This is a genomic window from Mycolicibacterium boenickei (assembly GCF_010731295.1).
Classification (GTDB): Bacteria; Actinomycetota; Actinomycetes; order Mycobacteriales; family Mycobacteriaceae; genus Mycobacterium; species Mycobacterium boenickei.
The window spans coordinates 1,816,379-1,873,611 of record NZ_AP022579.1 but is presented as its reverse complement, the minus strand read 5'-3'; the positions used below and the strand labels follow the sequence as shown (position 1 = coordinate 1,873,611).

Below are 57,233 nucleotides of genomic sequence, written 5' to 3'. Positions count from 1 at the left end.
GTCGAGGACGAGTCGATCCTGCGCCTGCTCGATCCGCTGGTCGAGGGGAAGCCGGATCTGGCCCCGTCCGAGATCTGGCGCGATTACATCCGCACCGTCGGCCGCACCCCCAACGGGGTGTGGGGCGGCAAGCTGATGTGGAACCAGACCCCGTTGCTGCTGGAACGCGCAGAGGGCCTACCCGAGCGTTCCGGGCCCGGACTGCTCGCCGCGATCCGCGATGTCATCGGCAGCGACCCGGTGCTGATCCATGTCTACCGTCCCGATGTTGTCTCACAGGCGGTTTCGTTCTGGCGGGCGGTGCAGACCAGGGTCTGGCGCGGCCGGGCCGACCCGGTACGCGATGCCCGCGCCGAGTATCACGCCGGCGCCATCGCCCACGTGGTCAGACTGCTGCAGGCCCAGGAGGAGGGCTGGCGCTCCTGGTTCGCCGAGGAGAACATCTCGCCCATCGAGGTGTCGTATCCCTACCTGTGGCGCAACCTCACGACCGTGGTGGCCACGGTGCTGGAAGCGCTCGGCCTGGACCCGCGACTGGCCCCGCAGCCGGTGCTGGAACGCCAGGCCGATCAGCGGTCCGACGAATGGGTGGACCGCTACCGCCGTGACGCCGAGAAGGAGGGCCTGCCGGTATGAGTCTCGATCTCTTGCACGTCGACGAGCTGCGGCTGCTGGAAGCCGAAGCCGTGCACATCATCCGGGAGGTGGTGGCCGAGCTGCAGCGGCCGGTGCTGCTGTTCTCCGCCGGCAAGGACTCCATCGTCCTGTTGAGGTTGGCCGAGAAGGCTTTCCAGCCTTCGCCACTGCCGTTCCCGGTGCTCCACGTGGACACCGGCCACAATTTCCCGGAGGTCATCGAGTTCCGCGACCGCCGCACCACCGGGCATGGGCACAAGCTTCTCGTCGGGTCGGTGCAGGAGACCATCGACAGCGGCCGCGTAGCCGATCCGGGGCCCGGAGCGTCGCGCAACCGGCAGCAGACCCGCACGCTGCTCGACGCGTTGGAGGCCGGCGGGTTCGACGCGGCGTTCGGCGGCGCCCGCCGTGACGAGGAACGCGCCCGGGCCAAGGAGCGCATCCTGAGCTTCCGCGACGAATTCGGCCAGTGGGATCCGCGCGCCCAGCGCCCCGAACCGTGGTCGCTGTACAACGGCCGCATCCGCAAGGGTGAACAGGTGCGGGTGTTCCCGCTGTCGAACTGGACCGAGCTGGACATCTGGCGCTACATCGAGCTGGAAAACCTTGAGCTGCCGTCGATCTACTTCGCCCACGAACGCGAGGTCTTCGAACGCGACGGCATCCTGCTCGCGGTCTCGGAGTACACCGCACCCGCCGGTTCCGAGACGGCGGCCGTGGAGTGGGTGCGCTACCGCACCGTCGGCGACCTCACCATCACCGGGGCGGTGCGGTCACAGGCCACCACGATCGACCGCGTGATCAGCGAGATCTCGGCGGCCACCGTGTCAGAACGCGGAGAGACCCGCGCTGACGACCGCACGTCCGTGGCGGCCATGGAAGACCGCAAGCGAGAGGGGTACTTCTGATGAGCGCTCGCGCGAAGAACCGAGGATCCTGATGTCTACTCGTCAATTGCTCCGCATCACCACCGCTGGTTCGGTCGATGACGGCAAGAGCACACTGATCGGCCGGCTGCTGCACGACACGGACAGCCTGCCGTTGGATCATCTTGAGGCCGTGACCGATTCGGAGGGCGTGGCGGACCTGGCAGCGTTGTCCGACGGGCTGCGCGCCGAGCGCGAGCAGGGCATCACGATCGACGTCGCCTACCGGTTCTTCTCCACCGCCACCCGCAGCTACATCCTGGCCGACACTCCGGGGCACGAGCGTTACACCCGCAACATGTTCACCGGCGCCTCCAACGCCCACGTGGCGATCCTGCTGGTCGACGCCCGGGCCGGTGTGCTGCGCCAGACCCGTCGGCACGCCCGGATCGCGAAACTGTTGGGCATCAAGCACTTCGTGGCCACGGTCAACAAGATCGATCTGGTCGACTTCGACAAGGACCGGTTCGCCGAAGTCGAGCGCGAGCTCCGGCAGGTCGCCGATCGGCTCGGCGGCCTCGATCTCACCGTCATCCCGATCGCGGCCAAGCTGGGCGACAACGTCGTGCACCGCTCCGACAACACCCCCTGGTACGACGGGCCCACGCTGCTCGAGTACCTCGAGGGCATCGAGCTGACGGCGCCGCATGCCGATCCGGCGAACCTGCGGCTGGCCGTCCAATGGGTGTCCCGGCCGACTGCAGAGCAGCGCCGCCGCTACACCGGCCGGCTGTCCGCGGGCACGCTTCAAGTCGGCGACCCCGTGGTCAGCCTGCCGGCCGGCACCCGTTCGGTGGTGACGGCCCTGGACACCTTGGACGAGGGCCGATCGGTAGGCGTTGCACCGCTGTCGGTTTCGATCGAGCTGGCCGATGATATCGACGTCGGCCGTGGCGACGTGTTCGTCAGTGCCTCCGAGGACGCGGTCGTGCCGGTACTGGCCCGGGAGATCGACGCGACGGTGTGCTGGTTCTTCGACAACCCGCTGCGCGCGGGCGACCGGCTGGCCCTCAAGCAGGGCACCCGTACGGTGCGGGCCACGGTCCAGGAGTTGCACACCAAGCTCGACCCGGAGACCCTCGACGAGGTCGAGTCCCCGGTTGAGCTGGCGCTCAACGACATCGGCTCCGTCACGCTGCGCACCAGCTCGGTGCTGGTGGCCGACAACTACGCCGACAACCGTGACAACGGTGCGTTCATCCTGATCGACGAGGTGTCCAATGACACCGTCGGCGCCGGCATCATCCTGCAGGCCCGTGAACTCAAGCCGAGCGGGCACAACCGGTCGGACATCAAATGGCATCCGTCGTCACTGGACCGCGAATACCGCTGGAACAGCACGGGACAGCGCGGCGCGACCATCTGGTTCACCGGCCTGCCCGCCTCGGGTAAGTCCACGCTGGCGGTGGCCGTCGAGCGGGCTCTGGTCGAATCGGGTCAGGTGGCCTACCTGCTCGACGGCGACAACCTGCGCCACGGCCTGTCCGACGATCTCGGCTTCTCGGCCGGTGACCGCACCGAGAACATCCGCCGCGTCGGGCATCTGACCCGGCTGCTGGCCGACGCGGGTGTGGTGGCGCTCGCATCCTTGGTGTCGCCGCTGAAGTCCGACCGGGAGACCGCGCGGGCCCTCAACGACGCCGCCAAGCTGCCGTTCATCGAGGTGCACGTCGCGACACCTGTCGAAGAATGTGCACGCCGCGATCCCAAGGGGCTCTACGCGCGGGCGCGTGCCGGTGAACTCAAGGGTCTCACCGGCGTCGATGCGCCCTACGAAGCGCCCGAGAATCCCGATCTGGTGCTCGACACCACCGGCGCCGTGATCGACGACCTGGTCCAACAGGTCATCGATCTGCTGAACACCCGTCGCTAACCAGTGATTTGTGCACCTCTGGTAACGGTGAGCGTTACCGGAGGTGCACAAATCGCCTCGATCACGCGGTCGGCGTGGGTGACGTACAGCCCGTGGGCCGCGCCGGGGATCTCGACGAGCGTGCCCTGCGGCAGCAGCGCCACGGTGCGACGCCCGGTGAGCTCGATGGGCGTCGACACATCGGCATCGCCCTGGATCACCAGAACCGGTAGGTCGAACTCGGCCAGCTCGGCACGGTAGTCGGCGTGGGCACCCATCAGCTGAGTGGCGACCAGAGTCGCGACAGGCAGTTCGGCGACCTGGTCCACGGTCCAATCGACGACTTCCGGCGGCACCTCGTGGTCTCCGAAGAAGGGCGCGGCGTTGTCGACACACCATTGCCGCACATCGCGTTCCAGCTCGGCGGTCATCCCGGCGATCATCTCCGCGGGAACGCCGTCCGGGTTGTCCGCTGCGGCGACCACCATCGGAAGCTGTGGCGCCACCAGCACCGCACGCTGCACCCGCCCGGTCCCGTGCCGGCTGAGGTACCGGACGATCTCACCGCACCCTAGCGAATGCCCCACCAGCGTCACGTCGTCGAGGTCCAGGTGATCGAGCAGTGCGGCCAAGTCATCGGCCAGCAGATCGACGGTCCACTCGCCGGCGTAGCTGCCGGAGTGGCCGTGCCCGCGCCGGTCATAGCTCACACAGCGAAAGTCCTTGTCCACCAGGCCCTCAATCACCTGCTGCCACTGGCCGGAATTGAGTCCCCACGAGTGGGTGAACACCACGACCGGTCCTGACCCGGTGTCGGTGTAGTGGATGTCGGTGCGGTCTGCGGTCGTGAAGGTCGGCATGCGCCAATCCTCGAACGTGCGGGTACGCATGTCGATTACGTCATGGGTAATGACCACCGCACTTGAGCGACCACGAACACGCGACGGAACGGAAAGAAGGTTGTGCCGTCGGGGCGGCGCGGATAGGCCTCGGCCAGCATCGGGATGATGGCCTGACGGTATTGCTCCCACAGCTCTGCGCTCAGCCGGCCTTTCACCTGAGTCAGCGCCGTCCCGGTGATCCAGTCCAGAACCGGTGTATCGCCGGTCAATTGGTGCACATAGGTGGTCTCCCAGGCATCCACCGCACAGCCTGCATCGGTCAGGAGCCCGGCGTATTCCACAGGCGTGTCCACCTGGCCCACATCGCGCCAGGGCATGTCCCGCAGCGGCTCGACGAACGGCTCCCGCCGCGCGAGCGCGCGCACCGCATGATGCGACGGCGCATCGAAATTGCCGGGCACCTGGAAGGCGATCCAGGCCCCGGCCGGCAGCTGACCCGCCCAGCGCACCACGAGCTCACGATGCGAGGGCACCCACTGCAGCGCCGCGTTGGAGATGACCACGTCGGTGTCGGGTCGTGGGGTCCAGTCCTCGATGGCCCCGGCGTGCGCCTCGAGGCCGCGGGCCTGTGCGGCGGCCACCATCTCCGGTGAGCTGTCCCAGGCTTCCAACGTGGCGCCGGGCCAGCGCTGGGCCAGCGTCTCGGTCAGGTTGCCGGGCCCGCACCCGAGGTCGACGACGCGGCGCGGCGCGGCGGCCGCCACGCGCGAGAGCAGGTCATAGAACGGACGCCCGCGGTGATCGGCGAAGGCCAGGTAGGTATCGGGATTCCACATGGGATATATCGTCCTAGACGATGGATGAATCGAAAAAGGTCCGGCAAATCTGGACGGAGCTGGGCCTGCCCGGCATCGTCGACGTGCACACCCACTTCATGCCCAAGAACGTGATGGACAAGGTGTGGCAGTACTTCGACAGCCAGGGCCCGCTGATCGGCCGGGAATGGCCCATCACGTACCGCGCCGACGAGGCGCAGCGCGTCGCCACCCTGCGGGAGTTCGGCATCAGAAGGTTCACCTCGCTGATCTACCCGCACAAGCCGGACATGGCGGCCTGGCTCAACCAGTGGGCGCGAGGGTTCGCCCAGGACACCCCGGACTGCCTGGCCACCGCCACGTTCTACCCCGAGGAACAGGCCGCGAACTACGTCAGAGACGCCATCGCCGCAGGCACCCAGGTGTTCAAGGCCCACATCCAGGTGGGCAACTACGAGCCGAACGATCCCCTGCTCGACGAGGTCTGGGGCCAGATCGAGGATGCCGGTGTGCCGGTCGTCATCCATTGCGGTTCCGGCCCGGCGCCCGGCGACTTCACCGGCCCGGACCCGATCGCAAAACTGTTGAGCCGCTATCCGAGACTGCCGCTGATCGTGGCGCACATGGGGATGCCCGAGTACTCGGCGTTCCTCGATCTCGCCGAACGCTACGACGAGGTGCGGCTGGACACCACGATGGCGTTCACCCCGTTCGTCGAAGAGATGATGCCGTTCCCGACCGGCGAACTCAGCCGGCTGACGGCCCTGGGTGAGCACATCCTGTTCGGCAGCGATTTCCCGAACATCCCGTACGGGTACGCCGAGGCCATCCATCACCTGATCGACCTGCCCGGTGTCGACGACACCTGGCGCCGCAATGTTCTGCACGACAACGCCGCGAAGTTGTTCGGCCTGAGCTGAGCGGTTGGTTAGCATCGGCATCGTGGACCCGGACCCGGTCGAACCTCCGATCCCCGTTCCCGACGTTCCCGGCGGTGATGCCGGTGCGGGCGGCCTGCCTCGCCGGGCCGACCTGACCCTGCGGCAGAGAGCCATCGTCGACGCCTCCGCGATCGCCGACATCGCGTTGCGCACCGGGGTCGCCTCGATCGTCGCGACGTCGATGGTGCCGACCGCGCTGGCATCCATGCTGCACCCGTCGCAATCCCGAACCGAGAACGACCACATGCGGTTCTACGCCGACCTGGCTACCGCTCAAGATCCCGCGGTGTCGTTTCCGGCTCCCACCCGACCACCCCTGGTATCCACCCGCCGGGCCAATCCCATTGCCGAATTGATCGCGCACGGCCGGGTGGAGAACATCCGGTTCGACAGCAGCTTCACCGCGGTCAACCCCGGGATGCGCGACCTGTGCGGCGGGTTCGCCCGCAACAACGTTGTACGGGCACAACATTGGCGCCACGACGACGGGCCGCATCCCACGTTGTGTGTGATCCACGGCTTCATGGGGTCGCCGTACCTGGCGAACGGCCTGTTCCTGTCGTTGCCGTGGTTCTACCGCTCCGGCTACGACGTGTTGTTGTACACCTTGCCGTTTCACGGCCGCCGCGCCGAAAGATTCTCCCCGTTCAGCGGTTACGGATTCTTCTCCCACGGATTCGCCGGCTTCTCCGAGGCGATGGCCCAGGCCGTGCACGACTTCCGCTCGGTGATCGACTATCTGGAGTCCACCGGTGTCGACCGGATCGCCCTGACCGGCATCTCCCTGGGTGGCTTCACGTCGGCGCTGCTGGCCAGTGTGGACAACCGGATTCAAGCCGTGGTCCCGAATGTCCCTGTGGTGACCCCGGATCGCACGGTCGACGAGTGGTTCCCGGCCAATAAACTGGTGGCCCTGCAACGGCTCGTGGCAAGGACCGACCCGGCGTTGACGGAAGCGGCGGCACGCTACGCCTCACCGCTCAACTACCGTCCGCTGGTACCCAAGGAACGACGGCTCATCATCACCGGCCTCGGTGACCGGCTGGCCCCACCGCAGCAGGCCGAGATGCTGTGGGAACACTGGGATCGCTGCGCGTTCCACTGGTTCCCCGGCAACCACCTGCTGCACGTGAGCCAGCCGGACTACCTACGCCGGATGACCCGCTTCCTGCGGGATTTCATGTTCGACTGAGGCCTCGGCCGGTGCCAGCAGCGCCGCCGGCACCGCGGCCGGGGTGCCGTCCAGACGCTCCGAAGACAACGGGTTCAGCGCTGCCAACGCGGGACGATGCCGACCGGCGGTCGATTTCAGCCCGGCCAGCGGGGCCCGCCGCGGGGGACGCTCCGCGGTACGCAACGCCGCGCCCACCGTCAGCTGCGGTTGCGCCGGAGAGCCGGTGAATTCCAGTGCGGTCCAGGTTTCCTGGGCCGGCAGCGCACCCACCCCGGCCAACACGGCCTCCAGCTTGTCGCTGACGTTGACGCGGTATGCCGCAACGTATCCCGAGTCGTCCTTCACACCTCGCCAGGTTTCCTTGCCCGGCTCGGGCAGCGGAGAATCCACCCCGTCGACGAGGGTGACGGTCCAGCCCTGTTCCTGCAGATGGTCACGGAGCCGACGGCCGACGATTTCCGTGGTGTCCCGCAACGGGATCCGCGATGACCGGGCCCGCAACGCATCGAGATTGTCCACCGCCGCCACGGTCAGGCTGATCCAGCTACGCCGTGCGCCACCGGCATCGCGGTGAGTCACCCGGACCTTGTCGCAGCGGATGCCGTAGCGGTCCAGGTAGTTGACCACGACCGGAAGCTGGGCGGGGTCCGCGGGGTCGACCCGCAGCACGACGGTCTCCGAATCGAGCGCCGTCTCAGGCTGTTTCTTGGAAAGGTTGCGCCGCAACACCTCGAAGTGCCGGGCCACCCGGGTGGTCAGGAACATCCCGCCCCACCAGGCCAGCAGCAGCACCACCGCGGCGGCAGAGACGCCGAGCACCCAGCGTTCGGTGTTGGTCTGCCATGGCCGGGCCAGCACGGCCGCCACGACGAACAGGGATGCCAACGCAAGTCGGGCGGTCATGAGTGGTCCTTCCGTCGGTACGCGCTGAAGGCAACGGCCATGGCCGCCAGCGCAAGTGCTCCGGTGCCGGCGAATGCGACGATTCGCCCGGTGTTGTCCCGCGGGGCCGGTTCTTCCGGTGCGGCAATGGGTTTGCCTGCGGGAGCCTCCGGGCCGTCGAGCGGCATGTCGGCGACATCCCAGGTGAGCGCGGCGACCGGATCGACACCGCCGGCGCCGATCACGTTCGACGGTGAACGGGGAGCACCCTGGGCCGTCGTGGTCAGCCGGTGCACCACCTGGCGCGCGTTCAAATCAGGAAACTTGCTGCGCACCAATGCCGCAACGCCGGACACGTACGCCGCGGCGTAGCTGGTGCCGCTGAGCGGGACCATTTTGTCCTGATCGGTGGGCATGGCGTTGGACAATCCTCCGCCGGGCGCGTTGCTCACCGACGAGATGTGTTCGCCCGGGGCTGCGATTCCGACCCAGGGTCCGGGCATGGTGAATGCCGAAGGCTGACCGGTCGCGTTCAGGGCCCCGACCGACAGCACGTAGGGCTGCCACCACGAGGGGATGGACACCGAGGAGACGCCGCCCCAGTTGCGCGGATCATCGGGGGCACCCGACAACGGGTTGGATCCGCACGCCGATCCGGTGGTGACGCCGCCCTGCGTGTTTCCCGCGGCAGCCACGATCACCGCGTCTTTCTCGACCGCCGCATAACGCAGTGCCGCACCGAGTTCGTTCTGGTCGATGTGTTTGTCGGCCGGCATGCAGGTCACCACGGAGATGTTGATGACGCGCGCACCCATGTCGGCCGCGCGCACCACGGCCCGGGCCAGGCTGGCCACGTCGGCCGCTACGCGCGCCTCGGCCATATCGGCGCCGGCCGCGCGTGGCGAGAACCGCGGCGAGTTCTGCCGGATCGAGATCAGCCGGGCTTCGGGCGCTACACCGGAGAAGCCGTCGGCCCCGGGCTGCCCGGCAATGAGGCCGGCCACCGAGGTCCCGTGGCCGTCGCAGTCGGTCAGGCCGTCGGTCGACTCGATGAAGTCACCGCCGCCTTCGACGTGCGGCAGCCGGGGTCCCGGCTGCACACCGGTGTCGATGACAGCCACCGTCTGCCCCTGCCCACGGCTCTGCTTCCAGGCGCCGGACAGGTTGAGCGCCAACTGATTCGGGTTGACCGATCCGGGATCGGTACCAGGCAGCACACCCGTGGTGGCACACGCCGAACGCTGCGCCATCGCCCCCACCGGACCGGCGCTGCCGGCCGGCGGGGCGATCTGTGGATCGACCTCGGGCGGGCTGACGGCACCCGCCGACGGGGCGCCGACCAACAACACCAGACCGGTTGTGGCCAGAACACCCAGGCTCTTGTGGATCACCGATTCATCACCTGTCGAGAACGAGGCTGAACAGCCCGATGAGGAATGCCATCACCGGAATCAGCGATGCGTCGAGGCCGGTCGCCAGGAAGCCGACCAGGCGCCGCATCGGCAGCGAGTAGGTGTCCGGGGAGGCGGCCCGCGGGTTCAGCGCGGCGATGACCCACACCACGACCAGGCCGGCCAGTGCCGCCAGCGCGAACCAGGCAGCCTGGTAGCGGCCGTCGATTGCGAAGACCACCAACAAGACAACGGTCAGCAGGTAGGGATGGCCGAGCAGCCATGCCTTGCACGAGGCGGAGTCCCAGACCCGGGCCCGCAGGGCCGCGCCGAGTGCGGCAGCCACCACGATGTACCAGGCCCACGGCGACGCGGTCGGCGAGCCGACCAGGGCCACTGACCCGGCCACGCCGAGCAGCACGCCTGCGGCGATGACACCGGTCTGGTGCGACTGACTCACCCGGACCCGGCGCGGCAGGTCCGCCAACACCGAAAGCGGCTGCGCCGACGGGGACGGATCGCCCGGCGCCGGGATGACGGGCAGCGGGAAGCGAGCCCACATCGCGGACAGCTGGGCCGCCTGGACGGTGACCACCAGGGCGATGACGACCAGGGCACACCCGATCACCGTCGAGTTGATCACCCACAGCGAGGCCGCACCGGCGATCAGCAACACGCCGACTCCGGCGACCGTGGTCGCGGTGAACACCGCGATGCCCCGATCGTCGGGAGAGCTGGCCATGCTGATCAGGGACCATGCAGCCACTGCGGCCGCGGCCAGAAGGATGCTCGGCGCGCCGAATTCACCTGGCACACCGAGGGCGAACGCTGCGGCGACCGGGACGAGTGCGGTGACGGCCAGCGCGGTGGCCAGTGCCGGTGACCGGCCCCGCGTCGACAGCGCGGCGAGCACGGTGGCGATGGCGATGCCACCGACGACGAAGAGCCCGAGCAGTTCACCGGTCACCACGCGGTGGGCGACGCCCAGGCCCGTGCCGACCAGGATGAGCCCGATCAGGGCCAACGATGCGTAGCGCGCGATGTTCTCCGCGCCCCACGGACGCCGGCGGGCAGCCGAGAAGATCACGGCAGCGTCGGCGATGTCCTCGACGATGCGCGGGGCAGCCGGGCCGACGGGAACGGCTTGCAGGGCAAGCAGATCTCCGTCCACCACACCGACCGTGTCGAGCGTGGCATCCAGGCTGTATGGCGCGCCGCCAACCGGGGCCAGGCTGAGCCGCACCGGGTCCGGGGCGCTCGCTCCGTCGTCGCCCCCGGCGGGGAGCACGATGCGCTGGACCGCGGGCAGGATCTCGCGCAACGGCAGCTCGGACGGCAGGGCCATCTCGGTCAGCCGGCCACCGTCGTCTCCAGCGGCCAGCACGGCCACCCGAACGATCGGCATCACAGTGTTGTCGGACATTCCTATGCTTTCTGGGTTCTTCTCATGGAGCGTGAATCAGTGACCGCGAATTCGTCGAAGTCGCGGATGAGCGGCTGGTCGGGGAACCAGGAGCCGCTGGGCAGCGAGGCAGTGAGCCGCTCGATCGCCATCGCGATCGCCTCGGCCGTGCCTGCCGTAAAGGTCGAAATCCATTCCCCGTCGAAGGCTTTCGACGGGGACACCAGAATCCGGCCCTCGGGGGTGTCGATGATGCTGACTCCCACCTGGGTGGTGACCCGGTGACCGTCGCGGTGCTCTCCCGCGACGATCTCGACATAGGTTCGGCGGCCGTCGAACACCGATTCCACGATCGGCCGGGCCGAGGCCGGGACACCGAGGAATCCCAGCACTTCGATCAGCGGCGTGCCGTTGCGGATCTGTTCGTCGGCGCGGGCGCCGGCCGCGGCCGGCAGCGCGAACTCCTCGAACCGCGCCGGCCTGCGTTGCGACAGACCGGCGGTGAGCACCGGTACCAGGCCGTGGGGGTGGTTGATGTCCATCTCGGTGAACGTCACCAGCTGCGCGTTACGCAGCACGACAACGGACTTGCCGTCCAGGCTGTGCTGGTCGTCTCCTCGCGCAAGCCCTTGTCGGGCCACGATCCCGCGCAGCAGATCCCCCGGGCCTGAGACAAACCGCAGGTCGAGCCATTGGGTCGCCCGGCAGACCAGGCGAACCCATTGCGCCACCTGCGGATTGATCTCACCACTGCCGTCGAGCACACCCATCCGGGTCAGTTCAGCGGTCTGCTCGGCGGCAAAACCGAACCGCTGCGCCGGATCGCTGTAGGGCGGCGTGATGGCCAGCACCCACGGGAACGCTCCGGCGCCGAGTACCTCGGCGAGGTACCAGGCCTGGTCGGTGGTCAGCTCGACGGCGTTGGCTCCGGCACTCAACGCGCAGCCACCGGCATCAGCCCCACTTGGCCCCTTCGGCAGCGTCGCGCGCACTCATCGACATGGTGTTCATCTCGTGGGTGGACGCCATCGCCCGGTAGGCACGGGTCAGCTCTTCCATGGCCTGATTCCACTGGGCCTGCCAGGCCTGGTAGGTCATACCGGTGTCACCCTGCCAGGCGCTGCTCAGCGCGGCCTGCTCGGCGGCGATGTCCGCGCCGACGGCGTGCAGCGCACCCGAGTAGGTGTTCATCTCCCCGGCGTGAGCCAGCATGGCCGGGTAGTTGTACATGATCTGCGACATGAAAACTCCTGTATCCGTTGCTTGTTCGACTAGACCGAGGTGTAGGTGCTGGCGGCGGCGGCGTCCTGGGCGACGTAGGTGCTCGCGGCGTCACCGAGGTTGAGCTGCGCGATGTCGAGCAGCGCGTTGACCTTGGCCGACACCTCGACGAACCGGGCGTGGGCGGCCTGGAACGCGGCCGAGGCCTCACCCATGTGGTAGGCCTGCGAAGACATCGCGGCCTGCTCGGCCTGGGCGATGGTGCTGCGCATCAGCGCGGCCTTGGCGCCGAAGGCGGCCTCGGAGGCGATCAGCTGGGGGATGTGAGCGTCCAACAGACTCATGGTTTTTCCTTTCGGATCGTTGGTGGATGGTCATGCACGAGCGGTCTGGTCAGCTGCGGGAACCCCCTTCCGGATCACCCGGGGCCTCATCGGGGTCCCAGGAACCGGGCAGCATCGGCGAGACAGGGCTCTCGTCGAATCTCTCGCCGGCCAAGGTGGTCAGGCCGGCCGCGGTCGCATCGGATTTTGATTCGGTGCCGGTGAATCCCATGGTCCCGGCACCGCTTTCGGAGGCACGCACCCGTGGTTCCGGCTTCGGCGCCGGTTCCGGATCGGGCGCCTCGTAGTCCATGTAGGCATCCGCGTAAGCGTGGTCTTCGAGCGCCGCGCCCCGCTTGCGCCGACGCTTGCGGCGCGCGGCCAACGATGCCGCCACCCCGGAAGCCGCCGCGGGGATTCCGGAAGCCGGTGCCGAGGCAGTGGACTTGCCACCCACCGTCGGGCTGAAACCCTCGTCGGGGTCACTGCCCAGCACCGCATACGGAGCGAACGCCGCCGCGGCCGCCGGAGCCGGTGCCGCCGGGGCACCCGCCGCGGTAGCGGTACCAGCTGCGGGCGCACCGGCACCCACGGCGGTGCCACCGGGCGCGGGTAGGCCCGCCAAGGGGTACGACCGTTGTTGTTCGGCCAGCGGCGCGGGCTCGACGGGTGCATCTGCCGGGGCCGGATCGGCGGGCGGTTGCATGACGTGGTCGATCAGCAGCACCAGTCCGGTGATCCCCAGCGCCGCCAGTGCCGGGATCAGGAACGGCGACGCGAGGATCATGCCCCAGGTCGGCCAGCCCACCAGGTTGGTGAACACCTGGTATGCGACCGCTGACAACAACGGCCCCCAGGTACCCCACGCGCCGATCGGGTCGGTCATGAAGTCGTTGAGCAGCTTCTGCAGATTGCCGAGCGGATCTTTGAGGAAGTCGATGATGTCCTGCCCGCCCGGCACGTTCTGCAGGTACTGCTCGAGCAGGTCGGAGATGATGTTCGAATTCTCCATCGCCGAACCGGATTCGCTCGCCTGAGCCTGCGTCATCATCTGCTGCGCGTTGGCCGAAGCGGTACCCGCCTCCCCCGCACCGGGTTTGAGCAACATCGGTGACGGCGCGCTGGTCGGAGCCGCCATGACCGCAGCGCCTGAGACAGCCTGATAGGTGGCCATGGTGGTGGCCGCCTGAATCCACATCCGGACGTAATCGGCCTCATTGACCGCGATCGGAATCATGTTGATGCCGAAGAAGTTCGTAGCGATCAGGACGCCGTGCACAACGTGGTTCAGTGCCAGCTCGGGAAGCGTCGGCATGGCGGCCACCGCCGAGGTGTAGGCCGCGGCCGCGGTCTCGTGTTGCACCGCCACCGCGGCGCTGTTGGCACTCTGCTGCGCCAACCACGTCAGATACGGCCCGTGGGCCGCCACGTACTGCTCCGAGCTCGGGCCCTCCCACGACCCGGCTTGCACCCCACCCAGCACACTGGTGAGTTCTGCTGCCGCCGACGCGTATTCGGTGCTCAGTGACTGCCAGGCCCCCGCTGCGGCCAGCAACGGCCCGGCGCCCGGGCCGCTGGAAAGCAGCGTCGAGTGCACCTCGGGCGGTAGGGCCATCCAGATGGGGGCAGTCATGTCAGAGGCCGCGCGCAGTCAGGTAGGACGCAGCTGCCATCGCGTCACCGGTGACGTAGCTGGCACCGGACTCCCCGACGCCGACACCCGAGCGGCCGAGTTCCTCGACGCCCTGGGCAGCCAGCGCCGAGTGCTGGGCGCCGTGCGCGCTGAACCCGGTCGCGGTCTGCAGCGACACCGCGTCGGCGGCAGGTGGGATCACCGCCGAGACGACGGGGGCGGCAGCCGCGTGGGCGGCGGCCAGACGCGCGGTGAGCGCCTCGACGGCCGCGCTCGCGGCGGTCAATCCTTCCGGAACTACCCGCAATGTCATCAGAATTCCTTTCTCCCGTTGTTCACGGACAGTGCCGTGTCATCGATGAGTGGGTTGACGAGCTGGACGAACTCGGGCGCGTCGCCGTCGCCGAGCAACATGCCGCGTCCCGCGGGGAACCGGGCGAACCGGTGCCCGCGGAGCTTGCCGCTGTCGGCGGGATTGCCCGACAGCATCAGGGTGGTGGCTTGCAGATCATTGAGACGACGCAGCAGCGGCGCGGTCATCACGGCGTGTGCCGACCCGGTGGCGCGGGCGGTCACGATGACGCGCAGGCCGAGGTCGGTCGCCTCGGCCAACAGGTTCACGATGTTGGTCCACGGGCGCTGCCCCGCGAAGGGCCCGCTGATGGCGGGACCGTCGGGGATCTGGTCCACGTCGTCGATGATCAGGTAGTGGATGTGGCCATCCGTCCCGGTCCGCTGATTCCAGGCGCTGAGCTCCTGCGGGCTCAAACCGGCAGGCGGACGGCGCTTCTCGATGAGGGCCGACAGGCCCAGCATCGCCGGAAGCACGCGGTCGATGTTGGCGGTGTACTCGTTGTCCGGGAACAACGGCTCCTCCACCAGGTGCAGCCGTCGGTCGATGACGGTGAAGGCCACCTCGTCCGGCCGCGAGTTCTCGCGGATGGTCCGGATGATGTGCCGCAGCAGCGTCGTCTTGCCCGACCGGGTGTCGCCGAACACCGCGAGCAGCGGGTTCGTCTTGAAGTCGACCACGACCGGCGCCAGGTCCTCCTCGCGCTGTCCGATGACCACCTGCTCGGGCGCCGGGTACAGCGGCGCCAGCGCGGCCGGAGCCAGCGCGGTGGGCAGCAAGCGCACCGGCGGCGCGCTCTGTCCCGGGAACCGGGCGTTGATGACGGCGATGTCGCTCAACTGCGGCTCGGCGAACAGGAAGTGCTCGGCGGCCATGGTCAGGCCGCGACCCGGCTGATCGGCAGGCACCGACTCGGCCGGGCGCCGCAGCGCACCCACCACGCGCACGATGCTGTCGTGGCTGTCGTGCAGCTTGAGCTCCAGACGCAGGCCCAGGCCGTCACGCATCGCCAGCGGCACCTCCAGCCAGTTCGGCGTGGTGATGATGACGTGGATGCCGTAGGCCAGCCCGGTGTTGGCCAGCTCGGTCACCTTGGCCAGCAACGGGTTACGGGTGTTGAACGTGTCGGTGTTGTCCCGGCTGAAGGCGTAGAGGTTGTCGATGACCAAGAAGACTTCGCCGTATCCATCGGAATAGCTGCCCACCCGGCTGACGGCACCTTGGCGCTGACGGGCCTGCAGCAGCTGCTCGAGCTCACCGAAGGTCCGGCGGATGCGCTCGGGTTCCAGCGGGGTGGCCACGCTGCCGACGTGGGCCAGGTCCGCCAGACCGGCGAGCTGTCCGCCGCCGTAATCGAGGCAGTAGAAGCTCACTTCGCTCGGCGAGTGCAGCGCGGCGGCGGACAACACGAACGTCTGCAGCGCGGTCGACTTGCCCGAGCGCGGACCGCCGTGGATCAGCACGTTGGCTGCCGACGAGTTCGCGTCGTACACCAGCGCGTCCCGACGCATCTCGAACGGCTTGTCGATTTCACCCAGCGGCCAACGCAATTGGCCCGGCTCGATGTCGGTGTGCGCGAGCACGTCGTCGAGCGCGATCGCGTCGTCGAGCGGCGGCAGCCAGAGCTTGGGTGCCTGCGGGCCGTAGCTGGCCAGCTGGTCACCGATGGTGGCGATCAGCTTGCGCGGCGGCGCCACGTCGATTTCCGGCTCATTGGTGACGATGACCGTGTCGGGCTCGGGCTCGACCCGCGAGGCCGTGAACAGCTGCGGCTGCGGCAGAGCCCGCACCACGATCGACTTCTCGGCCCGCGGCGGGTCGTAGATGCCGTCGACGTAGGTACTGCGGAACTTGATGGGCACCGCACCGGGCGCAGGCACCAAGAAGCCCTCGCCCTTGTGCTCGCGTCCCGATTCGATGTGGTACGCGTCCTCGACCCCGATGATCTGACGGGAGATGCTGGGGCTGGACACCTTCAGGCCGATCCGGTACGACGTGTTCTTGTCGATGTCCTTGATCCGGCCCACGTCCAGCGTCTGCGATGCGAACAGGATGTGGATCCGGAACGAGCGACCCTTGCGCGCAACGTAATCGAAGAGATCCGCGTACTCGGGATGCTCGGCGAGCATCAAGGTGAACTCGTCGGCGACCACGAACAGCGTCGGCATCGGGGGTAAATCATGTCCGGCGGCGATGGCTGCCTCGTACTCGGTGACCGAGTTGAAGGCACTGCCCTGGACCCGGCGGCCGGCCTCCTTGAGCATCTGCTCGCGGCGGGCCACCTCACCGCGCAGGGTGTCGGCGAACCGATCGGCCAGTGATCGCTTCTCGGCCATGTTCGAGATGACCGCGACCACCTGAGGGAAGTTGCGGAAGATGTCGGCTCCCGCCTCACCCTTGAAGTCGGCGTAGATCACGATGAGCCGCTCGGCGGAGTGAGTGGTCAACAGCGACAACAGGATCGACATCAGGGTCTGGGACTTGCCCGAGCCGGTCATACCGATCATCAGGCCGTGCGGGCCCATGCCACCCTCGGCCTCGTCCTTGAGGTCGAAGTACAGCGGCTCACCGGTGGCGGTGACGCCGATCGGCACGCGAAGCTCGTCGTCGCGGTTCCGCGGTGCCCACAGGTCGGCAACGTCCAGCGCCGAGGCATCAGGGATGTCCAGCAGCGTTGTGAAGGTGGCGCCGCCGGTGGCGGTGGACCGCACGTAGCCCGGGTTGGAGTCCCAACGCGACAACCGGCGCGCGATGTGGGCGGCCGCGGCGGCCGACATCGCGTCGGCCTTGTCGACGTAGGGCTGCCATCCGTGGCTCTGCCACCGCTCGATCCGACCCTCGACCACCCGCAGGATGGGCCGCTCGGGATCGGGGTACTGCTCGCGGTTGGGCAGCGTCTCGCTGCGGTGGATCACGGTCACCCCGGTGAGGCCGGGCTTGCGCGCGATGTCGTCGGGGTCGGCATCCGGATCGTCGAGCACGACCAGCAGGTGCTTCAGCGCCTGGTCGGCCGCCGCCGGGAATGCCGGCCGTCCGGCCAGCGCCGAATCGAGTTGTCCGCGAAGCTCCGTCACCCCGGTGGTCAGGTACCGGGCCGGGCCGACACCGTCGGCCTGCGACGGAATATCCACGTGCGGCAGCCATTTCAGCCACGACCAGGTATCCGCGTCGACATCGGGCGAGGCCAGTGCCACCCCGAGCATGGTCGGGTCGTGCCAGGTGACGGCCTGGGCGATCCAGGCCCGCATGGCGGCACGGACTTCTTCGGCCTCACCGATCACGGTGATCCGGGCCAGCTTGGTGACGTCGATGCCGGTCGGGGCGTCGCGCACGGTGCGCTGCACGTCGAGCAGACCGCGAAGGGTGCTGTGCGACACCGGTTCCAGGTCGATCTCGTCGGCGGTGTCCTTGACCTTCAGCGCGGCATCAAGCGGCACGTCGTGCAGCCCGGCGCGCAGCACCAGGAAGTCACGGTCGCGCGGGTCGCGTTCCCACTGCCGGCGGGTGCCCGGGATGACGGCCAGGGCCTCGGGCTCGGGGTGGGACCACTCCAGCGCCGCGCGCTGCTCGCCGGCGTGGGCACGAACGTTGTCGCGGACCACCGACAGGTAACGCAGGTAGTCGGCGCGCTCGGCGTCGACCTCCTCGGTGCGCATCTTGTTGTCCGAGCCGCGGTAGAGCGCGGTCGCGGCCAGCAGCAGCACGAACGGGAAGAACAGCGTCGTCGGAGAGATCATCCGCATACCGGTGGCCACCAACGCCACAATCATGCCCACGATCAGGATGACGATCAGGAACGGCAGCACCCGGCGCAGCAGCGACGGCGGAACGACCCGCGGCAACTGCGGCGGCGGTTCGATGGTGATGGTGCCCTTGCGGGTGGTCGGCGGAGCCAGCCTGCGCTGGTGCTCGAAAATCAGCCGGCTCATCGTTGTTCTCTCTTCTTCGCGCAAGCGCTCATCGGACGGCCTCCAGCGCCACAGCATTGGCGTTCGACGACAACGCATCGTGTGCGGTCAGGGCGTCGCCACGGGACAGGGTCGGGCCGGCAGCGAACTGCGTCAGGATCGACCACGGAATGGGCAGGGCGGGCGAGGTGAGACCAAGCGCGGCAAGGGTTTTGTCGTTGTCACCGCTGGTCTCGATGCCGTAGCGCACACCGGTGTCGCTGACCCAGAACTGTGAGCCTGCGGTCGGCGATCCGGGCTCGGCGCCCACGGTCTGCACCAGGTACCCGGTTCCTGGCGCCAATGCGACGCGGCTGGCGGCGCCGTTGGCGCCCGCGCCGACCAGGTCGACGGTGCGCTGACCGGCAGGCACGGGCAGAGCCGCACCGGACAACAGGCTCAGGCGGCTCTCGGTCGCGCCGGCCGGCTTGCTCCACTGGGCACAGGTCACCGGGGCCGCCGAAGCGGACACCAGCTTGAGCGGCTGGTCCGGGTAGGCACCGGTGTCGATGCCGCGGGCCACCGGGGTACGCGCGATCTCATCGACTCCGAGCCGCGGCGGCTGTTGCAGCCCAAAGGAATCGGTGTTGCGCATGATCGAGGCGAGCACCGGGGAGATCGGCTGCAGACCGTCGGAGTGCACCGCGTAGTAGCGCACGGTGTTGTCAGCCTCGGCGGCCGAGACCACCGCACCCACCGGCGCCGGGGTCGACAGCTCGAACTGCGCCGGTGCACCCGCGCCGGCGATCGCAGGCGCGCTCAGTGCGGGCGCCTCGGGGATCGCGTTGAACAGGCCCGCCGCGATCGGCCGCGGGGCGGGGATGTCGGCGCCGAAACCGAGCGCATCGGTGACCGCACGGTTGTTCACGTCGATCGAGCTGCGCTTGCCGTCCCACAGCAGCCAGTCACCCGGGGTGGGGCCGCCGCTGTGGTGTACGAGCACCGCCTGGTCCGCGGTGAACGGCACGGCCCGCTCCTCACCGGAACCGAGCGTTCCCGCGATCACGGTCACGCCGGCGGAGGCACCCGAATTGCTGTCGCAGACAGTCCAATCCGCGTCGGCGCGGGTGCTCTGCACCATCCGCTCCGGCGCTCCCGGGATGCCCAGCAGGTTGCCGCGGGGGAACTTGTCGATCTCGCTGGTCTTGACGGTGGTCGGGTTGTCCGCCTTGCCGGTGATCAACCGTGCCGAGGTCAGGTTGAGCACCGGATGCAGCTGCTCCCCGACCCGCACGTACAGGGCCGCGGTCGACCGATCGGCGAGCACCGCGTCGTTTCCGGCCGCTCCGCCGGGCCGGACCAGCGAGAAGATGAAGCACCCGATCAGGCCGGTTACCAGGATCAGCGCACCGGTCATCACCGCGCGGCTCTGCGTGCGCAGCGGGTCCACCAGCATGCGGGTGTCGTGCAGTGCGACGCCAGAAGCGATGCGGCGCATGACAAACCGCCAGCCGGTGACCTGGTGGCGGGTGACGAAGCCGCGGCGGTACTGCACACCGTCGGGGTTCTCGTTGTTCGGCGTACGGGAGCTGAAAGACCGCCGCTCTGAGTACATCCTCTCCTCGCGCAAGCGCTCGTCGGAAGAAGATCCCGGCGCGGTCATGCCGGCACCGACAAGCCCAGGCCACGCAGCAGCGGGGCAGCCGAATTGTTCACGTCACCGGCAGTGATCGTCATCATCTCCTCGTCGGTGAAGTCGTCCTGGTCGGAATGATCGAGGCGGTACTCACGCTCCTCCTCGGAACGCTCCACCAGGTTGCGGACGAAGCGGCCGTTACCGGCGATGTCGAGGCTGCGCCGCTGCACGCCTGCGGCGTCGGGCATGGTGGCCTCCGCCAGATGGCCGAACAACTTCTCCATCTCGTCATGGGCGGCCTTCTCGAAGGTGCTGTCGCGCTTCTCGGCCATCCGCTCGGCGATCTCGACGAGTTCGGACGACGAGTACGACGGGAAGTCGATGCTGCGCGTGAATCGGGATCGCAGACCCTCGTTGGTGTCCAGGAACATGTCGAGGTCCTTGCGGTAGCCCGCGACGATCACCACGAGCCGGTCGCGGTCATTCTCCATGCGGGCCAGCAGCGTGTCGATGGCGACCAGACCGAAGTCGTTCTTGGCGCCGGTGGACACCAGTGCGTAGGCCTCGTCGAGGAACAGCACACCGTCCAGCGCGCTGTCGATGATGGCGTTGGTCTTCGCCTCGGTTTCACCGATGTGCTGGCCGATCAGGTCGGCACGGTGCACCTCGCGGACCGTCTCCTTCTTGAGAAGGCCAAGGCCGCAATAGATCTTGGCGACGACGCGGGCGATGGTGGTCTTACCCGTGCCGGGAGGGCCTGCGAACACCAGGTGGTTGGTGCGCTGGGCCACGGCCAGCCCGCGTTCCTGGCGGCGGATCGACATGGCCACCGAGCTCTTGAGCCGGGCCACCTGGAACTTCACTTCTTCCAGGCCGATGAACTCGGCCAACTCGGCTTCGGCCTCGACGAGCAGATGCGCCTTGCGTTCCTTGGCTCCCGGATCGACGAAGTCCGACTCCGACGGTTCGGTCTCGGGGTCCCAGGGATCGGTGCGGGCGTCGATGCGTGCCGCGTTGGTGATCAGCAGCCCGAAAGATGTATCCAGCAGGGCTTCTTCAACCTGCTTGTTCTCCGGGTGCGCGGCGAAGAGGTCCTGCAGTACTTCGCCTGCGTCCTCGTCCTCGCCCTGCGCGCGCAGGGTCAGCGCCTTGGCCAGTGCGCCGTCGAGCGCCGCTACCGCGATCGGACCGGACGGGTCCTCCAGGTAGGACAGCGCGGGTGCCAGCATGCCGAGGCGTGCCAGCGCGATGCCCAGGGTGGTGCGTGCGGCGTGCGCGGTGACCTCGTCGAGCGACGGGTTGGTGACCACCGGGGTCAGCAGCCGCACGACGTCGCCCCAGCGTTCGGCGTGGTGGTTGAACGTGACCCGCAGCCAGGTGGCGTTGAGCCACCCGGGACGACGGGCCAGCAGTTCGGCCACCAGCGCGTCAGCCTCGGCACGCGCACCCGAGGCATAACGCCGCGCGGCGTAGGCGAGCTGGAAGTCGTCCACGTCAGCAGCCCGGAACTGCAGGTACAGGCCGCTGTCGTAGGTGAACCCGAGGTCGCCGGCCGCCAGGTCGATCTCGCGCTGCAGCAGACCGGCGCTGCCCCGGGTCCGCCACACCGCGTCGATGACCGGTCCGGACACGTCGCCTGCGGCGGCCAGGCCCGTCCAGGCGTCACAGTGGTCATGCGCGATACGTGTCAGACCAGCAAAGCCGGTCCGGGCCGCGTCGGCATCGGCCGGCCGTTGCCGGTCGTTCACCGTCAAGCCCAGCGCACGACAACATGTGGCGAAGCGGCTGATCACATCGCGATCGAGCCGGGGCGCTCCCTGTGTTGGAGCCGCAAGCGTGTCACTACCCATATGCGTGCACGGGAGCCACTGAGCCCCCGAATCTCTCCCTTATGTATGGCTAAGCTAACTTTTGCTGAAGTTAGCATTGCATAACTTAAGTGTCGAGAGGCACGTACTCGCACTAGGTGGTGAACTGCCTCACCTTTTGGTCGCGGAAACCAGCGTGATAGTTCCCGTCATCCCGCCGGCTTCGGACTCGGGATCGGGCACGGGCCGACCCACCTCGGCCAGATACTGATGCAGCGGTGTCGCCGTCGCATCCCAGCCCCGCGACCCGAACCACTGTTCAGCGGGCGCATGTTGCTGGTTGTACACGAGCGTGAAAAAGGCGTTCTCCTCACCGGAGGACACCGCTTCGGCACGCTTGGCCTCGAACGCCTCGTCCGGCATCGGAACCGCCTCCTCGATGCCGACGAAGCTGCCCGGCGCGGCCAGCGCATCGATTCCAGCAAACAGCTGTTCCTGTGCTGTGGCGGGCAGATAGATCAACAATCCCTCAGCGATCCAGGCCGACGGGCGCGACGGATCGAAGCCGTTCTCCTGCAGGGCCCGCGGCCAGTCGTCGCGCAGATCGACCGCGATCTCACGCCGTTCGGCCGTCGGCGTCTCGTCGAGCTCGGCGATGGTGTCGCGCTTGAATTCGAGCACCCGGGGCTGGTCCAACTCGTACACCACGGTGCCGTCGGCCCACGGTAGCCGGTAGGCCCGGGAGTCCAGGCCCGCCGCCAGCAGCACCACCTGCTGCACCCCTGCCTCGATGGCCCGGGTGAAGTACTCGTCGAAGTACTTCGTGCGGGCGCCCTGGAAATTGACGAAGTTCTCGCCGAACTCGGTCTGCAGCGGATGCTCGGGGTCGGTGCCCTCGACCGCGGTCGCCCACTCGCCCCCGATCCTGCGGCAGAACACCTCCGCGTACTTGTCGACGGCAAGCGGATCGGCCTTCCGCGCCTCCAATGCCCTTGACGCAGCGACAAATAACGCCGTCTGCCCCACGCTCGTGGTGATATCCCAGTTGTCTGTGTCTGTTCGTCCGGTGCTCACCCGCGCGAGGCTACGCCGCGATTCTGACAGCTACACCAAGGGACGACCGGTGCGGATCCGCCAGTCGAGGTCTTTGAGCAACACGTTGAAGGGGAATTGCCGCAGGAACGACGGCAGCACGTCGTTGATCGTGCGCAGCACCCTGATCAGCTGGTCGAACCGCTTCTGACTCTTGGCGTCCCACGGCAGCTGCATCTCGTCGCGGAACCGCTGCGGCAGAAAGCCCGTGGTGATCAGCAGGGCCACCGCGTCGAGCCGGCGCTGCACCGCGCGGGGCAGCTTCGGATTCTTCGGCCGGCCCGCGGCGATCGGGTACAGGTAACCGCGCACGGTGTCGTCGATGTGCAGCTTCTCCAGCGACTCTTCCCAGTACCTGTCGAATGCGGCCCGGTCGGCCGGCCACATTTCCTCGGGTACCTGCAGCGTGGTGCCCATCGTGACGCTCTCGCGGTAGTGGCGGTCGGCGGTCTCGTCGTCCAACTCGCCGACGAACATCCGGAACACGTCGACCCCGCCCTTGTAGAGGCACGCGGCCACCCACAGCTGCAGGTTCTTGTCGAAGGCGTTGTACTTCACCGGGCTGTCCTCGGTGGAATACACCTGCGCATGGGCCTTGTTGACCGCGCGCCGGTAGGCCGCCTTCTGGGCGTCGGAACCGCGGGTGGCCACGGCCAGGTACGTGAACGTGGTCCTGGCCCGCTTGATCGGGTGCAGGTCGGTGCGGCCGCTGTCGACGCGACTCTCGACGACGCCGTAACCGACGCCCGGGTTGGCCAGCTGCATGATCACGTTCGCCGGGCCGGCCAGCAGCGCCACACCCATCAGCCCGTCGTCGAAGCTCGCGGCCCGCCGGCGACGCTTGGGCGCAGCCCCGGGCCGCGACGGGTCGTTCATCGCCCGTTCGACGTGCGGGATCGGTTCGCTGACCGTCATGGCCACCCCTTCTAAAACTGAGAACGTGTGATTCCTGATATTGGCCTGCCGGCCTGACGGGTGTCAAGATGTTGTGGTGAAGCAGGTTCGCCCGTACCGCGGCATCGAGGCAGCCGACCGCCTCGCGCAACGGCGCAGCCAGCTACTGGAGGCGGGACTTGACCTGCTCGGCGCCGAGGACGGTGAGGTGACGGTGCGCGCCGTCTGCCGCACCGCAGGCCTGGCGGCGCGGTATTTCTACGAGAGCTTCGCCGACAAGGACGACTTCATCGGCGCGGTCTACGACTGGGTGATCGCCGATATCGCGACGTCGACGCAGGCCGCCGTCGACGCCGTTCCGCTGGCCGAGCAGACCATGGCCGGAATGGCGAACATCGTGCACCTGATCGCTCAGGACCGCCGGATCGGGCGGTTGCTGTTCAGCGTCAAGCTGTCCAACGAGGTCTTGACCCGCAAGCGCGTCCAATCCACGGCGCTGTTCGCCACGCTGCTCGGTCAGCACGCCGGCGATGCCCTGCAGCTGCCGGCCAATGACTACCTCAAGGCCACGTCATATTTCGCGGTCGGCGGGGTGACCCAGACGATCAGCGCCTGGCTGTCCGGTGAGATCGCACTGACCCCCGAACAGCTCATCAACCAGTTGCGCTCGATGCTCGACGCAGTCGCCGGCATGCAACAACCGGGGAGCTGACGTGCCGGGCCCGGTGTTGCTCCGTCCCGACCCCGCGCTGGCCGCCCACATCCAATTCTTCGGGTACTGGCAGAACACCCAGGCCACGACCCATCGCAGCCGTGCGCTCCCCCGCGGGGCCGCAACCGTCATCATCGATCTCGGTTCGCAGGACCAGATCGACTTCTACGCGGCCGACGGCACCACCCACCTTGATGTCGGCGCCGCCTTCATCGCCGGGGCCGGCGTCACCTCCTACGTCACCCAGATCGACCCGGCACAGACCGTGCTGACCATCCACTTCCGCCCGGGCGGCGCCTCGGCGTTCCTGCCCGCCCCGCTGCACGACCTCGAGGACGAATGCGTCAGCCTGGAGGCGATCTGGGGCCGCGCCGCGTCGAACCTGCGCGCCCGCCTGATCGATGCGAGGTCCATCCGGGAGCGCGCGGCCCTGGTGGAGTCATTTCTGTTGGCGCGCATGAGATCCCGTGACCCTGACGTGGCTGTGGTCCTGCAGGAAGCCGAACGCAGGCCCTCGCTTCGGGTGGCCGAGGCGTGCACCCTGACCGGGCTGTCGGCCCGACGGCTGATCTCGGCGTTCCGGTCCGAGGTGGGCCTGACGCCCAAGACTTACCTGCGGGTGCGCCGGTTCCAGGCCGCGATGAGACTGCTCGATGCGGGAGACGTCCGCGGTGCCCGGATCGCCACCGATCTCGGATACTTCGACCAGGCGCACTTCGTCCGGGAGTTTCGATCGTTCACCGCCATGACGCCGACGCAGTACACCCAGCGCCGCACCTGGCTGCCCAGCCATGTGGGCGTCAGCGCCGACCCGTGAACTCCCGCGTCACCGACGGCTCCCAGCCGGGATCGCCCGTGCCGGCGTAACGGACCCAGGCACTGTGCATCTCGGCCGCCAAGGCGGGCGGCGGATCACCGGGGCCCAGCAGTGCGCCGGGGCCGCGCAGCGACTCCATCCCGATCCGGTCGAACACGAACGGCAACTCCACCGCGTGGGCCGCACCCAGCGCGCCGTCCACAGCTTCGGAGCGCCAGGAGAATTCGTAGCGGTGCGTCGCAGCCCCGCCCAATCGCGCATGGGCCTGCGCGGTCCGGTCGCTGCCGGTCCGGAACAGCGCGTCGCCGAGGATCGCCGAGCGCAGTCGCCCCCAGCTCGCCCGCGGAAAACGCGTGCGGTACCGCTGGATCAGCGCGGACGGGTCTGGGTCCACCCGCGCCGCCAGCCGCTCGACGTCGTCGCGGGTGGATGAATCGAGGTGGCCTTGCGGCACCAGGTACAAGTTCCCCTCCTCGGTGTTGGTCCCGACGAGGAGCGCCACGTCGGGATGGAGCCGCCGGGCCGGCTGGTCGGCCAGCACCAGGCTGAACGGACTCAATCCCAGCAGCGGGTCGAGCTGTCCTTCGGTGCGCAGATCGAGCCCGGACAGCTCGGGTACCACGTCGACGAGCTGTTCGTCGGAGAGCCGGTCGAAAGCGGCCCGCGTCGGCTCGACACCTAGCGCCTCGGCCGCCACCCTCGTCACCCGCCCCGCCTGTTCCGGGCTGAACGCACCGAACCCGTTGCCACTCTGCATGATTGCCCGGCAAACCAAACGCTGCACACCAGGTGTGGCGAGCACTCCCGCAGTGACCGTCGCACCGGCGGACTGACCGAACAAGGTGACATTGCCGGGATCGCCACCGAACGCCTCGATGTTGTCCTGCACCCAGGCCAGCGCGGCCAACACGTCGAGCAGGCCTCGGTTGCGCACCGCGCCTGGCAGATCGAGGAAACCAATGACACCGAGCCGGTAGGTGACAGTCACCAGAACGACGCCGTCGCGGGCGAATGCGGTGCCGTCGTAGAGCGGCGAGCGGGTGCCGCCGGCGACGAAGCCACCCCCATGGACGAACACCATGACGGGTCGGCGATGTGCGCCAGGCGGAGCCCAGACATTGACCGTGAGGTAGTCGTGCCCGCGAACCCAACCCGGACCGAAGAACGGTGACATGTCCAACCGCCCGAAGCCGCTACGCGGCGCCTGCGGTGCGGTCGGTCCGGGCCTGGTGGCGTCGCGTACGTCGCGCCACGGTTCGGGACCACGCGGAGCCGCGAAGCGCCCGCCGACGACAGGTGGTGCGGCGTAAGGAATTCCGAGGAATGTCCGGGCCTCTGCGGTCTGGAATCCACGCACGGCGCCGGCGGTCGTCTCGACGATCGGATCTGTCACCCTCACGATCCCTTCGTCACCCGGTCGAACGGTGCCCACGCCTTGATCGCGTAGCCGTCGCCATCGCGGATCACCTCGGCACCTCCGTGCCCGCCGAAGTGGGCCGGTATCACCAGGGTGTTGGTGTCGGCGGCCTGGCCCAGCACCCGCATCCGGGTGGCGCGCGCCTGCTCCGGGTCCTCGCAGTAGCAGCTGTTGGTGTCAGGTTCCACGATCTGCAACGCCGTGTGCATCATGTCGCCGACGAAGACGGCACGGTCGCTGCCCGACCGCAGCCTGACCACCGCGGAGCCCGGAGTGTGGCCCGGGGCTGCTTCCAGTGCGAGGTTGGAGTCGATCTGAAAGGTGTCCTCCCACAACGTGGTTTGCCCGGCCCGGTGGACCGGCTCGACACTGTCGAGGAACACGTTGTCCCGCCCTGCCACCGGGCCACCCCGATTGGCCGGGTTCCAGAAATCGAAGTCCGCCCGCGGCATCAGGTAGGTGGCGTTCGGGAAGGTCGGGATCCAGTTTCCGTCGTCGAGATCGGTGTTCCAGCCGACGTGGTCCACATGGAGATGGGTGTTGATCACCAGGTCGACATCGGCGGGAGCGACACCGGCACGCGCCAGGTTGCCGAGAAAGTCGGTGTCCAGGTGATCCCACACCGGGGCATGCGGCCGGTCCTTGTGGTTGCCCACCCCGGTGTCGATGAGGATGGTCCTGCCCTCACTGCGCAACAGCCAGGTCTGAATCGCCGAGACACAGACGTCGTCCTCCGGATCGTAGAAATCCGGGACCAGCCAATCCGCGTTGCGCCGCCAGGCCTCGTCCGAGCTCTCCGGGAAGAATTCCCGCGGCGACAGCCGAACCGAGCCGTAATACTCCATGACCCGGGTGACCGTGACGTCACCCAACACGATGTCGTTCATGTCCTCAGCCTGGGCGCTCCGATACCGGCCAACCAGCCCCAGCTGTGCATACCACTGGCAGGGACAGGCACGGCTCACCAGGCCGGAGGCATAGTGGGGTGATGACCACCGGACAACTCGGCGAATTCCTGCGGGCCCGGCGTGCGCGGCTGCATCCGGAGGATGTGGGCCTGACGCGATACGGCGAGCGGCGCCGGGTGGCGGGACTGCGACGAGAGGAAGTCGCCCAGCTCGCCGGAGTGAGCGTGTCGTATTACACGCGGCTGGAACAGGGACAGTCGACCAATGCGTCGGACGCGATTCTCGAGGCCCTGGCGCGGGCTCTGCAGCTGGATATTCACGAACAGACGCATCTGCGTGAGCTGGCGTCCCAGCGGACACAGCCACCACGACGGCCCCCGGTCGAGCGCGTCAGCGCATTGACGCGTGAGCTGCTGCGCTCGATGGACCACCTACCGGTGCTGGTCATCGGTCGCCGCACCGACGTGCTGGCCTGGAACGAGTTGGGCCATGCGCTGCTGGCAGGGCATGTGGATTTCACCGCGGTGGACCATCCCTCGACCCGGCCGAACCTGGCCCGGCTGCTGTTCCTCGACCCTCACACCCGCGATCTCTACGCGGATTGGCCCCGCAAGGTCCGGACGGTCGTCGGCAGCCTCCGCCTGGCGGCCGGCCGACACCCCGATGACGCGCTGCTGTCGGCCCTGATCGGTGAATTGTCGGTCAAGAGCCCCGAATTCGTGTCACTGTGGGCCGATCACCGGGTCAAGCCCTGCGAGGCAGACTCATATGACCTGCGCCATCCGCTTGCCGGCCCGCTGACGGTCACGATGCAGAATCTGAAGCTGGCTCGTGACGTCGAGCAATCGCTATGCGTGGTGACGACGGCTGAGGGATCGAGTTCGGCGGATGCGCTGCAACTCCTGGCGCGGGCGTCGCGCGACAAAAATATCCAAGACCGGAGTCCGGCCCGGCGCGCATGATGGCGGTATGACTTCCGGACAGACTCCAGGTCAGGCCGTCGCCGACACCGGCGTTCTGGTGGCCGCCATCCGCGCCGAGGAAACCCGCCGTGCCGACCGGCTTTTCGATGATCCGTTCGCCCAGAAGCTCGCCGGTGAACACGGGCAGCGGATGCTCGCCGAGGCCGTCGCCGCCAGCGGTGACAAGTCCACACTGCAGATCGTGGTGCGCACCCGCTTCTGGGACGAGGCACTGCTGCACGCCGTGCCACCGGTGCGGCAGGTGGTGATCCTCGCGGCTGGATTGGACGCGCGGGCTTATCGACTGGCGTGGCCCCAGGACACGACGGTGTTCGAACTCGATCAACCCGCGGTGATCGCCGCCAAGGCTGAGGTGTTGCTCGGCGAGGAACCGCGCTGCCAACGGGTCGCCCTCGGCGTGGACCTCACCGAGGACTGGACCGAAGCCCTGCGAGCCAACGGGTTTGACCCCGGCCAGCCGGCCGTGTGGCTGATGGAAGGGCTGCTGCAGTATCTCGATGAGAGCGCCGTGCATGCGCTGTTCGAGCGGGTCGACACGCTCTCGGCGCCCGGTTCGGTCCTGCTCTACGACATCGTCGGGAAGGTACTGCTGGACAGCGTGATGCTGGCCGCGGTCCGCGAGCAGATGTCCCGCAACGGGGCGCCGTGGCTGTTCGGAACCGACTCCCCAGAGCAATTGTGCGAACCGCTGGGCTGGTCAGCGGTGGTCACCGACGTGGCCGAGCCGGGCAACAAATGGAACCGGTGGTTCGCCCCCGCGGTGCCGCTGGACGTCCCGGGCGTGCCGCGCGGGTACTTCGTCACGGCCACCAAGTCCTGACGCCGGGGCCCTGCATTGTCACGCTCTGCATTGTCACGCTGGAGTGGCTACCGAACGCGACGGCCACGCTGGCGTGACAATGGGCGTGCTTGTGGCGCCGGTTCCTACCCCGCCGCCACCGGCGGACGTCGATCCGCCGCGGTCTTGGGTGGCGTCTGCGCGTCGTTGTCGGTGAATTCCTTGGTCCAGCAGGCGAATTCCAAGGTGATCCCGTCCGGATCGAGGAAGTAGAACGACCGCACGTACACACCGGGATGCACCGTGGCCGACGCCTGCATCGGGCTGTCGTCGTGGTTGAGCACCGGGCCGACCCGAACTCCCTTGGCCTTGAGCTTCTGCCGGTACTCGTCGAACTTCTCCGCCGGCACGTGCAGCGCGATGTGGTTCAGCGAGCCGGTGGCGCTGACGAATTCGCCGATCCCGGGGATCGCCGCCGGCGCCGAGATCCCTGGCACGCCATCGGGTGCGTCGCGGAACCAGAAGAACGCGATGCAGTCCCCGTTGCCTGCGTCGAAGAAGAAGTGCTGCCCCATGTCGCCGGGCAGGTCGAGCGATTTGATCAGGGGCATGCCGAGCACGTTGGTGTAGAAGTCGACCGTGCGGGCCATGTCCGCACACACCAGTGCTACATGGTTGATTCCGCCGAACTCGAACTCCGAGTTGGGATTGTTGGGCTTGATCACGTCGATAAACCTCCGGGGCGAACGCACCAAGGACTGGCGCTGCTGCGAATCTGAATCTAACATCAGATTCAGAAGTGATCAATGGCCGTGCAATATTTCCCGGCCCCTCCGGGAGTGAGGAAATCCGTGACCGTCAGTCCCCGCACCCCGCTACCGACCGCGCGTGGGCGTCAGACCCAGGCGGCGATCGACAACGCTGCCCGCGCCGTGGTGGCCCGCAAGGGCATCCTGGCCACCACGATCTCCGACATCGCCTCCGAGGCGGGCCGGTCCGCCGCGTCGTTCTACAACTACTACGCCTCCAAAGAAGCCATGGTCCGCGAATGGGCCTGGCGATTCCGCAACGAGGCCCGTGAGCGCGCACTCCCCGCGACGGCACCGAACCTGACCAACTGGGAGCGCTGCCACCAGGCGGCCGCCGCGCACTGGATGACCTACCGGCACCGTCTGGCCGAGATCATCAGTGTGTCCCAGATGGCGATGATCGACGACGACTTCGCCGAGTACTGGGACGAGATCTGCCAGCTGCCCATCGCAATGATCACCGAGATGGTCAAACATGCTCAGCAACAGGGGTTCTGCCCCGATGACGACGCCCACCTGACCGCCGTCGCCCTGGTGTCGATGCTCAACCAGTTCTGCTACGTCAAGCTGTCCGGTGGCCGCGACGCCACCGCCGACGACAGCGCCTGCATCACCACCCTGGCCAACGTGTTTTACCGGACCATCTACCACGAGGGGAACCCGCATTCATGAGCACAGCGTCACCGGAAGTGATTCGCGAGTTCGTCGGTCTGGAATCGCCGACGGCTCAGCGCGCCGGTGCGGGCGGATACCCGTGCCAGGGACTGTATTACCGGAGCGCAGAACGCAAACCCACGGTCGCCGTGATCGCCACGCACTACCAGATCGACTTCTCCGAGCACTACATCGCCGAGCACCTGGCCGCCAGAGGCATCGGCTTCCTCGGCTGGAATACGCGCTTCCGCGGCTTCGAGAGCAGCTTCCTGCTGGACCATGCACTGGTCGACATCGGGGTGGGCGTGCGCTGGCTGCGCGAGATACAGGGAATCGAAACCGTTGTACTGCTGGGTAACTCCGGCGGGGGTTCCCTGATGGCGGCCTACCAGTCCCAAGCCGTCGACCCGAACGTGCAGCCGCTGGACGGGATGCGGCCTGCCGCGGGCCTGACCGAACTGCTGCCCGCAGATGGTTACGTGGCCAGCGCCGCGCATCCGGGCCGCCCCGATGTCCTGACCGCGTGGATGGACGCGTCCGTCGTCGACGAGAACGACGCCATCGCCAGCGACCCCGAACTGGACCTGTTCGACGAGCGCAACCCCGCGCCGTACTCCGCCGACTTCGTGGCGCGGTACCGCGCGGCCCAGGTCGCCCGCAACGAGAAGATCACCGACTGGGCCGAGCAGGAGCTGAAAAGGATTCAGGCAGCCGGATATTCGGACCGCCCGTTCACGGTGATGCGCACCTGGGCCGACCCGAGGATGGTCGACCCGACCGTCGAACCGACCAACCGGCAACCCAACCTCTGCTACGCAGGCACCCCGATCAAGGCCAACCGGTCCGCGCGTGGCATCGCCGCGGCCACCACCGTGCGCAACTGGATCGGCATGTGGAGCCTGCGCCACGCCCAGACCCGGGCCGAACCGCACCTGGCCCGCATCACCTGCCCGGCGCTGGTGATCAACGCCGATCAGGACACCGGGGTGTACCCGTCCGATGCCGCACGCATCTACGACGCACTGGCCGGCACGGACAAGTCCCAGTGCTCGATCGACACCGATCACTACTTCACGACTCCGGGCGCGCGGGCCGAGCAGGCCGATACCATCGCCCGATGGATCGCGAAGCGGTGGCGGTGAACCCCGGCCGGATCAGGGTCCTGGCCCACTTCACCCCCGGTGACAAGGTGATGGATTTTCTTGCACCCCATCGGGACTGGCTCGACGTGACGTTCTGCGCCGAGGACGACGACACCACGTTCTACCGGGAACTGCCGTCGGCCGAGGTGCTCTGGCATGTGTTGCGACCGGTTTCCGGCGACGACCTGGAGCGCGGACTGCGGTTACGGCTGGTGCACAAGCTGGGCGCCGGAGTGAACACCATCGACGTCGACACCGCCACCCGGCTCGGCATCCTGGTGGCCAACATGCCCGGGGCCAATGCGCCGTCGGTGGCCGAGGGCACCGTGCTGCTGATGCTGGCCGCGCTGCGCCGGTTACCCGAACTCGACCGCGCCACCCGGGAGGGCACGGGCTGGCCCTCGGACCACAGCCTAGGCGAGACCGTGCGCGACATCGGCGGCTGCACGGTGGGCCTGCTCGGGTACGGCAACGTCGCCAAACGGGTCGAGAGGATCGTCGTCGCGATGGGTGCCGACCCGTCGCAGGTGATCCACACCAGCACCCGCGACACCGGGCACCCACAGTGGCGCAGCCTGCCAGACCTGTTGGCCGCCAGCGACATCGTCTCACTGCACCTTCCGCTGACCGAGACCACGCACGGACTCCTCGACAGCAAGGCCCTGGCGTCGATGAAGCCCGGTGCCGTCGTCGTCAACACCGCACGCGGGCCGATCATCGACGAGCCTGCCCTCGTCGAAGCACTGCGCACCGGCCAGGTGGCCGCGGCCGGTCTGGACGTCTTCGCCGAAGAGCCCGTGCCGCCCGGCAATGCCCTGCTGGGGCTGCCCAATGTGGTGCTCACCCCGCACGTCACCTGGTACACCGTCGACACCATGCGCCGCTACCTGACCATGGCGGTCGACAACTGCCAGCGCATCCGCGACGGCAAACACCTAGCTCACGTAGTAAACGGGGTGAGATAGGCCGCCGGAGTGGCGCCGATCACGTCGGGGTACCCTCGGCCCAACCGACCGGTTATTCGAGACATGCCCCGGATGGAGGTGCCGCATGCCCATCGCGATCACGTCTGAGCACAGCGACCTGGCCGATTCAGTTCGGTCCCTGGTAGCGCGAGTGGCGCCCTCGGAGGTGCTCCATGAGGCTCTCGAGACGCCGATCCCCAACCCGCCGCCGCACTGGAAAGCCGCTGCCGAGCAGGGCCTTCAGGGCGTTCACCTCTCGGAATCCGTTGGCGGGCAAGGATTCGGAATCCTCGAGCTGGCCATCACGCTGGCCGAGTTCGGATACGGCGCCGTGCCCGGCCCCTTCGTCCCGTCGGCGATCGCCGGCGCGCTGATCTCGGCCGACGACCCAGAGGCCAAGATTCTGGCCGGCCTGGCCTCCGGCGAGACCATCGCCGCCTACGCCATCGACTCCGGCCTGACCGCGACCCGGCACGGCGACGGCCTGGTGATCCGCGGCGAGGCACGAGCGGTACCCGCCGCGGCACAGGCGTCAGTCCTGGTGCTGCCGGTCGCAATCGAGTCCGGAGTCCAGTGGGTGGTGCTGGACTCCGCCCAGCTGGAGATCGAGCCGGTGCGCAGCGTCGACCCGCTACGCCCGCTGGCCCACGTCCGGGCCAACGCCACCGAGGTGGCCGGCGACCGCGTGCTGTCCACCCTCAGCCGTGCCCATGCCCGCGCCCTGATCACGACCCTGCTGTCGGCCGAGGCCGTCGGGGTCGCCCGGTGGGCCACCGACACCGCCACCGCGTATGCCAAGATCCGCGAACAGTTCGGCAGGCCGATCGGCCAGTTCCAGGCGATCAAGCACAAATGCGCCGGGATGATCGCCGAGACCGAGCGGGCCACCGCCGCCGTGTGGGACGCCGCCCGGGCGCTCGACGAGGCACAGGAAGACTCCTCTGCACAAACTCATTTCGAGTTCGCTGCCGCAGTGGCCGCCACCCTGGCACCTGCCGCCGCACAGCACGCCACCCAGGACTGCATCCAGGTGCACGGCGGTATCGGCTTCACCTGGGAGCACGACACCAACGTGTACTACCGGCGCGCCCTGGTGCTGGCCGCGTGCTTCGGCCGGTCCTCGGACTACCCGCAGGCCGTCGTCGATACCGCGACCACGACCGGAATGCGCCCGGTCGACATCGATCTCGATCCCGACACCGAGAAGCTGCGGGACGAGATCCGCGCGGAAGTCGCCGGGTTGAAGGCGATTCCGAAGGGCTCCGAGCGCAATACCGCGATCGCCGAGGGCGGCTGGGTGCAGCCCCACCTGCCCCGGCCGTGGGGCCGGGCGGCGGAACCGATCGAGCAGATCATCATCGCCCAGGAGTTCAGCACCGGCCGCGTGCGGCGCCCGCAGATGGGCATCGCCTCGTGGATCATCCCGTCGATCGTGGCGTTCGGCACCGACGAGCAGAAGCAGCGCTTCCTGCCGCCGACGTTCCGCGGTGAGATGATCTGGTGCCAGCTGTTTTCCGAGCCGGGCGCGGGCTCGGACCTGGCCAGCCTGACCACCAAGGCCACCAAGGTCGACGGCGGCTGGCGCATCACCGGGCAGAAGATCTGGACGACGGGTGCGCAGTTCTCGGAGTGGGGCGCCCTCCTGGCCCGGACCGACTCCAACGCCCCCAAACACAACGGCATCACGTACTTCCTGCTCGACATGAAGGCCCCTGGCGTCGAGGTGAAGCCGCTGCGCGAGCTGACCGGCAACGCGATGTTCAACACCGTGTTCATCGATGACGTGTTCGTGCCCGACGACATGGTGCTCGGTGAGGTCAACCGCGGCTGGGAGGTCAGCCGCAACACGCTGACCAACGAGCGGGTGTCCATCGGCAGCAGCGAGCCGCCGTTCCTGGCCAACCTCGACCAGTTCGTGGCATTCCTCCGCGACGGCCAGTTCGACCAGATCGAGCAGAACCACGCCGGCCAGTTGATCGCCGAAGGCCACGCCGCCAAGGTGCTCAACCTGCGGTCCACTCTGCTGACGCTGGCCGGCGGCGACGCCATGCCCGCGGCGGCGATCTCCAAGCTGCTGTCGATGAAGACCGGCCAGGGCTACGCGGAGTTCGCGGTGGCCTCCTTCGGCACCGATGGCGCCGTCGGCGATCCCGAGCAGGAATTCGGCCGCTGGGCCGAGTACCTGTTGGCCAGCCGGGCCACCACGATCTACGGCGGCACCAGCGAGGTTCAGCTCAACATCATCGCCGAACGGCTGCTGGGCCTGCCCCGCGACCCGTAACGTCCTTCCGCGAGCAGACGCAAAATCCCCCTTTTCCCAGCAGAATTGGGGGATTTTGTGTCTGCTCGCGGCTCATGACGAACGCGTTGCTTTGGCGACGAGCTCGCGGACGTCGCGCAGGTGGTCTTCCATGGCCCGACGCGCGGCGAGGCCGTCATGCATCCGAACCGCATCGAAGATCTCCTGGTGACCACGTACCGACGCGCAGCGTCCGTGTCGCGTGGAATGCGAGTGCTTGCGCACTTCCCCGGTCCACTCGCTGGCCAAGGTCTGCAGGGCGGTCAGCAGTGGGTTCTGCGCGGCCTGTGCGAGCAGCAGATGGAACTCGACGTCGAGGCGTAGCGACTCGGCCTGCAGCAGGTTCTCGTGCGACTTGTCGAGCACGTCGCGAAGCTGCAACAGGTTCGCCGATGTGGCCCGGTGGGCCGCCAGTTCGGCGATCGACGGCTCGATGACAGAACGCAATTCGGCGGCGTGCTCCTGCTCGGTGCCACCGCCGGCTATCGCGAGCAACTCGTCGACGCTGGCTGTCGGCGCCAGCACGATGGTTCCGCGACCTCGCACGCGCGATACGAGGCGCTTGGCCTCGAGCTCGTGCATGGCCTCACGCAGCGATGACCGCGATACTGACATCGACGCCGCGAGCTCGCGTTCCGAGGGAAGTCGGGTTCCGGGCGAGAGCTCGCCCGTCGCGATCAGACGCTCGAAATGTGCTGCCAGCGCGACCGATACGCTCTGTGGCCGCTGGATCAACGGCGGGATCGCCCCGCCTGCAGGTGCGTTCAATTCGGATCCTGCCTCCCTGTTCAGGTCCCAACATAGGTCCGATGGTCGGGCCAAGCAGTCCAAAAATCGACGCTGACCGTTTCCGTCGCGATAACTCTTTGTTACTCGTGTTACGAGACACGCTCCCGGCGTGCTGCGTGGTTGGCAGCCACTTAACTTCAGAACCAGTTGGCCGGACCATCCGGCCATAACCGCCCCGCTCCTCTCCGCGCCTGTGAATAGGACCTGCCATGAAAAGCTCGCGCTGCACCGCACTTCTCGCCGTTGTTGTCGGTGTCGGACTTGCCGGTTGTTCGTCGACCGAAGCAGCGACCACCGAAAAGTCCAGTGACTACGCCGAACTGGCCTCGTCTGCAACCTGCACCGACCTGCGCACCAAGAATCCGGACCTCAACGGCAAGACGCTCACCAATGCGATCAACCCCTACACGCCAGGCTACGAGACCGTGAACCCGGAAAACCCCAGTGAATACCAAGGTTTCGACATCGATCTCGGAAACGCCCTCGGCGCCTGCCTTGGCTTCACCAATGACTACGTCTCCGTCGGGTTCTCCGAGCTCATCCCGACGGTGGCCAGCGGCCAGGCCGACTGGATCATCTCCAACCTCTATGCGACAAAGGAACGCGCCGCCGGCGGCGTCGACTTCATCAGCTACTCAAAGGTATTCGACGGCATCCTGGTGGCGAAGGGGAATCCGAAGAAGATCACCGGTATCGATACCTCACTGTGCGGCCTCACGGTCGGACTCAACAAGGGATATGTCGAAGTTCCGCTCGTCGAAGGCGTCGGGCCCGCGTGCGCGGCGGCCGGCCTGAAGGCGCCGGCCGTCAGCCTGTTCGACTCCAGCGCCGACTGCACACAAGCGGTGCTCGCCGGCCGCGCCGACGCATACATGAACGACATCAACACGGTCAACGGATTCGTTGCGGCCCATCCCGACAAGCTCGACTCCGCCGAAACGGTCATGCTCGATTACACGATCGGGATCGGAGTACCGCAGGGCAAGCATGAGTTCCGCGACGCCGTTCAGGCGGCACTCACCGAGGTGCAGTCGAGCGGACTGCAGGACAAATTGGCCGCCAAATGGAAGCTGACCGAGAACGCGGTCGCCGAGCCGACGATCCTCAGCGTCGGGTGATGCCCGGCCCATACCGCAGCGACGCAACACATTTGACAGAAGCGAGGTGAACTCATGGACAAATTCCTGCACTATCTGACGCTGCCGTGGCTGGTCGACGGCATGCTGTTCACCCTCCAGCTCACGCTGTACGGCTTTGCCGGCGGCATCGTCCTCGGCGCGCTCCTTGCCGCGCTGCAACTCACGCGATCACGGGCGCTCACTGCACTGGGCCGGACCTACGTCGTCATCTACCGCGGAACCCCGCTGATCCTGCAGCTCGTGTTCGTCTTCACCGCACTACCGCACATCGGAATCACCCTGCCGCCCTTGATTGCCGGCTCGGTCGCCCTCGCGATGAACGAAGCCGTCTTCATCTCCGAGATCCTGCGTTCGGGAATCAAGGGCGTCGACCCAGGGCAGTCGCTCGCCGGTCGAGCGTTGGGCCTGCAACCTCGCCAGCTCATGCGTCGGGTGATCGCACCGCAGGCATTCCGGTCGATGGTCCCGGCCCTGGGCAACGAGTTCATCTCCACCATGAAAAACAGTGCGCTGGCATCGGTTATCGCCGTGCCCGAACTCACCCTGCGCACACAACAGCTCGCCTCGGCAACCTTTGACTACTTTTCGATCTATTTCGCGACGGCGGTCATGTATCTCGCCCTGACCGCGATCCTGAGCGTCATCCAGTTGGTTCTCGAGGACGCGCTCAACCTCGACCGCGATCGCCAGTCACTGCTGGCCCGAGCGGGTTTCCGGCGACGGGCAAGCACACAGGCTCCGCTTCCCGACCCGGTCACGACGGCTCCGCCACCGGCCGAGCGTCAGGAAATCGGCGACACCATCCTCGATATCCGCGACCTGCACAAGGCCTATGGCGAGAACGACGTGCTCAACGGCATCAGCATGTCGGTGCGGCAGGGTGAGGTCATCGCGCTGCTCGGACCGAGCGGATCCGGCAAGAGCACCCTGCTACGCACGATCAACCATCTCGAGTCGATCGACACCGGAACGATTCGCATCGCCGGGCAGACCCTGGGCTACAGCCAGTCCGGCGCGCCGCTTCCCGAGGGACAGATCGCCCGGGCCAGGATCGCGGCCGGCATCGGCATGGTGTTTCAGCATTTCAATCTGTTCAAACACATGACAGTGAAGGAGAACGTCGCGGCACCGCTGCGCTGGATCCAGGGGCTGAGCAAAGAGGAGGCAGCCGAGCGTGCTGACCTGCTGCTGTCGCAGGTCGGCCTCGCGGACAAGGCCGATGTTCTGCCGCACCGGCTGTCCGGCGGACAGCAACAGCGGGTCGGTATCGCACGAGCCTTGGCCGCTCGGCCCAAAGTCCTGCTGCTCGACGAGCCGACGAGTGCGCTCGATCCCGAACTCGTCGCAGAGGTCCTCGGCGTCATTCGCGGGCTGGCCCACCACCACGGCCTCACGATGATCATCGCGACCCATCAACTGAGGTTCGCCCTCGAGGTCGCCGACCGGGTTGTCTTCATGGCCGGCGGAATCGTCGTGGAAGAGGGCAGCGCCGAGCAGGTGATCACCCGGCCGCAGGAGCCGGCGACCGCCCGATTCGTCAATGCGATGCAGCTGGCGGATGCATGAGGAAGAAGTCTTTCAGTTTCACTGCTGCCGTGGGTGTTCCGCCTCAGGTCGGTCCGTTCTCCCACGCAACCCGGTGGGGCGACACCCTGTACGTGACCGGCCAGATGCCCACCGACCCGGCCACCGGCAGGCTCGTCGGCGGCGGCATCGCCGCGCAGGCGAATCAAGTCATGACGAATCTTTCGGCAGTACTGGCCCAGTTCGACGCCACGCTCGACGACGCGCTGATGGTGCGCGTGTACCTCACCGATTTCGACGAATTCGAGGTGTTCAACACCGAATACGTCAAGTGGTTCGCCGGCCCGCTACCCAGCCGCACCTGCGTCGGAGTCACCGGCCTGGCGGTGGGAGCGGCCGTCGAGATCGATCTCATCGTCGGGCTTTCCCCGCAGCAGCCCGATCCCGCACCGACACCCACGGAGGCATGATGCTCTTTCCGACCCTTCATCCCGGCGAAGGCCACATCGGTGGCGAACACTACCTGCAATCGCACCCCGACGATGTGCTGTGGGGATGGCTGCCGAACGCGCAGACAACGCCCGTGCTCTCGGTGGCATCGGGCGAGACCGTGACGATCGACACCGTGAGCCACGAGGGAATCCTCGAAGACCAAGGGCGAGACCCGGTTTCGTACTTCGCCCAGTTCGGCATCCACAACGTGCTCAAGGACGTCGTCGACATCGCGGCGAGCCCGCTCGCCCATGACGACACCTGTGGTCCGCACATCGTCACCGGTCCGATCCAGGTCGCCGAGGCGCAGCCCGGCGACGTACTCAAGGTCGAGATTCTCGATCTCGCGATGCGCGTCCCCTACGGCTTCATCAGCAGCAGGCACGGTTACGGTGCGCTCGTCGGAGAGTTCCCCGAGTTTCCCGACTCCGAGCCGGTGCGTGCGATCGACCAGATCGTCTCGATGGGCACGATCAGTCACTTCAGTTGGGTCGAGAAGCACCATGGGAAGCCCTACGGCATGCTGTCGGCGGGCCACGGTACCGGCCGCACGGTGCGATTCCCGATCAACCCGTTCCTCGGCATCATGGGCGTCGCCCGGGCGACCGAGGACCCGGTGCCATCGGTGCCGCCCGGGGATCACGGCGGCAACATCGACATCAAACACGTCGTGTCGGGATCGACCCTGTATCTGCCCGTGCAGGTCGACGGGGCCGGCTTTTTCACGGGCGATCCGCATTTCGCACAAGGCAACGGTGAGGTCGCGCTGACAGCGCTCGAGGCACCGCTTCGGGCCACGGTGCGACTGACTGTCCTGAAGTCCGACGACGCACGCGCAGCCGTAGGGGCCGTCGCAAACCCGGTGGTGGAAACCGCCACGCATTGGATCCCGACCGGCATGGACGCCGACCTCGACGAGGCCATGCGCATCGCGGTCCGAAATGCCGTCACGTTTCTCCACACTCGGCTCAATGTGCCGCGCGATGTCGCCTTCGCCTACCTCTCGGCGGCCGGCGACTTCGAGGTGAGCCAGGTGGTGGATGCGGTCAAAGGGGTGCACTGCATGATCCGGAAGTCGGACTGGGCCGCCTGGACATAGGCGGCTTCGCGTCCGGCCTGTCCCGCGATCCGTCGGCCTCTGTCCGCGAGCAGACACATAACTGCCCATCGCCGCTGGAAAAGAGGCAGTTATGTGTCTGCTCGCGGAGTGACTTGAGTGCTACCGTCGAAATAGACGGCTACCAGAAACGGTTGGCACTCAATGATGAGAACGTCACTGCAACGGATTCTGCGCCCGATGCTGCTGGGCGCGGCAGCGCTGTCGGTCGTCATCGCACCGACCGCCGTGTGGGGGCAAGTTTCCCCGGCGCCCGCCGAAATCCAGGCCGAGCCATGTGTGAACGGTGTCATTCCGTGGAACCCGTATGTGGTGAACTGCAATCTGCAGCCCCGACCGCCCCGGGTACGCGGGTCCGCCCCTGATGCCGGCGCGATCATCGCGTGCCGGGACCGGCCGGGATGCCTGGCCTGGTACATCAACGGGCCACCGTGACGATATGAGCGAGCACCATGGGCAGCGACGAGAATGACGTCGAAAAGCGTTGGCACGACCCGGAGATGTTCCGGTCCGCAGTGTGGTACGTGGTGGCGGTGGTCGCCGTCGCCGCTGTTGCCCTGACGTTCTACGCCTTCGACCATTCCACGCTCTCGGCCTCGCTGGTCCCGACGATCGTCTTCGTCGGTGGCGTCGGCGCGTTCATCCGCACCTACCAGGTATGGAAAGCCGAAGGCACCTGGCCGATCTGGCAGGGCGCGGGCTGGTTCCTGCTGGCGTTATCGCTGTTGTGCCTGGCGGTGCCGGGTTCGGCGATGCTGTCGTGACCGTGCGGAAAACCATTGGGCAGTCACGGCACAGGCTTGTAGCGTGGAGGGCGCAGTTGCCACCAGGGTGTGCTGCCGAGATCGGAGTAGGTGAGTTGATGACTGTCACGGAGCCCACTGCTTTGAGCAGTGCCTCGATCATCCTCACTCTTCAGGCCCCGTCCTGACTCACGCCGCCCTGTCTTAGAAGAAGTTCTTCGCTGCGTGTGGGTCCGAGGGCCTCTCACAAAGGAATTCGGTCATGGACCTACCCCGTATCTTCACCATTCGCGAGAGCAGCCACCGCATCCACAATCCGCTGACTCCTGCCAAATACGCCACCCTCGGCAGGGCGCTTCGCTTGGCGCCCGGAACACGGGTGCTCGACCTGGCCAGCGGCTCAGGTGAGATGTTGTGCACCTGGGCACGTGATTTGGGCTTCACGGGCACAGGTGTGGATATCAGCACAGTGTTCACCGAACAGGCCCGGACCCGCGCCATCGAGCTCGGTGTCGCCGACCTGGTGGAGTTCGTGCACGGTGACGCCGCCGGCCATGTCGCGGCCGAGCCGGTGGATCTGGCCACGTGCATCGGCGCCACCTGGATCGGTAACGGTGTCGCCGGGACGGCCGAGTTGCTCAGCCACAGCCTCCGGCCCGGAGGACTGATGCTCGTCGGCGAGCCCTACTGGCGCCGCACTCCGCCAGACCAGAAGACGGCGCAAGCCTGCCACGCCACCAACGTGGCGGATTTCCTGCCACTCCCCGAACTGATCGAGCAGTTCGGGGACCTCGGCTACGACGTCGTGGAAATGGTGTTGGCCGACCAGGACAGCTGGGACCGGTATGCCGCGGCACAGTGGCTCAACATGCGCCGCTGGCTCGACCAGAACCCTGACGATGAACTGGCGCCCGAGGTACGCGCCGAACTCACCACCGAGCCCGCGCGCTATGCGCGCTACACGCGGGAGTATCTCGGCTGGGGAGTCTTCGCCCTGATGAGGCGCTGACCGTCAGGGCAGGATCGAGTCGACGTATCCGCCGTCGACCCGCAACGCTCCACCGGTAGTGGCCGAGGCGAGCGGAGAGGCCAGGTAAGTCACCATGTTCGCGATCTCCTCCGGCTCGATCAGCCGCTGGATCAACGACTGCGGCCGGTGCTTGATCATGAACTCCCGCTGCGCCTCGTCCCACGGCAGCGATTTGTCCACGAGTTGGTAGACGAAGTCCTCGACTCCGGCGGTGTGGGTCGGCCCGGCGATGACCGAGTTCACGGTCACGCCGGTGCCCGCCGCCTCCTTGGCGAAACCGCGCGATACCGCGAGCAAAGCCGTCTTCGACACGCCGTAATGGATCATCTCCGCGGGCGTGACGATCGCCGAGTCGCTGGCGATCTGGATCGCCCGACCCCAGCCTCGCTCGGTCATCCCGGGCAGGTAGCTGCGGATAAGTCGCACTGAGGCAAGGACATTCACGTCGAAGTAGTTGCGCCACTGCTCGTCGGTGATCTCCAGCGGCGGTACCGCGCCGAAGATGCCGAGGTTGTTCACCAGGATGTCGACGTCGGGCAGCTGCCGCAGCAGGTCGGCCGTTCCCTCCTCGGTGGAGACGTCGGCGGCGACGCCGAGGACGTCGAAGTCGCCCAGTTTGGCGACGGCTTCATCGACGCGAGCCGGGGTCCGACCGTTCACGGCGACCCGCGCACCGCTACGGGCCAGTTGCTCGGCGATGGCCAGCCCGATGCCCTGTGTCGAGCCAGTGACGAGTGCGGTCTTTCCGGTCAGTTCGATGTTCACAAGGCTGTACTACCACCGATCGGAGCAAACTATTCCAGGTTGCGCAGCTCACGCTTGAGGATCTTGCCGGTGGGGTTGCGCGGCAGCTCATCGAGGAACACCACCTCACGTGGCACTTTGTAGCGCGCCAGGTGTTCTTTGACGTAGGTCTTGATGGTGTCCTCGTCGAGGCTGGCGCCCTCGGCCTTCACCACGAAAGCCTTGAGCCGGGCACCCCATTCCTTGTCCTCGACGCCGAGCGCGGTCGCCTCGATGACATCTGGATGACCGCTGATCAGATCCTCGACCTCGGCCGGGAAGACGTTCTCGCCGCCGGACACGATCATCTCGTCATCCCGGCCGCTGACGTAGAGCAGACCGTGCTCGTCGAAGTATCCGACATCGCCGGAGGACAGCATGCCGTCGATGATCTGCTTGCCCCCGCCGCCGGTATATCCCTTGAACGGGAACGTGTTTCGCACGAAGATCCGGCCCACCTGGCCCTGCGGGAGCTCCTTGCCGTTGTCGTCGATGATCTTGACGGTGATGCCTTTGACCACCGGCCCGACCGTCGACGGGTTGATCGACAGATCCTTGGGGCGGGCGATGCTCGCGAAGGCGATCTCGGTGGAGCCGTAGAGGTTGTAGATGACGGGCCCGAGCTCCTTGAGCGCCCGGGAGGCCAGCTCGGCGCCGAGCTGGGACCCGGAGACGAACACGATCCGCAGTGAGGACAGATTCGGCTTCGGCTTCATCTGCTCGAGGTGGTCGAGCATCCGCGAGAGCATGACGGGCACCACCACCATGGCGGTCACCTGGTGTTTCTCGATGTCTTCGAGCACGGTGGCGGGCTTGAACCGGCGACGCAGCACCAGGGTCGTGCCCAGCATCATCGCGATGGTGGCGTGCAGGAATCCGAGCGCGTGGAACATCGGCGCCGGCAGCGACGTGACCTCGCCTGCCTTGAACGGGACGTGCGACAGCACTCCCCCGATCGGGGCGAGCGACGGCGGAGCGGCCCGGTTGGCGCCCTTGGGTGTGCCGGTGGTGCCGCTGGTCAGGATGATGATCGACGGGTGCTTGGTGGCCTTCGGCGCCGGACGCCCGTTGCCGCGCGCGATGACGTCGGCCAGGGTCTCGTCTGTGCTTCCGGACGGTTGATCGGAATCCGGGTTGACGCCCAACGCCCGCAGTTTGCCCAGCTCGGGATCGGCATGAGAGACCGCCGCGGTGTATTCGTCGTCGTAGATGATCACCTTGGCGCCCTCGCGCTCGGAGACCTCCTTGATCTGCGGGCCCGAGAACTCGGAGTTGAGCAGGATGATCCGGGCGCCGACCCGGGCCGCGCCGTACAGCGCAACCAGGAACCAGCGGTGGTTACGCGCCAGGATCCCCACCCCGTCACCGCCCCGGACGCCCATCGTGAGCAGTTCGTGGGCCACCGCGTGCGCCGCGGAGTCGAGCTCACCGAACGTGAATTCGCCGTCGTCGTCGATGACCGCAACCCGGTTGGGATGCCGGCGCGCGTTGAGCGCGGGGATCATCCCGATCTCACCCCAGGTCCGGATGTCGCCCAGCATGGCCAGGATGTTCTGCGGCGGTTCCAGCCGCAGCGCGCCGGCCTCGAACATCTTGCGCGCGTAGTGCAATTCGGCCGCGCCACGCTCCGCGTACTGCTTGGCCTTCGCGGTCAGGTTCGCCGGCAGATCAGACAGACTTGGCATGTCGCAACAATAAGTGACATCTATCGCACCGCGGGCGGTAACTACCATGTGCTCATGGCCGGTGCAGTGTCGCTGGAGATCGACGGCCTCGTGGTGGCCGTCAGCAACCCCGACAAGGTGGTTTTCCCTGACGCGCACGTCACCAAGCTGGACCTGATCAACTACTACCGGTCAGTGGCCGACGGCGCGTTGCGCGGGGTCTACGGACGTCCGATGATCCTCAAACGGTTCGTCAAGGGCATTGCCGCCGAGGCCATCTTCCAGAAGCGGGCACCGGAGAAGCGGCCGGATTACGTGGACGTGGCCGAGCTCAAGTACCGGTCCGGCACGTCGGCCAAGGAAGCGGTCCTGCGCGACACCGCGGGCCTGGCGTGGGCGGTGAACCTGGGCTGCGTCGACCTGAACCCGCACCCGGTGCGGGCCGAGGACCTCGACCATCCCGACGAACTGCGGGTCGACCTGGACCCGATGCCCGGGGTCGACTGGTCGCAGATCGTCGCCGTCGCACAGGTGGCCCGCGAGGTGCTGGAAGAGCACGGTCTGACGGCCTGGCCCAAGACGTCGGGCTCCCGCGGCTTCCACATCTATGCGCGGATCCACCCGGAGTGGCCGTTCACCAAAGTGCGGCTGGCCGCCGAGACGGTGGCTCGTGAAGTGGAGCGACGCGTTCCCGATCTCGCGACGGCGCGATGGTGGAAGGAGGAGCGGGGCGCCCGCGTATTCGTCGACTTCAACCAGAACGCCAAGGACCGCACGGTGGCCTCGGCCTATTCGGTGCGCGCCACCCCGGATGCGCGGGTCTCCACCCCGCTGCGCTGGGACGAGGTCGACGGCTGCCGCCCCGAAGCGTTCACGGTCGCCACCGTGCCCGCCCGGTTCGCCGAGATCGGCGACCCGTGGGAGGGCATGGACATCACGGTTGGCGGGCTGGACGGTTTGCTCGCACTCGCCGAGGAGCTCGGCCCGGCGGAGAAGGCCCCCAAGGGCGCCTCGCACGACGGTCGGAGGCAGTCGAGCATGCCCCTGATCGAGATCGCGAAGACCAAAACCAAAGACGAGGCCATGGCGGCGCTGGACGTGTGGCGCGAACGCCATCCGGCGGTCGCCGAGCGGCTCGAACCCGTCGACATCCTGCTCGACGGCATGCGCGGCCCGAGTTCGATCTGGTACCGGGTGCGGATCAACCTGCAGCACGTACCCGAGTCCGAGCGCCCGCCCCAGGAGGAACTGCTCGCCGACTACAACCCGTGGGAGCACTATCGCGGCGCGCAGTGGAAGCACTGAGGCGCACCGGAGGGCTGGGATACTGCCGTCATGGTCGAGTCGACAGCGGTTCGGGTCCTTTCCGTCGACTCACCTGACCTCGTGCCACCGCTGACGGGAGCCATCGCGGCACTCCTGCAGCAGTTGGTGGCCGGGGGCTGCAGCAGTTGGTGGCCGGGGGCGCCGCGCTGGGTTGGGTCGATCCACCCACAGAAGCCGAAGTCGCCGAACTGCTGGGCGAGACCGTCGGCGCAGTGGCGACCGGCGACGGCGCACTTCTCGTCGCGGAAGTGGACGGGCAGCCGGCCGGTTTCGCTTACTGGCGCCGGTATACGCGCCCGACGCACCGGCCCCACGCGGACATCGAGAAAGTGGCAGTGGACCCGCGGTGCCAAGGCCTTGGCATCGGCCGGCTCCTGATGCAGGGGCTGATTCGGGCCGCCGCCGAATCGCACGTCGAGGTGCTGACCCTGGATCTCCGAGGTGACAACGAGCGCGCCGCCCGGCTCTACGAGTCCTTGGGCTTCGAGAGATACGGGGTGCTTGAGAGATTCGTCGCGGTGGGTGAACGGCGATACGACAAGTTGTTCTACGCGCTGGATTTACGACAGCTGCCCTGACTCGAATCGGAAAACCGGTTACCACCCGATCGGTACTGTGGACACGTCACGCTTGAGGAGTGCGCATGCGAATCGCCCTGTTCGCGACCTGCCTGGCGGATGCGATGTTCCCGCCCGCAGCGATCGCCACGGTGCAGTTGCTCGAGCGCCTCGGCCACCAGGTGGAGTTCCCCAAGGGCCAAACCTGTTGCGGTCAAATGCATGTCAACACCGGCTACCTGAAGGAAGCCACCGCACTGGTGCGCAATCACGTCGAGGCCTTCGAATCTGCGAAGTGCGACGCGATCGTCGCCCCGTCGGGCTCATGCGTGGGTTCGGTACGCCACCAGCACGCGATGGTGGCCCGGCGCGCCGGTGACGAAGGACTCGCCACCCGTGCCGAGATCCTGGCCGCCAATACATATGAGCTGTCCGAGTTCCTGATCGACGTGCTCGGTGTCGACGACGTCGGCGCCTACTATCCGCACCGCGTCACCTATCACCCGACCTGCCACTCACTGCGCATGCTCGGGGTGGGTGAAAAACCACTGCGGCTGCTGCGCCACGTGCGGGGCCTGACGTTGGTGGAGTTGCCCGAAGCCGAATCCTGTTGTGGTTTCGGCGGAACCTTCGCGATCAAGAACTCCGACACCTCCACGGCCATGCTGGCCGACAAGATGGCCCACATCCTGGAGACAGACGCGGAGGTGTGCAGCGCCGGGGACTCCTCGTGTCTGATGCACATCGGTGGCGGGCTGAGCCGGCTGCGCTCCGGCGTGCGCACCGTGCACCTGGCCGAGATCCTGGCGGCCCAGAAATGACCACCTTCCTGGGCACCCCCGGTGTCGGCAATCTCCGCGGCGACGTGCCCTTCCCGCAAGCCGCCCGCACCGCGCTCGCCGATTCTCAATTGCGACGCAACATCGGCCATGCCACCCACACCATTCGGACCAAGCGGCTCAACGCAATCCGCGAATGCGACGACTGGGAGCAGCTGCGCGCCGCGGGCAGCGCACTCAAGCAGGACGTCATGGCACGGCTTCCCGAGTTGCTCGTACAACTCGAGGACAACGTCACCGAGCGCGGCGGCGTGGTGCACTGGGCCCGCGACGGCGACGAGGCCAACCGCATCGTCGCCGACCTGATCCGGGCCACAGGCTCCGACGAGGTGGTCAAGGTCAAGTCGATGGCCACCCAGGAGATCGGCCTCAACGAGTACCTGGAAGCCCAGGGCATCGCCGCGTTCGAAACCGACCTGGCCGAGCTCATCGTGCAGCTCGGCCACGACAAGCCCAGCCACATCCTGGTGCCGGCCATCCATCGCAACCGCGCCGAGATCCGGGAGATCTTCACCCGCGAGATGCCCGACGCCGGCGAGCTCACCGACGAGCCCCGGGTGCTGGCGATGGCGGCGAGGGCGCATCTGCGACGCAAGTTCCTCACCGCGAAGGTCGCCATCAGCGGTGCCAACTTCGGTATCGCCGAGACCGGGACACTCGCGGTGGTGGAGTCCGAAGGCAACGGACGGATGTGCCTGACGCTGCCGGACACGCTGATCACCGTGATGGGTATCGAGAAGATCGTGCCGACGTTCGCCGACCTCGAGGTCTTCATGCAGTTGCTGCCGCGCTCCTCGACGGCCGAACGGATGAACCCGTACACCTCGATGTGGACGGGCGTGCACCCCGGCGACGGGCCGCAGGAGTTCCACTTGGTCCTGCTGGACAACGGCCGCACCCGCGTGCTGGCCGACGAGGTCGGCCGCGCGGCCCTGCACTGCATCCGGTGCAGCGCCTGCCTGAATGTATGCCCGGTCTATGAACGCACCGGCGGCCACGCGTACGGCTCGGTCTATCCGGGACCGATCGGCGCGATCCTGAGTCCTCAGCTCACCGGCACCACTGGCCACGATGACCCCAACGCCAGCCTGCCGTACGCCTCGTCGCTGTGCGGCGCGTGCTTCGAAGCCTGCCCCGTGCGCATCGACATCCCCTCGATCCTGGTGCACCTCCGGGCGGCCCAGGTGGACCAGGACCGGCGGGGCCTGCCGGGTGGGCAGACCCTGGCGATGAAGGCCGCGGGGTGGGCCATGGCCGGCGCGGGCCGGTTCTCGCTGGCCGAGAAGGCGCTGGGCGCCGGGCGGCTCATCGCCGGGCGCGATCACCGCATCTCCGCGCTGCCCTGGCCGGCGTCGGCGTGGACGGCCAGCCGGGACATTCCCGCGCCGCCTGCCGAGACGTTCCGCCAGTGGTGGACCCGGACTCATGAGGAAGGACGAGGATGACCGGCCCGACGCCCCAGGCCAGGGCTTCGGTGCTGGGCCGGGTCAAGGCTGCCCTGGTGTCGGCGCCGCCGCAGGCCGTGGCGGTACCGCGGGACTATCACCACGAGCCGCTGACCGGCACCGGAAACGTCGAGAAGTTCGCCGAGACGGTCGCCGAGTACCGGGCCCGGGTCCACCCCATCGAGGTCGACACGATCGCGTCGACCGTCCTCGAGCTGGTCGGGCGGGACGCCACCGTCGTCGTCCCGGCCGATCTGCCGACCGAATGGGTGGCGGGATTGACGACCATGGTCGACGCGCCCGCGCTGGGTGTCGAGCAACTCGACAGCGCCGACGCGGTGCTGACCGGATGCGCGCTCGGTATCGCCGCGACTGGGACGATCGTGCTAGATGCCGGCCCCGCGCAGGGACGGCGCGCGCTGACGCTGGTGCCTGACCACCACATCTGCGTGGTGCGGGTCGATCAGATCGTGGACACGGTGCCGCAGGCATTCGCCGAGCTGACGCCCACGCGGCCGTTGACCTTCATCTCCGGCCCCAGCGCCACCAGCGACATTGAACTACAGCGTGTAGAAGGCGTCCACGGACCGCGAACACTCGACGTACTGATCGTGTGAACCTTACCGACGAGTAAGCCCCCGAGGGTTCTTAGCAAAGTATTAACGCTGGCACCCAGCCGCCTTAGATTGCCCGCATAACTTTGGGGACAGGTTGACGCGACGGAGCTCAGCCAGAGCTCAAGAAGGACGGCGGGAGGCTGATCATGACATTCACGAACAACACCCCGGCAATGGATCGACACTTTCGGTACGGGAACTCGGCGGTCATCTGCGAGGGCGCTTCGATGCGCGCGCAGTGCCGTCAGCTGGCGACAGTGGTGACCGTCAAGGGCGATGTCGACAACAACAACATCGACCAGATCGCGTCGTATGTAAATCGGTTCATCCTTGCGGAGAAGCCGCTGGCACTCGACCTGAGTGGCGTAAACAGCTTTGCCCCGCAGGCGATCTCACTGTTCTACGACATCGATGAGAAGTGCGGCGCACTCGGAGTGGACTGGTCGGTAGTCGCCAGCCAGCCGGTCGCCGCCGAGATTCACCACCAGGAGGTGGGCGTACCGCTCAGCTCCTCGGTGCCCGAAGCGCTGCATCACTTCGCCGAAGGCAACACGGCACGCCGCCGGTTGCTCCCCCTGCTTATCAAGAGCGCCTGAGAGAAAGGCCAACGCAATGTTGATCGATGTCCGCTGGTTGACCCGCCTGCTTCGTCATCGCCACCGGGCGGTGCACATCTGACCCAACGCACACCAGACAACCTTCGAGGTGACTGCCGGACCTGGTCCGGCAGTCACCTCGTTTTTGTGGGCTATTTGTAGGCGACGTGGACGCGGTGGATCTGCCCCTCGAAGGGGAAAGGGGCACGTTCGCGGTAGTCCAGCGACACCGGTGAACCCAGGCAGGTGCCGATGTCCAGGCAGTCGTTGGCGGTGAACAACAACGGTGCACTGATCGGGACCTGACCACTGGCGATCGTGTCGCCGTTGCGCGCGATGGTGATGTCGAGCGGTCCGGCCGGGCGGGGATCGGCGTACTGGGTGGTCACGGTGATGGTGGCCCGCCCGGGCGGCACCTTGCCCTCCGAACGGATCTTCGTGCGCTGCAGGATGAAGAGGTTGTACTCGTAGCAGAGTCGGCCCTCGTCCAGGTAGACCGTCAGCCCACCGGCCGCGGCGCCGAGCGCATACAGCACCCCGTTGGCGTTGGCAGGAATATCGACGTCGATGGTGACGACGTTGTTCTTGTTGCCCAGCGCCGGTGCACAGAACTCGGGCATCCGGATTGTGTCCCCGGAGAACTCCCACTCCTTGTACGGCGGGGCGATGCGCAACTCGGGGTGATAGACCGGAACCCACAGGCCACCGCCGATCGGCAGCACCTCGTTGCGGGCGGCTTCGACCATGAACATCTCCCGCATCTGAGCCAGCTTCTCGGGCTCCTCGGCGGCGAGATCGTGGGCCTGCGACCAATCTTCGTCGAGGTGGTACAGCTCCCAGGTGTCGTTGTCGGGGGTCCAGGTGGCGATGCCCGGCGGCTGGCCCGGTACCCACGGCAGCCGCGGTCCGCGGGCCGAGGCCATCCAGCCGTCGTGGTAGATACCGCGGCTGCCCATGATCTCGAAGTACTGGGTCTTCTTGCCGCCGGGTGCATTGCGGTCAGCCAACGTACGGGCGAAACTCGCTCCCGCCAGCGGCATCTGGGGCTCCCCGTTGACCACCTGGGGCGGTGCGATCCCGACGATCTCGTAGATGGTCGGCACGATGTCGTTGCAGTGCAGGAACACGTCGCGGGGTGCGGCGTCGGCGTTGATCCGGGCCGGCCAGCGCACCGCCATCGGGTTGCGCGTGCCACCCAGATGCGAGGCAAGCAGCTTCATGCCCTTGTACGGAGTGCTGCCCGCCCACGCCCAGGCCGCGTGGTACTGGTTGTCGACCAGCGGGGAACCCAGTACGTCGAGGCCACCGAGTTCGTCGAGGGCGTCGATGTGCTGGCGGACCGTGGTGGGAATCCCGTTCTGCGCCAACAGCTCAGCGATCGTGCCGTTCTGTCCCTCACCCGAGGAACCGTTGTCGCCCCAGATGTAGAAGAACAGGGTGTTCTCGGCGTAGCCGAGCGATTCGAGTTCGTCGGCGATGCGGCCGACCTGGACGTCGACGTGTTCGGCGTAGCCCGCGGCGACCTCCATCAGCCGGCGCTGGAACGGCTTCTCGTCTTCGGGGATGTCGTCCCAGCCGGCCAGCGTCTCGTCACGTTCGGTGAGTTGGCAGTCCTGCGGGATCCAGCCCTTGTCCTTGGCGCGCTCGAACACCCGCTGCCGGTAGGCGTCCCAGCCGTCGTCGAACTTGCCCGCGTACTTGTCCGCCCACTCCTTCATGATGTGGTGCGGGCCGTGCAGGCAACCGCTGGCCCAGTACATCATGAACGGCTTGTCGGCATTGAACGCCTTGTGCCGGCGCAACCACGAGATGGCGTCGTCGGCCAGATCCTCCGACAGGTGGTAGCCCTCTTCGGGAGTATTCGGCGGGGCGACCACGGTGGTGTTGCGCACGAGGTTCGGTTCGTACTGTGAGGCCTCACCGGCCAGGAATCCGTAGAAGTACTCGAAACCCAAACCGGTGGGCCAGTTCTCGAACGGCCCGGCGGCGGTGGTCTCCTCCGCAGGGGTGTTGTGCCATTTCCCGAAGGCCGAGGTCGCGTAGCCGTACTGCTTGAGCACCTCGGCCACGGTGGCGCTCGACCGCGGGATCTTGCCCGCGTAGCCGTCCCAGTCGTTGGCCAGTTCGGCGATCTGACCGTTGCCGATCTCGTGGTGGTTGCGGCCGGTGAGCAGTGACGCCCGGGTGGGCGAGCACATGGCGGTGGTGTGAAAGCGGTTGTAGGACACCCCTTCAGCGCAGATCTTGTCCAGGGTCGCGGTCGTCACCTCACCACCGAAGGTCGATGGCAAACCGGGACCGGCATCGTCGATCAGCACGATGACGATGTTGGGCGAGTCAGCGTGCAGTCGCCTAGGCACCGCGCGTGGCTGGTACGTCGACTCCTGCAACGTGCGGCCCGCAATACTGCCCGATGGGACCGGCGGGAACGGCAAAACACCACCGTCCGGTAGAACCGCCGCCACCAACTGGTCACCCTGCACGTCAGACACCGCGCCCCTCTCATCAATAGGACATTGGTCTGTGCAGCCAGCCATTTGGGGCAAGCCGCGCAGCCGATTCACCCCGACCCGGGCATCCACTGTGCAGCAAACCGACAGCTTCTGTCTTGACATTCCAGGACAAATCTTTGACATTGTGGGACATGGCCGTGATTCGCGGGACGGCACTCACGAATTTTCACCAGCTCGTCACCGAACTCGGCGGGGATAGTCGCGCTCTGGTCGCTGCCGCCCACATCCCCTACGAGGATGTCGGCCGCCATGACCGGTTCATCTCCCTCCCCAACGGCGCCCAGATGCTCGAGGACACTGCCGCCGCGCTCGAAACCCCCGACTTCGGACGACGTTTGGCATTGCGTCAAGGCATCGACATTCTGGGCCCGGTCGGATTGGCCGGCCGAAACGCGGCCACCGTCGCCGAAGCCTTCCTGATCTTCGACAAATTCATGGCGGCCTACAGCCCATCGATCACCGCACGGATCACCACCCACCTCGACCCGGACCTGCGGCGCTTCGAATTCGAGTACGTCCTGGACCCGTCACCGCCTCAAGCCCAGGCCATCGAACTGTCGCTCGGAGTCACGCTGCAGGTGCTGCGCCTGTTCCTCGGTGCGGCCTACCGTCCCGTCGCGGTGCACCTGCCCCATCCCGCGCTGACCTCCGCGGACGACTATCAGAGCTACTTCGGCTGCCCGCCGAGCTTTTTCGAGCCGGTCGCCGGCTTCACCGTGCGCGCCACCGACCTGCAGCGGCCACTGCCCACCGATCAACTCGCCCACCAGACCGCGGTGGATTACCTCGCCCAGGTGATGGGCGAGTCCAACCCGGCCACCAGCCAACTGGTGCGTAGCCTGGTGCGCCAGCTCCTGCCGACCGGCGCGATCGGCCTGACCGATATCGCCCGCCACATCGGCCTGCACCCCAAGGCCCTGCAACGGCGACTGCGCGCGGAGAACGCCACGTTCGCCGACCTGGTCGACCAGACCCGTCGCGAGGTCGCCCAACGCCTGCTGCTCGACACCGATCTCGGCCTCGACCAGCTGTGCCACCAACTCGGCTACGCCGAGCAGAGCGTCCTCACCCGGTCCTGCAAACGCTGGTTCGGCACCACCCCGACGGCTTATCGCAACGCCCGGATCGGCTCGCCGCTGCGGCCCTAAACACCGGCACGCCAAGCCAAGCCACGTCCTTGCCGAGCGAAGGATTCGTCGCGCACAACCCGTCCCGCCTGCTAATGTTCGGCCCGCCGGGCGATGCAATCGGCACCTGCCCACCTCGGGAAGGAGTCCCGCTGTGTCCCGCACACTGACCACCGTGCGCTACGGGGTGGTGCCCGCTTTCGCGGCCGGTGCCGTCGGGGTCGCCGTCGCCTTGTTCAGCCCGGTGACCGCGGCCGCCGAGCCGCCGCCGCGCCCACCCAACTGCACGGCTGCCGATCTCGCCGGCATCGCCTCCGGCGTCGCCTCCGCGACGTCGACGTACCTGTTCACGCATCCAGACGTCAACGATTTCTACACAAGTCTGCGAAGCCGTCCCGAAGAAGACACTCCGGAGGCCACGCGCGTCTTCTTCGACGCCAACCCGCAGGCCCACGCCGACCTCGCCGGGATCCGCCAACCGCTCACCGACTTCCGGGCCCGGTGCGGTATCAAGGCACCTGACCAGCCATTAGGACAATGATGTACGCCTCGAAGCCCCGATCATCCTGGCTGCGCGCCGCCACGGCCGCGCTTGCCTTCACCGCGCTGCCCGGCGCCATCGTCCTGGCCGCACCGGCCGGGACCGCCAGCGCCGACGTGTGCGCGAGCGCCGGACGCCGCATCTCGGTGGGCGGTTGCGTCAACATCGCCGACGCGGTCTCCCCCTACGTGCCGCCGCCGACGTACTACGCACCGCTTCCCGAAGATCCGCCACCGCCTCCGCCGGGCGCGAACGTCAGCGGATGCATCGGTTACAACGGCCGGTGGGTCCACGCGGGCGGGTGTAACTAGCTCGGAGAGGCCGAACACCTTCGCCGTTTGACGCCGTTTTCTACGCAGGGGTCGCGATTTTTGCTTTCAGCAGCCCCCACGTAGAAACCGGCGAAGGAAAAGCCAGACAAACGAGACCTCAGGCGATCGCGCCCGCGTCCTTGAGTTCTTCGATCCGGTCCCAGTCCAGGCCGAGCTCCATCAGCACGATCTCGGTGTGCTCGGAGGCCTGGGGTGCGCGCGTGGTCTCCAGCGGTTCGTGGTTGAACTGCACGGGCCCGCGCACCACCTTGAACGGCTTGCCGCCGTCACTGGCGTCCACCTCGACGATCATGTCGTTGGCCACGGCCTGGTCGTCCGTGGTCAGGTCGACCAGGCTCTGGAACGGCGCCCACTGACCCTTCATCGTCTTGAGGTGCTGACGCCAGTACTCGAACGGCTTGCTGCCGATCGCCTTCGCGATGAGTTCGACGCCTTCCGAAGCATTCTCGATCAGCGGCAGCGCATCGGAGAACCGTGGATCATCGGCGAGCTCGGGCAGACCGAGATGTTCGAAGGCGTCGCGGATGTAGCCGGTCGGGCTCACGATGCACAGGTTGATGGTGCCGCCGTCGGACGTCCGGTAGTTGGCCATGAAAGGGTTCACGGAGGTGGCGTCGTCGGGCATCAGCGAGCGCATCGTCTCACCGGTCTCCATGCCCTGGGTGACGCTGGCGCCGGCCGCCCACCACGCCGTGCTCAGCAGCGAGACGTCGATCTCGGCGGTTTCCCCGGTCCGCTCCCGGTGGAACAGTGCCGCCGCGATACCGCCGGCGATGTTCATCCCGCCGATCGAGTCGCCGAAGGCCGGAATGCCTTGGGACAGTGCACCGTTGATCGCCTCCGGGGTGAGCGCATGGCCGACACCGCTACGAGTCCAGAACGCCGTGCCGTCGAAGCCTCCGGTGTCACGCTCGGGCCCTTTGTCTCCGTACGCGCTGCCGCGGGCGTAGATGATGTCCGGGTTTGCCGCCCGGATGTGCTCGACGTCGAACTTGTTCTTCTGCCGTTGAGCGGGAAGGTAATTGGTCAGGAACACGTCGGCGGTCTTGGCGATCTCGTAGAGCACCTCCTGACCGCCGGGGGTCGAGACGTCGATGCCGACGCTGCGCTTGCCACGGTTGGGGTGCTCGATGAGCGGATGCCGGTCCGGGTCCAATTGGAACCCGCCCATGTTGATGAAGCCCCGCTGGGTGTCGCCGCGCACCGGGTGTTCCACCTTGATGACGTCGGCGCCCCAGTCCGCGAGGATGGCCCCCGCCGCCGGCACGAAGGTGAACTGAGCGACCTCAAGCACCCGCACGCCCTGCATGACCTTGATCAACGCGGCTCCTCACCGTCGGACTTACGGTAAGTGTAGCGGGACGGTTTCAGGCGGACGGACCCCGCACTGGCATCAGACCTGAATCTGCCCGCCGTCGACAGCCAACTCCGCTCCGGTCATGAAGCTGCTCTGATCCGACGCCAGGAACACCACCGCAGAGGCGATCTCTTCGGGGCGGCCGAGCCGCTTCATCGGCACCTGTGCGGCCAGACCGTCGAGCAGATCCTGCTTCTGATCAGCCGGCGCCAAACCTGTCAGCCCAGGCGTCTCGATCGGTCCGGGCACGATGGTGTTGACGCGGATCTTGCGGTCGGCCAGTTCAGCAGCCCAAGTGCGGCCGAGCGAGCGGATGGCCGCCTTGGATGCCGCGTAGAGCCCGAATGCGGGCATCCCCCCGGAGGCGGCGGTGGAGCCGGCGAGGACGATCGAGGCGCCCTCGTTGAGCAGCGGCAGCGTTTTCTGCACGGTGAACACCGTGCCGGCCACGTTGCGATCGAAGTTGTCCCGGTAATGCTCCGGGGTGACATCGGCGAGGGTCGCGAAGTCACCGCCGCCCGCGTTGGCGAAGACCACGTCGAGCCCCTTGCCGTGCTTGGCGATCTCCTCGGCGAGGGTGTCGAGTTCTTCGATCTTGCTGATGTCGCTTTGGATTCCGTGCCCGCCGATGGAGGCGGCCGCCTCGTCCAGCCGAGCACGGTCACGGCCGGTGATGAAGACGTAGGCGCCCTCGTCGGCGAGCCGGCGGGCGGTGGCAAGGCCGATGCCCGAGGTTCCTCCGGTCACCAGTGCCGTCTTGCCGTCGAGCTGTCCCATGATCGAACTCCGTTCGTGTGTGGTTACTACGTTCCGCCCGCTACAACATAAGTGACATATCACCTATTCCGGCGCGTTCAGCACTGTCCACAGCCGAATGATCCGCCCGTTCGAAATCTCGGCCACGTCGAAGCCCGATACCACTGTCGCATCATCCGCGGTGCGTACTTCCCAGGCCAGAAAACCGAGCCCGCGAGTCTTCCGGACGGGGCCGGCCTTCACGAAATGCAGCCCTTGCAGCTTTTCCTGCAGTTCAGCCGCTTTGACGTTGAGCTCGTCGCGGCCGGTGACGACGCCTTCATCGTCGGTCCACTGCACGTCGTCCGAGTAAGTGGTCGCGATGGCTTCAGCGCGGAGTTTCGGGTCGCGCTGGTCGAACACGGCCAGCAGATTGGCCTCCATCAGGTGGGTGGTGACGTCACTCATTGCTGCACTCCTGACATTTAGGTGATAGTTCACCTAAATGCTAGCCCGGTGGGGCAGGCAGTGAGCTGTTGTGATTGAGGTTGACGTGGATATGTTCGAGTGCCGCGGTGAACGGCGCCAGCAGGTTGTCGGGTAGTGGATCGAAGAAGAGGCTGCGCACCAGGTCGACGTGAGCCGGCGCGGCTTCCTCGATGGCCTGCCGGCCGCCCTCGGTGAGCATGACGTTGGTCGTGCGGCCATCGTCGGCGCTGGGGCGGCGTTCGGTCAGGCCACGTTCCTCCATGCGCCGCAACTGATGTGACAGCCGG

At 67.2% G+C, this 57,233-nt stretch carries 55 protein-coding genes (2 of these 55 running past the window's edge); 29 read left to right on the top strand and 26 right to left on the bottom strand.

Annotated features, from left to right (window positions below):
- The 3 genes in view from stf0 to cysC are tightly spaced (at most 31 nt apart) and all read left to right on the top strand, a layout consistent with a single transcriptional unit that may run on beyond the window.
- On the top strand, positions 1-636 hold the 3' portion of the coding sequence (stf0, locus tag G6N57_RS08730; protein ID WP_077740099.1) for a trehalose 2-sulfotransferase. Its footprint begins 168 nt before the window's first position; 636 of the gene's 804 nt are visible here — the last part of the coding sequence; the start codon falls outside the window, past its left edge; its stop codon occupies positions 634-636.
- On the top strand, positions 633-1,544 hold the full coding sequence (gene cysD, locus G6N57_RS08725) for a sulfate adenylyltransferase subunit CysD (RefSeq protein WP_077740098.1): 912 nt from the start codon (positions 633-635) through the stop codon (positions 1,542-1,544). The genes stf0 and cysD overlap by 4 nt, the downstream gene beginning before the upstream one ends.
- A 31-nt stretch (positions 1,545-1,575) precedes the next feature.
- Positions 1,576-3,435 (top strand): sulfate adenylyltransferase subunit CysN, encoded by a 1,860-nt coding sequence (gene cysC / locus G6N57_RS08720; RefSeq protein ID WP_077740097.1) that lies wholly within the window; start codon positions 1,576-1,578, stop codon positions 3,433-3,435.
- On the opposite strand, the gene G6N57_RS08715 is transcribed toward cysC, so the two are convergent.
- Both G6N57_RS08715 and G6N57_RS08710 read right to left on the bottom strand, forming a co-directional pair.
- Positions 3,432-4,274, bottom strand: coding sequence for an alpha/beta fold hydrolase (locus tag G6N57_RS08715; RefSeq protein WP_162563936.1), 843 nt, complete (start codon positions 4,272-4,274; stop codon positions 3,432-3,434). The genes cysC and G6N57_RS08715 overlap by 4 nt on opposite strands.
- Positions 4,275-4,309: 35 nt before the next feature.
- On the bottom strand, positions 4,310-5,092 hold the full coding sequence (locus G6N57_RS08710; RefSeq protein ID WP_097925837.1) for a trans-aconitate 2-methyltransferase: 783 nt from the start codon (positions 5,090-5,092) through the stop codon (positions 4,310-4,312).
- 20 nt (positions 5,093-5,112) lie between these two features.
- On the opposite strand from G6N57_RS08710, the gene G6N57_RS08705 reads away from it, so the two are divergent.
- Positions 5,113-5,991, top strand: a complete 879-nt coding sequence (locus G6N57_RS08705) for an amidohydrolase family protein (protein ID WP_077740095.1) — start codon at positions 5,113-5,115, stop codon at positions 5,989-5,991.
- Positions 5,992-6,013: 22 nt separating this feature from the next.
- A complete protein-coding gene (locus G6N57_RS08700; RefSeq protein ID WP_077740094.1) occupies positions 6,014-7,204 on the top strand; it encodes an alpha/beta hydrolase family protein in 1,191 nt (396 codons plus the stop codon).
- On the opposite strand, the gene eccE is transcribed toward G6N57_RS08700, so the two are convergent.
- The 13 genes from eccE to G6N57_RS08635 all read right to left on the bottom strand — a co-directional run bounded on the left by eccE (position 7,160) and on the right by G6N57_RS08635 (position 23,728).
- On the bottom strand, positions 7,160-8,089 hold the full coding sequence (eccE, locus tag G6N57_RS08695; protein WP_077740093.1) for a type VII secretion protein EccE: 930 nt from the start codon (positions 8,087-8,089) through the stop codon (positions 7,160-7,162). The genes G6N57_RS08700 and eccE overlap by 45 nt on opposite strands.
- Positions 8,086-9,459 (bottom strand): type VII secretion-associated serine protease mycosin, encoded by a 1,374-nt coding sequence (mycP, locus tag G6N57_RS08690; RefSeq protein WP_097925836.1) that lies wholly within the window; start codon positions 9,457-9,459, stop codon positions 8,086-8,088. Before mycP ends, eccE begins: the two co-directional genes overlap by 4 nt.
- Before the next feature lie 7 nt (positions 9,460-9,466).
- Complete coding sequence (gene eccD / locus G6N57_RS08685; protein WP_077740091.1) at positions 9,467-10,882, bottom strand: type VII secretion integral membrane protein EccD; 1,416 nt, start codon at positions 10,880-10,882, stop codon at positions 9,467-9,469.
- Between the two features lie 2 nt (positions 10,883-10,884).
- Positions 10,885-11,799, bottom strand: coding sequence for an ESX secretion-associated protein EspG (locus G6N57_RS08680; RefSeq protein WP_077740090.1), 915 nt, complete (start codon positions 11,797-11,799; stop codon positions 10,885-10,887).
- Between the two features lie 16 nt (positions 11,800-11,815).
- Positions 11,816-12,103, bottom strand: coding sequence for a WXG100 family type VII secretion target (locus G6N57_RS08675; protein ID WP_019342950.1), 288 nt, complete (start codon positions 12,101-12,103; stop codon positions 11,816-11,818).
- Between the two features lie 29 nt (positions 12,104-12,132).
- Entirely contained in the window at positions 12,133-12,426 is a 294-nt protein-coding gene (gene esxG / locus G6N57_RS08670) for a type VII secretion system protein EsxG (RefSeq protein ID WP_019342949.1), read from the bottom strand.
- 49 nt (positions 12,427-12,475) lie between these two features.
- On the bottom strand, positions 12,476-14,038 hold the full coding sequence (locus G6N57_RS08665) for a PPE family protein (protein ID WP_077740089.1): 1,563 nt from the start codon (positions 14,036-14,038) through the stop codon (positions 12,476-12,478).
- Position 14,039: 1 nt separating this feature from the next.
- Complete coding sequence (locus G6N57_RS08660) at positions 14,040-14,351, bottom strand: PE family protein (RefSeq protein ID WP_077740088.1); 312 nt, start codon at positions 14,349-14,351, stop codon at positions 14,040-14,042.
- Positions 14,351-18,319 carry a type VII secretion protein EccCa gene (gene eccCa, locus G6N57_RS08655; RefSeq protein WP_077740087.1) on the bottom strand — a complete coding sequence of 1,323 codons (3,969 nt, stop codon included), beginning with the start codon at positions 18,317-18,319 and terminating at the stop codon, positions 14,351-14,353. Before eccCa ends, G6N57_RS08660 begins: the two co-directional genes overlap by 1 nt.
- A gap of 28 nt (positions 18,320-18,347) precedes the next feature.
- Entirely contained in the window at positions 18,348-19,940 is a 1,593-nt protein-coding gene (gene eccB, locus G6N57_RS08650; RefSeq protein WP_272936933.1) for a type VII secretion protein EccB, read from the bottom strand.
- Positions 19,937-21,706, bottom strand: a complete 1,770-nt coding sequence (gene eccA, locus G6N57_RS08645) for a type VII secretion AAA-ATPase EccA (RefSeq protein WP_077740085.1) — start codon at positions 21,704-21,706, stop codon at positions 19,937-19,939. The genes eccB and eccA overlap by 4 nt, the downstream gene beginning before the upstream one ends.
- A 186-nt stretch (positions 21,707-21,892) precedes the next feature.
- A complete protein-coding gene (locus G6N57_RS08640) occupies positions 21,893-22,795 on the bottom strand; it encodes a class I SAM-dependent methyltransferase (protein ID WP_077740084.1) in 903 nt (300 codons plus the stop codon).
- 30 nt (positions 22,796-22,825) lie between these two features.
- Entirely contained in the window at positions 22,826-23,728 is a 903-nt protein-coding gene (locus tag G6N57_RS08635) for an oxygenase MpaB family protein (RefSeq protein WP_077740083.1), read from the bottom strand.
- Between the two features lie 73 nt (positions 23,729-23,801).
- Between G6N57_RS08635 and G6N57_RS08630 the strand changes: the two genes are divergently transcribed.
- Both G6N57_RS08630 and G6N57_RS08625 read left to right on the top strand, forming a co-directional pair.
- Positions 23,802-24,419, top strand: a complete 618-nt coding sequence (locus G6N57_RS08630; protein ID WP_234815621.1) for a TetR/AcrR family transcriptional regulator — start codon at positions 23,802-23,804, stop codon at positions 24,417-24,419.
- A 1-nt stretch (position 24,420) separates the two neighbouring features.
- Positions 24,421-25,236 (top strand): helix-turn-helix domain-containing protein, encoded by an 816-nt coding sequence (locus tag G6N57_RS08625; protein WP_077740082.1) that lies wholly within the window; start codon positions 24,421-24,423, stop codon positions 25,234-25,236.
- On the opposite strand, the gene G6N57_RS08620 is transcribed toward G6N57_RS08625, so the two are convergent.
- Positions 25,220-26,629: a carboxylesterase/lipase family protein gene (locus G6N57_RS08620; protein ID WP_077740081.1), complete on the bottom strand. Its 1,410-nt coding sequence runs from the start codon at positions 26,627-26,629 to the stop codon at positions 25,220-25,222. The two genes, G6N57_RS08625 and G6N57_RS08620, sit on opposite strands and share 17 nt — an antisense overlap.
- Positions 26,630-26,631: 2 nt before the next feature.
- Positions 26,632-27,540 (bottom strand): MBL fold metallo-hydrolase, encoded by a 909-nt coding sequence (locus tag G6N57_RS08615; protein ID WP_077740080.1) that lies wholly within the window; start codon positions 27,538-27,540, stop codon positions 26,632-26,634.
- A 101-nt stretch (positions 27,541-27,641) separates the two neighbouring features.
- On the opposite strand from G6N57_RS08615, the gene G6N57_RS08610 reads away from it, so the two are divergent.
- Positions 27,642-28,523 carry a helix-turn-helix domain-containing protein gene (locus tag G6N57_RS08610; protein WP_077740079.1) on the top strand — a complete coding sequence of 294 codons (882 nt, stop codon included), beginning with the start codon at positions 27,642-27,644 and terminating at the stop codon, positions 28,521-28,523.
- A gap of 7 nt (positions 28,524-28,530) precedes the next feature.
- The gene (locus tag G6N57_RS08605) at positions 28,531-29,364 is read left to right on the top strand and encodes an SAM-dependent methyltransferase (protein WP_077740078.1); all 834 of its coding nucleotides are present in this window, start codon (positions 28,531-28,533) and stop codon (positions 29,362-29,364) included.
- Between the two features lie 104 nt (positions 29,365-29,468).
- On the opposite strand, the gene G6N57_RS08600 is transcribed toward G6N57_RS08605, so the two are convergent.
- Positions 29,469-30,047: a VOC family protein gene (locus tag G6N57_RS08600; RefSeq protein WP_077740077.1), complete on the bottom strand. Its 579-nt coding sequence runs from the start codon at positions 30,045-30,047 to the stop codon at positions 29,469-29,471.
- Between the two features lie 126 nt (positions 30,048-30,173).
- On the opposite strand from G6N57_RS08600, the gene G6N57_RS08595 reads away from it, so the two are divergent.
- The 4 genes from G6N57_RS08595 to G6N57_RS08580 all read left to right on the top strand — a co-directional run bounded on the left by G6N57_RS08595 (position 30,174) and on the right by G6N57_RS08580 (position 35,173).
- Complete coding sequence (locus tag G6N57_RS08595; protein ID WP_077741850.1) at positions 30,174-30,803, top strand: TetR/AcrR family transcriptional regulator; 630 nt, start codon at positions 30,174-30,176, stop codon at positions 30,801-30,803.
- On the top strand, positions 30,800-31,927 hold the full coding sequence (locus tag G6N57_RS08590; protein ID WP_077740076.1) for an alpha/beta hydrolase: 1,128 nt from the start codon (positions 30,800-30,802) through the stop codon (positions 31,925-31,927). Before G6N57_RS08595 ends, G6N57_RS08590 begins: the two co-directional genes overlap by 4 nt.
- The gene (locus G6N57_RS08585; RefSeq protein WP_174814467.1) at positions 31,903-32,892 is read left to right on the top strand and encodes a 2-hydroxyacid dehydrogenase; all 990 of its coding nucleotides are present in this window, start codon (positions 31,903-31,905) and stop codon (positions 32,890-32,892) included. Before G6N57_RS08590 ends, G6N57_RS08585 begins: the two co-directional genes overlap by 25 nt.
- An 85-nt stretch (positions 32,893-32,977) precedes the next feature.
- The gene (locus G6N57_RS08580; protein WP_077740075.1) at positions 32,978-35,173 is read left to right on the top strand and encodes an acyl-CoA dehydrogenase family protein; all 2,196 of its coding nucleotides are present in this window, start codon (positions 32,978-32,980) and stop codon (positions 35,171-35,173) included.
- A gap of 72 nt (positions 35,174-35,245) precedes the next feature.
- Here G6N57_RS08580 and G6N57_RS08575 read toward each other — a convergent pair whose 3' ends face one another.
- Positions 35,246-35,959 (bottom strand): FadR/GntR family transcriptional regulator, encoded by a 714-nt coding sequence (locus G6N57_RS08575; protein WP_077740074.1) that lies wholly within the window; start codon positions 35,957-35,959, stop codon positions 35,246-35,248.
- A gap of 230 nt (positions 35,960-36,189) precedes the next feature.
- Between G6N57_RS08575 and G6N57_RS08570 the strand changes: the two genes are divergently transcribed.
- The 7 genes from G6N57_RS08570 (at position 36,190) to G6N57_RS08540 (ending at position 42,004) form a co-directional block, all read left to right on the top strand.
- The gene (locus G6N57_RS08570; RefSeq protein ID WP_077740073.1) at positions 36,190-37,098 is read left to right on the top strand and encodes an ABC transporter substrate-binding protein; all 909 of its coding nucleotides are present in this window, start codon (positions 36,190-36,192) and stop codon (positions 37,096-37,098) included.
- A gap of 54 nt (positions 37,099-37,152) precedes the next feature.
- Positions 37,153-38,685 carry an amino acid ABC transporter permease/ATP-binding protein gene (locus G6N57_RS32235; RefSeq protein ID WP_077740072.1) on the top strand — a complete coding sequence of 511 codons (1,533 nt, stop codon included), beginning with the start codon at positions 37,153-37,155 and terminating at the stop codon, positions 38,683-38,685.
- A gap of 29 nt (positions 38,686-38,714) precedes the next feature.
- Positions 38,715-39,113 carry a RidA family protein gene (locus G6N57_RS08560; RefSeq protein WP_322790654.1) on the top strand — a complete coding sequence of 133 codons (399 nt, stop codon included), beginning with the start codon at positions 38,715-38,717 and terminating at the stop codon, positions 39,111-39,113.
- Complete coding sequence (locus G6N57_RS08555; RefSeq protein ID WP_077741848.1) at positions 39,113-40,234, top strand: acetamidase/formamidase family protein; 1,122 nt, start codon at positions 39,113-39,115, stop codon at positions 40,232-40,234. Before G6N57_RS08560 ends, G6N57_RS08555 begins: the two co-directional genes overlap by 1 nt.
- A 162-nt stretch (positions 40,235-40,396) precedes the next feature.
- A complete protein-coding gene (locus G6N57_RS08550) occupies positions 40,397-40,687 on the top strand; it encodes a hypothetical protein (protein WP_322790652.1) in 291 nt (96 codons plus the stop codon).
- A 17-nt stretch (positions 40,688-40,704) separates the two neighbouring features.
- A complete protein-coding gene (locus tag G6N57_RS08545; protein WP_077740070.1) occupies positions 40,705-41,016 on the top strand; it encodes a hypothetical protein in 312 nt (103 codons plus the stop codon).
- A 241-nt stretch (positions 41,017-41,257) separates the two neighbouring features.
- Positions 41,258-42,004, top strand: coding sequence for an SAM-dependent methyltransferase (locus tag G6N57_RS08540; RefSeq protein ID WP_077740069.1), 747 nt, complete (start codon positions 41,258-41,260; stop codon positions 42,002-42,004).
- A gap of 3 nt (positions 42,005-42,007) precedes the next feature.
- On the opposite strand, the gene G6N57_RS08535 is transcribed toward G6N57_RS08540, so the two are convergent.
- Both G6N57_RS08535 and fadD2 read right to left on the bottom strand, forming a co-directional pair.
- Entirely contained in the window at positions 42,008-42,790 is a 783-nt protein-coding gene (locus tag G6N57_RS08535) for an SDR family NAD(P)-dependent oxidoreductase (RefSeq protein WP_065513187.1), read from the bottom strand.
- Between the two features lie 29 nt (positions 42,791-42,819).
- Entirely contained in the window at positions 42,820-44,493 is a 1,674-nt protein-coding gene (gene fadD2 / locus G6N57_RS08530; protein ID WP_065513186.1) for a long-chain-fatty-acid--CoA ligase FadD2, read from the bottom strand.
- A 54-nt stretch (positions 44,494-44,547) separates the two neighbouring features.
- On the opposite strand from fadD2, the gene ligD reads away from it, so the two are divergent.
- From ligD to G6N57_RS08500, 6 genes are all read left to right on the top strand, one after another.
- Positions 44,548-45,777, top strand: a complete 1,230-nt coding sequence (gene ligD / locus G6N57_RS08525; protein WP_077740068.1) for a non-homologous end-joining DNA ligase — start codon at positions 44,548-44,550, stop codon at positions 45,775-45,777.
- Between the two features lie 149 nt (positions 45,778-45,926).
- Positions 45,927-46,376 (top strand): GNAT family N-acetyltransferase, encoded by a 450-nt coding sequence (locus G6N57_RS08520; protein ID WP_234815620.1) that lies wholly within the window; start codon positions 45,927-45,929, stop codon positions 46,374-46,376.
- 65 nt (positions 46,377-46,441) lie between these two features.
- Entirely contained in the window at positions 46,442-47,176 is a 735-nt protein-coding gene (locus G6N57_RS08515; protein WP_077740066.1) for a (Fe-S)-binding protein, read from the top strand.
- A complete protein-coding gene (locus G6N57_RS08510; protein ID WP_077740065.1) occupies positions 47,173-48,639 on the top strand; it encodes a LutB/LldF family L-lactate oxidation iron-sulfur protein in 1,467 nt (488 codons plus the stop codon). The genes G6N57_RS08515 and G6N57_RS08510 overlap by 4 nt, the downstream gene beginning before the upstream one ends.
- Entirely contained in the window at positions 48,636-49,256 is a 621-nt protein-coding gene (locus G6N57_RS08505; protein WP_077740064.1) for a LutC/YkgG family protein, read from the top strand. Before G6N57_RS08510 ends, G6N57_RS08505 begins: the two co-directional genes overlap by 4 nt.
- A gap of 146 nt (positions 49,257-49,402) precedes the next feature.
- Complete coding sequence (locus tag G6N57_RS08500; RefSeq protein ID WP_036447087.1) at positions 49,403-49,852, top strand: STAS domain-containing protein; 450 nt, start codon at positions 49,403-49,405, stop codon at positions 49,850-49,852.
- 152 nt (positions 49,853-50,004) lie between these two features.
- Here G6N57_RS08500 and G6N57_RS08495 read toward each other — a convergent pair whose 3' ends face one another.
- A complete protein-coding gene (locus G6N57_RS08495) occupies positions 50,005-52,344 on the bottom strand; it encodes an arylsulfatase (protein ID WP_077740063.1) in 2,340 nt (779 codons plus the stop codon).
- A 152-nt stretch (positions 52,345-52,496) separates the two neighbouring features.
- Here G6N57_RS08495 and G6N57_RS08490 point away from each other — a divergent pair, with 152 nt between their 5' ends.
- From G6N57_RS08490 to G6N57_RS08480, 3 genes are all read left to right on the top strand, one after another.
- Complete coding sequence (locus tag G6N57_RS08490; protein WP_077740062.1) at positions 52,497-53,513, top strand: AraC family transcriptional regulator; 1,017 nt, start codon at positions 52,497-52,499, stop codon at positions 53,511-53,513.
- A 133-nt stretch (positions 53,514-53,646) separates the two neighbouring features.
- Positions 53,647-54,033 carry a heme-binding protein gene (locus tag G6N57_RS08485; protein ID WP_077740061.1) on the top strand — a complete coding sequence of 129 codons (387 nt, stop codon included), beginning with the start codon at positions 53,647-53,649 and terminating at the stop codon, positions 54,031-54,033.
- 29 nt (positions 54,034-54,062) lie between these two features.
- Positions 54,063-54,344 carry a hypothetical protein gene (locus G6N57_RS08480; RefSeq protein WP_407665979.1) on the top strand — a complete coding sequence of 94 codons (282 nt, stop codon included), beginning with the start codon at positions 54,063-54,065 and terminating at the stop codon, positions 54,342-54,344.
- A 118-nt stretch (positions 54,345-54,462) separates the two neighbouring features.
- On the opposite strand, the gene G6N57_RS08475 is transcribed toward G6N57_RS08480, so the two are convergent.
- From G6N57_RS08475 to G6N57_RS08460, 4 genes are all read right to left on the bottom strand, one after another.
- Positions 54,463-55,674, bottom strand: a complete 1,212-nt coding sequence (locus tag G6N57_RS08475; RefSeq protein WP_077741846.1) for a CaiB/BaiF CoA transferase family protein — start codon at positions 55,672-55,674, stop codon at positions 54,463-54,465.
- Between the two features lie 84 nt (positions 55,675-55,758).
- On the bottom strand, positions 55,759-56,499 hold the full coding sequence (locus tag G6N57_RS08470) for an SDR family oxidoreductase (protein ID WP_077740059.1): 741 nt from the start codon (positions 56,497-56,499) through the stop codon (positions 55,759-55,761).
- 63 nt (positions 56,500-56,562) lie between these two features.
- Positions 56,563-56,925, bottom strand: coding sequence for a nuclear transport factor 2 family protein (locus tag G6N57_RS08465; protein ID WP_234815619.1), 363 nt, complete (start codon positions 56,923-56,925; stop codon positions 56,563-56,565).
- 40 nt (positions 56,926-56,965) lie between these two features.
- Positions 56,966-57,233: the 3' portion of a MarR family winged helix-turn-helix transcriptional regulator gene (locus G6N57_RS08460; protein ID WP_077740058.1), read on the bottom strand. Its footprint extends 239 nt past the window's final position; 268 of the gene's 507 nt are visible here — the last part of the coding sequence; the start codon falls outside the window, past its right edge — the gene reads right to left on this strand; it ends in the stop codon at positions 56,966-56,968.

Excerpts from the sequence above, each read along its gene's own strand:
- G6N57_RS08675 (WP_019342950.1), bottom strand. The coding sequence starts at position 12,103 with ATGTCGCAGATCATGTACAACTACCCGGCCATGCTGGCTCACGCCGGG.
- G6N57_RS08550 (WP_322790652.1), top strand. The coding sequence starts at position 40,397 with ATGATGAGAACGTCACTGCAACGGATTCTGCGCCCGATGCTGCTGGGC.
- G6N57_RS08590 (WP_077740076.1), top strand. The coding sequence starts at position 30,800 with ATGAGCACAGCGTCACCGGAAGTGATTCGCGAGTTCGTCGGTCTGGAA.
- G6N57_RS08610 (WP_077740079.1), top strand. The coding sequence starts at position 27,642 with ATGACCACCGGACAACTCGGCGAATTCCTGCGGGCCCGGCGTGCGCGG.
- G6N57_RS08570 (WP_077740073.1), top strand. The coding sequence starts at position 36,190 with ATGAAAAGCTCGCGCTGCACCGCACTTCTCGCCGTTGTTGTCGGTGTC.
- G6N57_RS08515 (WP_077740066.1), top strand. The coding sequence starts at position 46,442 with ATGCGAATCGCCCTGTTCGCGACCTGCCTGGCGGATGCGATGTTCCCG.
- G6N57_RS08715 (WP_162563936.1), bottom strand. The coding sequence starts at position 4,274 with ATGCCGACCTTCACGACCGCAGACCGCACCGACATCCACTACACCGAC.
- G6N57_RS08510 (WP_077740065.1), top strand. The coding sequence starts at position 47,173 with ATGACCACCTTCCTGGGCACCCCCGGTGTCGGCAATCTCCGCGGCGAC.
- G6N57_RS08665 (WP_077740089.1), bottom strand. The coding sequence starts at position 14,038 with ATGACTGCCCCCATCTGGATGGCCCTACCGCCCGAGGTGCACTCGACG.
- cysD (WP_077740098.1), top strand. The coding sequence starts at position 633 with ATGAGTCTCGATCTCTTGCACGTCGACGAGCTGCGGCTGCTGGAAGCC.
- G6N57_RS08465 (WP_234815619.1), bottom strand. The coding sequence starts at position 56,925 with ATGAGTGACGTCACCACCCACCTGATGGAGGCCAATCTGCTGGCCGTG.
- G6N57_RS08580 (WP_077740075.1), top strand. The coding sequence starts at position 32,978 with ATGCCCATCGCGATCACGTCTGAGCACAGCGACCTGGCCGATTCAGTT.
- G6N57_RS08500 (WP_036447087.1), top strand. The coding sequence starts at position 49,403 with ATGACATTCACGAACAACACCCCGGCAATGGATCGACACTTTCGGTAC.
- G6N57_RS08470 (WP_077740059.1), bottom strand. The coding sequence starts at position 56,499 with ATGGGACAGCTCGACGGCAAGACGGCACTGGTGACCGGAGGAACCTCG.
- ligD (WP_077740068.1), top strand. The coding sequence starts at position 44,548 with ATGGCCGGTGCAGTGTCGCTGGAGATCGACGGCCTCGTGGTGGCCGTC.
- eccB (WP_272936933.1), bottom strand. The coding sequence starts at position 19,940 with ATGACCGCGCCGGGATCTTCTTCCGACGAGCGCTTGCGCGAGGAGAGG.
- cysC (WP_077740097.1), top strand. The coding sequence starts at position 1,576 with ATGTCTACTCGTCAATTGCTCCGCATCACCACCGCTGGTTCGGTCGAT.
- eccE (WP_077740093.1), bottom strand. The coding sequence starts at position 8,089 with ATGACCGCCCGACTTGCGTTGGCATCCCTGTTCGTCGTGGCGGCCGTG.
- G6N57_RS08490 (WP_077740062.1), top strand. The coding sequence starts at position 52,497 with ATGGCCGTGATTCGCGGGACGGCACTCACGAATTTTCACCAGCTCGTC.
- G6N57_RS32235 (WP_077740072.1), top strand. The coding sequence starts at position 37,153 with ATGGACAAATTCCTGCACTATCTGACGCTGCCGTGGCTGGTCGACGGC.
- G6N57_RS08705 (WP_077740095.1), top strand. The coding sequence starts at position 5,113 with ATGGATGAATCGAAAAAGGTCCGGCAAATCTGGACGGAGCTGGGCCTG.
- G6N57_RS08605 (WP_077740078.1), top strand. The coding sequence starts at position 28,531 with ATGACTTCCGGACAGACTCCAGGTCAGGCCGTCGCCGACACCGGCGTT.
- G6N57_RS08555 (WP_077741848.1), top strand. The coding sequence starts at position 39,113 with ATGCTCTTTCCGACCCTTCATCCCGGCGAAGGCCACATCGGTGGCGAA.
- G6N57_RS08585 (WP_174814467.1), top strand. The coding sequence starts at position 31,903 with ATGGATCGCGAAGCGGTGGCGGTGAACCCCGGCCGGATCAGGGTCCTG.
- G6N57_RS08660 (WP_077740088.1), bottom strand. The coding sequence starts at position 14,351 with ATGACATTGCGGGTAGTTCCGGAAGGATTGACCGCCGCGAGCGCGGCC.
- G6N57_RS08505 (WP_077740064.1), top strand. The coding sequence starts at position 48,636 with ATGACCGGCCCGACGCCCCAGGCCAGGGCTTCGGTGCTGGGCCGGGTC.
- fadD2 (WP_065513186.1), bottom strand. The coding sequence starts at position 44,493 with ATGCCAAGTCTGTCTGATCTGCCGGCGAACCTGACCGCGAAGGCCAAG.
- G6N57_RS08545 (WP_077740070.1), top strand. The coding sequence starts at position 40,705 with ATGGGCAGCGACGAGAATGACGTCGAAAAGCGTTGGCACGACCCGGAG.
- G6N57_RS08635 (WP_077740083.1), bottom strand. The coding sequence starts at position 23,728 with ATGACGGTCAGCGAACCGATCCCGCACGTCGAACGGGCGATGAACGAC.
- eccCa (WP_077740087.1), bottom strand. The coding sequence starts at position 18,319 with ATGAGCCGGCTGATTTTCGAGCACCAGCGCAGGCTGGCTCCGCCGACC.
- esxG (WP_019342949.1), bottom strand. The coding sequence starts at position 12,426 with ATGAGTCTGTTGGACGCTCACATCCCCCAGCTGATCGCCTCCGAGGCC.
- G6N57_RS08540 (WP_077740069.1), top strand. The coding sequence starts at position 41,258 with ATGGACCTACCCCGTATCTTCACCATTCGCGAGAGCAGCCACCGCATC.
- G6N57_RS08475 (WP_077741846.1), bottom strand. The coding sequence starts at position 55,674 with ATGCAGGGCGTGCGGGTGCTTGAGGTCGCTCAGTTCACCTTCGTGCCG.
- G6N57_RS08615 (WP_077740080.1), bottom strand. The coding sequence starts at position 27,540 with ATGAACGACATCGTGTTGGGTGACGTCACGGTCACCCGGGTCATGGAG.
- G6N57_RS08710 (WP_097925837.1), bottom strand. The coding sequence starts at position 5,092 with ATGTGGAATCCCGATACCTACCTGGCCTTCGCCGATCACCGCGGGCGT.
- eccD (WP_077740091.1), bottom strand. The coding sequence starts at position 10,882 with ATGTCCGACAACACTGTGATGCCGATCGTTCGGGTGGCCGTGCTGGCC.